General features: G+C 71.6%; 60 protein-coding genes and 1 pseudogene (1 of these 61 cut by a window edge). 29 read left to right on the top strand and 32 right to left on the bottom strand.

Annotated features, from left to right (window positions below; genetic code table 11):
* Both B0E54_RS14005 and B0E54_RS14000 read right to left on the bottom strand, forming a co-directional pair.
* A protein-coding gene (locus tag B0E54_RS14005) for an FAD-dependent oxidoreductase (protein WP_234583871.1) crosses the window boundary here: on the bottom strand, positions 1-195 show its 5' end (the start). Its footprint begins 1,206 nt before the window's first position; only the first 195 of its 1,401 coding nucleotides appear in the window; the start codon lies at positions 193-195; the stop codon falls past the left edge of the window.
* A gap of 731 nt (positions 196-926) precedes the next feature.
* Positions 927-1,436, bottom strand: a complete 510-nt coding sequence (locus B0E54_RS14000) for a SigE family RNA polymerase sigma factor (RefSeq protein ID WP_234583870.1) — start codon at positions 1,434-1,436, stop codon at positions 927-929.
* Between the two features lie 139 nt (positions 1,437-1,575).
* On the opposite strand from B0E54_RS14000, the gene B0E54_RS13995 reads away from it, so the two are divergent.
* Positions 1,576-2,082, top strand: coding sequence for a hypothetical protein (locus B0E54_RS13995; RefSeq protein WP_234583869.1), 507 nt, complete (start codon positions 1,576-1,578; stop codon positions 2,080-2,082).
* 59 nt (positions 2,083-2,141) lie between these two features.
* The gene (locus B0E54_RS13990; RefSeq protein WP_234583868.1) at positions 2,142-2,876 is read left to right on the top strand and encodes a peptidase E; all 735 of its coding nucleotides are present in this window, start codon (positions 2,142-2,144) and stop codon (positions 2,874-2,876) included.
* Between the two features lie 7 nt (positions 2,877-2,883).
* On the opposite strand, the gene B0E54_RS13985 is transcribed toward B0E54_RS13990, so the two are convergent.
* From B0E54_RS13985 to B0E54_RS13960, 6 genes are read right to left on the bottom strand one after another with little or no spacing between them, the layout of a single operon-like run.
* The gene (locus B0E54_RS13985) at positions 2,884-3,231 is read right to left on the bottom strand and encodes a hypothetical protein (RefSeq protein ID WP_234583867.1); all 348 of its coding nucleotides are present in this window, start codon (positions 3,229-3,231) and stop codon (positions 2,884-2,886) included.
* A gap of 29 nt (positions 3,232-3,260) precedes the next feature.
* A complete protein-coding gene (locus tag B0E54_RS13980; RefSeq protein WP_234583866.1) occupies positions 3,261-3,815 on the bottom strand; it encodes a nucleotidyltransferase domain-containing protein in 555 nt (184 codons plus the stop codon).
* On the bottom strand, positions 3,812-4,381 hold the full coding sequence (locus B0E54_RS13975) for an exonuclease (RefSeq protein WP_234583864.1): 570 nt from the start codon (positions 4,379-4,381) through the stop codon (positions 3,812-3,814). Before B0E54_RS13975 ends, B0E54_RS13980 begins: the two co-directional genes overlap by 4 nt.
* Positions 4,378-4,869 carry a hypothetical protein gene (locus B0E54_RS13970; protein WP_234583863.1) on the bottom strand — a complete coding sequence of 164 codons (492 nt, stop codon included), beginning with the start codon at positions 4,867-4,869 and terminating at the stop codon, positions 4,378-4,380. The genes B0E54_RS13975 and B0E54_RS13970 overlap by 4 nt, the downstream gene beginning before the upstream one ends.
* An 8-nt stretch (positions 4,870-4,877) precedes the next feature.
* Positions 4,878-5,195, bottom strand: coding sequence for a hypothetical protein (locus B0E54_RS13965; protein WP_234583862.1), 318 nt, complete (start codon positions 5,193-5,195; stop codon positions 4,878-4,880).
* A gap of 4 nt (positions 5,196-5,199) precedes the next feature.
* Positions 5,200-5,622, bottom strand: coding sequence for a YbaB/EbfC family nucleoid-associated protein (locus tag B0E54_RS13960; protein ID WP_234583860.1), 423 nt, complete (start codon positions 5,620-5,622; stop codon positions 5,200-5,202).
* Positions 5,623-5,774: 152 nt separating this feature from the next.
* Between B0E54_RS13960 and ychF the strand changes: the two genes are divergently transcribed.
* The 3 genes from ychF (at position 5,775) to B0E54_RS13945 (ending at position 8,495) form a co-directional block, all read left to right on the top strand.
* Positions 5,775-6,860 (top strand): redox-regulated ATPase YchF, encoded by a 1,086-nt coding sequence (gene ychF, locus B0E54_RS13955; RefSeq protein ID WP_234583858.1) that lies wholly within the window; start codon positions 5,775-5,777, stop codon positions 6,858-6,860.
* 35 nt (positions 6,861-6,895) lie between these two features.
* Positions 6,896-7,507, top strand: coding sequence for a hypothetical protein (locus B0E54_RS13950; RefSeq protein ID WP_234583857.1), 612 nt, complete (start codon positions 6,896-6,898; stop codon positions 7,505-7,507).
* Positions 7,508-7,721: 214 nt separating this feature from the next.
* Positions 7,722-8,495, top strand: coding sequence for a class I SAM-dependent methyltransferase (locus B0E54_RS13945; RefSeq protein WP_234583855.1), 774 nt, complete (start codon positions 7,722-7,724; stop codon positions 8,493-8,495).
* 56 nt (positions 8,496-8,551) lie between these two features.
* On the opposite strand, the gene B0E54_RS13940 is transcribed toward B0E54_RS13945, so the two are convergent.
* Entirely contained in the window at positions 8,552-8,926 is a 375-nt protein-coding gene (locus B0E54_RS13940) for a VOC family protein (protein WP_234583854.1), read from the bottom strand.
* Between the two features lie 129 nt (positions 8,927-9,055).
* On the opposite strand from B0E54_RS13940, the gene B0E54_RS13935 reads away from it, so the two are divergent.
* Complete coding sequence (locus B0E54_RS13935; RefSeq protein WP_234583853.1) at positions 9,056-9,496, top strand: SRPBCC domain-containing protein; 441 nt, start codon at positions 9,056-9,058, stop codon at positions 9,494-9,496.
* On the opposite strand, the gene B0E54_RS13930 is transcribed toward B0E54_RS13935, so the two are convergent.
* The 6 genes from B0E54_RS13930 to B0E54_RS13905 form a co-directional block, all read right to left on the bottom strand.
* Complete coding sequence (locus tag B0E54_RS13930) at positions 9,426-10,751, bottom strand: MFS transporter (RefSeq protein ID WP_234583852.1); 1,326 nt, start codon at positions 10,749-10,751, stop codon at positions 9,426-9,428. The genes B0E54_RS13935 and B0E54_RS13930 overlap by 71 nt on opposite strands.
* Positions 10,752-10,837: 86 nt before the next feature.
* Positions 10,838-11,047 (bottom strand): hypothetical protein, encoded by a 210-nt coding sequence (locus B0E54_RS13925; RefSeq protein ID WP_234583850.1) that lies wholly within the window; start codon positions 11,045-11,047, stop codon positions 10,838-10,840.
* A 108-nt stretch (positions 11,048-11,155) separates the two neighbouring features.
* Positions 11,156-11,887 carry a class I SAM-dependent methyltransferase gene (locus B0E54_RS13920; RefSeq protein WP_234583849.1) on the bottom strand — a complete coding sequence of 244 codons (732 nt, stop codon included), beginning with the start codon at positions 11,885-11,887 and terminating at the stop codon, positions 11,156-11,158.
* 230 nt (positions 11,888-12,117) lie between these two features.
* Positions 12,118-12,480 (bottom strand): PH domain-containing protein, encoded by a 363-nt coding sequence (locus B0E54_RS13915; RefSeq protein WP_203147864.1) that lies wholly within the window; start codon positions 12,478-12,480, stop codon positions 12,118-12,120.
* A gap of 161 nt (positions 12,481-12,641) precedes the next feature.
* A complete protein-coding gene (locus B0E54_RS13910; protein ID WP_234583847.1) occupies positions 12,642-12,953 on the bottom strand; it encodes a hypothetical protein in 312 nt (103 codons plus the stop codon).
* A gap of 128 nt (positions 12,954-13,081) precedes the next feature.
* The gene (locus B0E54_RS13905; RefSeq protein ID WP_007464924.1) at positions 13,082-13,390 is read right to left on the bottom strand and encodes a 4a-hydroxytetrahydrobiopterin dehydratase; all 309 of its coding nucleotides are present in this window, start codon (positions 13,388-13,390) and stop codon (positions 13,082-13,084) included.
* A gap of 183 nt (positions 13,391-13,573) precedes the next feature.
* On the opposite strand from B0E54_RS13905, the gene B0E54_RS13900 reads away from it, so the two are divergent.
* Entirely contained in the window at positions 13,574-14,020 is a 447-nt protein-coding gene (locus B0E54_RS13900; protein WP_234583845.1) for a (deoxy)nucleoside triphosphate pyrophosphohydrolase, read from the top strand.
* Between the two features lie 124 nt (positions 14,021-14,144).
* Here B0E54_RS13900 and B0E54_RS13895 read toward each other — a convergent pair whose 3' ends face one another.
* The 5 genes from B0E54_RS13895 to B0E54_RS13875 form a co-directional block, all read right to left on the bottom strand.
* Positions 14,145-15,212, bottom strand: a complete 1,068-nt coding sequence (locus B0E54_RS13895) for a succinate dehydrogenase/fumarate reductase iron-sulfur subunit (RefSeq protein WP_234583844.1) — start codon at positions 15,210-15,212, stop codon at positions 14,145-14,147.
* Complete coding sequence (locus tag B0E54_RS13890) at positions 15,209-17,137, bottom strand: fumarate reductase/succinate dehydrogenase flavoprotein subunit (protein ID WP_234583843.1); 1,929 nt, start codon at positions 17,135-17,137, stop codon at positions 15,209-15,211. Before B0E54_RS13890 ends, B0E54_RS13895 begins: the two co-directional genes overlap by 4 nt.
* A gap of 12 nt (positions 17,138-17,149) precedes the next feature.
* The gene (locus tag B0E54_RS13885) at positions 17,150-17,956 is read right to left on the bottom strand and encodes a hypothetical protein (RefSeq protein WP_234583842.1); all 807 of its coding nucleotides are present in this window, start codon (positions 17,954-17,956) and stop codon (positions 17,150-17,152) included.
* 246 nt (positions 17,957-18,202) lie between these two features.
* The gene (locus B0E54_RS13880; protein ID WP_374109269.1) at positions 18,203-19,609 is read right to left on the bottom strand and encodes a TldD/PmbA family protein; all 1,407 of its coding nucleotides are present in this window, start codon (positions 19,607-19,609) and stop codon (positions 18,203-18,205) included.
* A gap of 182 nt (positions 19,610-19,791) precedes the next feature.
* Positions 19,792-21,228, bottom strand: a complete 1,437-nt coding sequence (locus tag B0E54_RS13875; RefSeq protein WP_234583841.1) for a TldD/PmbA family protein — start codon at positions 21,226-21,228, stop codon at positions 19,792-19,794.
* 578 nt (positions 21,229-21,806) lie between these two features.
* On the opposite strand from B0E54_RS13875, the gene B0E54_RS13870 reads away from it, so the two are divergent.
* The 5 genes from B0E54_RS13870 to B0E54_RS13850 all read left to right on the top strand — a co-directional run bounded on the left by B0E54_RS13870 (position 21,807) and on the right by B0E54_RS13850 (position 27,795).
* The gene (locus B0E54_RS13870; protein ID WP_234583907.1) at positions 21,807-22,862 is read left to right on the top strand and encodes an ABC transporter ATP-binding protein; all 1,056 of its coding nucleotides are present in this window, start codon (positions 21,807-21,809) and stop codon (positions 22,860-22,862) included.
* Entirely contained in the window at positions 22,859-23,905 is a 1,047-nt protein-coding gene (locus tag B0E54_RS13865) for an ABC transporter ATP-binding protein (protein WP_234583840.1), read from the top strand. Before B0E54_RS13870 ends, B0E54_RS13865 begins: the two co-directional genes overlap by 4 nt.
* On the top strand, positions 23,902-24,909 hold the full coding sequence (locus B0E54_RS13860) for an ABC transporter permease (protein ID WP_234583839.1): 1,008 nt from the start codon (positions 23,902-23,904) through the stop codon (positions 24,907-24,909). Before B0E54_RS13865 ends, B0E54_RS13860 begins: the two co-directional genes overlap by 4 nt.
* Before the next feature lie 10 nt (positions 24,910-24,919).
* The gene (locus tag B0E54_RS13855) at positions 24,920-25,906 is read left to right on the top strand and encodes an ABC transporter permease (protein ID WP_234583837.1); all 987 of its coding nucleotides are present in this window, start codon (positions 24,920-24,922) and stop codon (positions 25,904-25,906) included.
* A 146-nt stretch (positions 25,907-26,052) separates the two neighbouring features.
* Positions 26,053-27,795 (top strand): ABC transporter substrate-binding protein, encoded by a 1,743-nt coding sequence (locus B0E54_RS13850; RefSeq protein WP_234583836.1) that lies wholly within the window; start codon positions 26,053-26,055, stop codon positions 27,793-27,795.
* A 75-nt stretch (positions 27,796-27,870) separates the two neighbouring features.
* Here B0E54_RS13850 and B0E54_RS13845 read toward each other — a convergent pair whose 3' ends face one another.
* The gene (locus tag B0E54_RS13845; protein WP_234583835.1) at positions 27,871-28,320 is read right to left on the bottom strand and encodes a VOC family protein; all 450 of its coding nucleotides are present in this window, start codon (positions 28,318-28,320) and stop codon (positions 27,871-27,873) included.
* 96 nt (positions 28,321-28,416) lie between these two features.
* Here B0E54_RS13845 and B0E54_RS13840 point away from each other — a divergent pair, with 96 nt between their 5' ends.
* From B0E54_RS13840 to B0E54_RS13830, 3 genes and pseudogenes are all read left to right on the top strand, one after another.
* Positions 28,417-28,728: a hypothetical protein gene (locus B0E54_RS13840; protein WP_234583834.1), complete on the top strand. Its 312-nt coding sequence runs from the start codon at positions 28,417-28,419 to the stop codon at positions 28,726-28,728.
* Between the two features lie 87 nt (positions 28,729-28,815).
* On the top strand, positions 28,816-29,361 hold the full coding sequence (locus B0E54_RS13835) for an ATP-binding protein (RefSeq protein ID WP_234583833.1): 546 nt from the start codon (positions 28,816-28,818) through the stop codon (positions 29,359-29,361).
* A 76-nt stretch (positions 29,362-29,437) separates the two neighbouring features.
* Positions 29,438-29,578 (top strand): annotated as a pseudogene (locus B0E54_RS13830) (DUF1330 domain-containing protein); the annotation flags it as partial.
* 53 nt (positions 29,579-29,631) lie between these two features.
* Here B0E54_RS13830 and B0E54_RS13825 read toward each other — a convergent pair.
* The 5 genes from B0E54_RS13825 to B0E54_RS13805 all read right to left on the bottom strand — a co-directional run bounded on the left by B0E54_RS13825 (position 29,632) and on the right by B0E54_RS13805 (position 33,855).
* Positions 29,632-30,282: a response regulator transcription factor gene (locus B0E54_RS13825; protein ID WP_234583832.1), complete on the bottom strand. Its 651-nt coding sequence runs from the start codon at positions 30,280-30,282 to the stop codon at positions 29,632-29,634.
* The gene (locus B0E54_RS32785; protein ID WP_234583830.1) at positions 30,273-31,490 is read right to left on the bottom strand and encodes a sensor histidine kinase; all 1,218 of its coding nucleotides are present in this window, start codon (positions 31,488-31,490) and stop codon (positions 30,273-30,275) included. The genes B0E54_RS13825 and B0E54_RS32785 overlap by 10 nt, the downstream gene beginning before the upstream one ends.
* On the bottom strand, positions 31,487-32,827 hold the full coding sequence (locus B0E54_RS32780) for an ABC transporter permease (RefSeq protein WP_234583829.1): 1,341 nt from the start codon (positions 32,825-32,827) through the stop codon (positions 31,487-31,489). The genes B0E54_RS32785 and B0E54_RS32780 overlap by 4 nt, the downstream gene beginning before the upstream one ends.
* Positions 32,824-33,561, bottom strand: coding sequence for an ABC transporter ATP-binding protein (locus B0E54_RS13810; protein ID WP_234583828.1), 738 nt, complete (start codon positions 33,559-33,561; stop codon positions 32,824-32,826). The genes B0E54_RS32780 and B0E54_RS13810 overlap by 4 nt, the downstream gene beginning before the upstream one ends.
* Positions 33,562-33,642: 81 nt before the next feature.
* Positions 33,643-33,855 carry a DUF1737 domain-containing protein gene (locus B0E54_RS13805; protein ID WP_234583827.1) on the bottom strand — a complete coding sequence of 71 codons (213 nt, stop codon included), beginning with the start codon at positions 33,853-33,855 and terminating at the stop codon, positions 33,643-33,645.
* 161 nt (positions 33,856-34,016) lie between these two features.
* On the opposite strand from B0E54_RS13805, the gene B0E54_RS13800 reads away from it, so the two are divergent.
* Positions 34,017-34,391, top strand: coding sequence for a DUF805 domain-containing protein (locus B0E54_RS13800; protein ID WP_234583826.1), 375 nt, complete (start codon positions 34,017-34,019; stop codon positions 34,389-34,391).
* A gap of 254 nt (positions 34,392-34,645) precedes the next feature.
* On the opposite strand, the gene B0E54_RS13795 is transcribed toward B0E54_RS13800, so the two are convergent.
* Positions 34,646-36,790 (bottom strand): prolyl oligopeptidase family serine peptidase, encoded by a 2,145-nt coding sequence (locus B0E54_RS13795; RefSeq protein WP_234583824.1) that lies wholly within the window; start codon positions 36,788-36,790, stop codon positions 34,646-34,648.
* Between the two features lie 86 nt (positions 36,791-36,876).
* On the opposite strand from B0E54_RS13795, the gene mshB reads away from it, so the two are divergent.
* The 3 genes from mshB to B0E54_RS13780 all read left to right on the top strand — a co-directional run bounded on the left by mshB (position 36,877) and on the right by B0E54_RS13780 (position 38,802).
* The gene (mshB, locus tag B0E54_RS13790; RefSeq protein WP_234583823.1) at positions 36,877-37,803 is read left to right on the top strand and encodes an N-acetyl-1-D-myo-inositol-2-amino-2-deoxy-alpha-D-glucopyranoside deacetylase; all 927 of its coding nucleotides are present in this window, start codon (positions 36,877-36,879) and stop codon (positions 37,801-37,803) included.
* Positions 37,804-37,820: 17 nt separating this feature from the next.
* On the top strand, positions 37,821-38,258 hold the full coding sequence (locus tag B0E54_RS13785) for a hypothetical protein (protein WP_234583822.1): 438 nt from the start codon (positions 37,821-37,823) through the stop codon (positions 38,256-38,258).
* Positions 38,259-38,337: 79 nt separating this feature from the next.
* The gene (locus B0E54_RS13780; protein WP_234583821.1) at positions 38,338-38,802 is read left to right on the top strand and encodes a hypothetical protein; all 465 of its coding nucleotides are present in this window, start codon (positions 38,338-38,340) and stop codon (positions 38,800-38,802) included.
* 103 nt (positions 38,803-38,905) lie between these two features.
* On the opposite strand, the gene B0E54_RS13775 is transcribed toward B0E54_RS13780, so the two are convergent.
* Positions 38,906-39,967, bottom strand: coding sequence for a GNAT family N-acetyltransferase (locus tag B0E54_RS13775; protein ID WP_234583820.1), 1,062 nt, complete (start codon positions 39,965-39,967; stop codon positions 38,906-38,908).
* A 79-nt stretch (positions 39,968-40,046) separates the two neighbouring features.
* Here B0E54_RS13775 and fdxA point away from each other — a divergent pair, with 79 nt between their 5' ends.
* From fdxA to B0E54_RS13750, 5 genes are read left to right on the top strand one after another with little or no spacing between them, the layout of a single operon-like run.
* Complete coding sequence (gene fdxA / locus B0E54_RS13770) at positions 40,047-40,373, top strand: ferredoxin (RefSeq protein WP_091422126.1); 327 nt, start codon at positions 40,047-40,049, stop codon at positions 40,371-40,373.
* A complete protein-coding gene (gene dapC / locus B0E54_RS13765; RefSeq protein WP_305076130.1) occupies positions 40,370-41,476 on the top strand; it encodes a succinyldiaminopimelate transaminase in 1,107 nt (368 codons plus the stop codon). Before fdxA ends, dapC begins: the two co-directional genes overlap by 4 nt.
* A gap of 16 nt (positions 41,477-41,492) precedes the next feature.
* Positions 41,493-42,521, top strand: a complete 1,029-nt coding sequence (locus B0E54_RS13760; protein ID WP_234583819.1) for a prephenate dehydrogenase/arogenate dehydrogenase family protein — start codon at positions 41,493-41,495, stop codon at positions 42,519-42,521.
* Positions 42,522-42,531: 10 nt separating this feature from the next.
* On the top strand, positions 42,532-43,179 hold the full coding sequence (locus B0E54_RS13755; protein WP_234583818.1) for an SIMPL domain-containing protein: 648 nt from the start codon (positions 42,532-42,534) through the stop codon (positions 43,177-43,179).
* Positions 43,179-43,826 (top strand): nucleoside/nucleotide kinase family protein, encoded by a 648-nt coding sequence (locus tag B0E54_RS13750; protein WP_234583817.1) that lies wholly within the window; start codon positions 43,179-43,181, stop codon positions 43,824-43,826. The genes B0E54_RS13755 and B0E54_RS13750 overlap by 1 nt, the downstream gene beginning before the upstream one ends.
* A gap of 10 nt (positions 43,827-43,836) precedes the next feature.
* On the opposite strand, the gene B0E54_RS13745 is transcribed toward B0E54_RS13750, so the two are convergent.
* Complete coding sequence (locus B0E54_RS13745; RefSeq protein WP_234583816.1) at positions 43,837-44,472, bottom strand: dihydrofolate reductase family protein; 636 nt, start codon at positions 44,470-44,472, stop codon at positions 43,837-43,839.
* Positions 44,473-44,481: 9 nt separating this feature from the next.
* Positions 44,482-45,039, bottom strand: coding sequence for a sugar O-acetyltransferase (locus B0E54_RS13740; RefSeq protein WP_234583815.1), 558 nt, complete (start codon positions 45,037-45,039; stop codon positions 44,482-44,484).
* A gap of 158 nt (positions 45,040-45,197) precedes the next feature.
* Here B0E54_RS13740 and B0E54_RS13735 point away from each other — a divergent pair, with 158 nt between their 5' ends.
* Positions 45,198-48,503 (top strand): S8 family serine peptidase, encoded by a 3,306-nt coding sequence (locus B0E54_RS13735; RefSeq protein ID WP_234583814.1) that lies wholly within the window; start codon positions 45,198-45,200, stop codon positions 48,501-48,503.
* Positions 48,504-48,554: 51 nt separating this feature from the next.
* Here the strand turns inward: B0E54_RS13735 and dapD are convergent, their stop codons facing one another.
* On the bottom strand, positions 48,555-49,514 hold the full coding sequence (gene dapD / locus B0E54_RS13730; RefSeq protein WP_234583812.1) for a 2,3,4,5-tetrahydropyridine-2,6-dicarboxylate N-succinyltransferase: 960 nt from the start codon (positions 49,512-49,514) through the stop codon (positions 48,555-48,557).
* 78 nt (positions 49,515-49,592) lie between these two features.
* Between dapD and dapE the strand changes: the two genes are divergently transcribed.
* Positions 49,593-50,666 carry a succinyl-diaminopimelate desuccinylase gene (dapE, locus tag B0E54_RS13725; RefSeq protein ID WP_234583811.1) on the top strand — a complete coding sequence of 358 codons (1,074 nt, stop codon included), beginning with the start codon at positions 49,593-49,595 and terminating at the stop codon, positions 50,664-50,666.
* Between the two features lie 62 nt (positions 50,667-50,728).
* Here the strand turns inward: dapE and B0E54_RS13720 are convergent, their stop codons facing one another.
* Entirely contained in the window at positions 50,729-50,899 is a 171-nt protein-coding gene (locus tag B0E54_RS13720) for a hypothetical protein (RefSeq protein WP_234583810.1), read from the bottom strand.
* Positions 50,900-51,053: 154 nt separating this feature from the next.
* On the opposite strand from B0E54_RS13720, the gene B0E54_RS13715 reads away from it, so the two are divergent.
* From B0E54_RS13715 to B0E54_RS13705, 3 genes are all read left to right on the top strand, one after another.
* A complete protein-coding gene (locus B0E54_RS13715; protein ID WP_234583808.1) occupies positions 51,054-51,917 on the top strand; it encodes a TIGR00730 family Rossman fold protein in 864 nt (287 codons plus the stop codon).
* Positions 51,917-52,462 (top strand): TIGR00730 family Rossman fold protein, encoded by a 546-nt coding sequence (locus B0E54_RS13710; protein ID WP_234583807.1) that lies wholly within the window; start codon positions 51,917-51,919, stop codon positions 52,460-52,462. Before B0E54_RS13715 ends, B0E54_RS13710 begins: the two co-directional genes overlap by 1 nt.
* 125 nt (positions 52,463-52,587) lie before the next feature.
* Positions 52,588-55,018: ATP-dependent helicase (locus B0E54_RS13705; protein WP_234583806.1), on the top strand; the 2,431-nt coding region annotated here is incomplete at its 3' end.

Genomic DNA, 55,018 nt, shown 5'->3' with positions numbered 1-55,018 from the left:
CACCGCGATCGGCAGTCGCTGCTCCCGCGCGTACCGGATCGCGTCGATCACCTGCGCGGTGGTCTTGGGCAGCAGGACGGCGGCCGGCGAGGCTGTCGTCGTGTACGTCGAGCGCAGCTGCGCGTACCGGCGGTCGCCCGGCGTGACGATCTGCCCCCGCAGGGAGTCGGGCACCCGGGCCATGGCGGTGGTCATCGCTGGCCCTGGACCGCGCGGCAGTCGTGGTCGGTCATGGCCCAAGAGTGGGGCGGTGGCGTCGGCGTTGGCAAACCTCGGGCCGGCCACCAACCATTGGTAAGTGGGCAATCAGCGCCCGGCGGTGACAAGTGTCCGGTCGTAGTGACCGGAATCTCCGCCGGCGAGGGCGCTCGGGCCGGTCCGACCGAGGCGTGGAGATCACCTCGGTCGGACCGGACCCGATCACCTCGCGGGGCTGGGCACCGCGATCGGCCCGGACGGGGACGGCTTGATCGTCGGGGAGGTCGGCGGAGCCGGAACCCCCGGAGCGCCACCCGTGTTCGGCCCCGGCTGGCCCGGCTGACCCGGGACACCCGGTGGGGCGGGCTGGTCCGGCCTGCCCGGCACGCCGGGGGGTCCCGGCTCGTTCGAGATCGCCGGCAACGGTCCCGTAGCCGGTGGGTTGGGCCGGCTCGGCACGCCGGGTGGCGCGTTGGACGGGTCGGGTACGGCCGCCGGGCCCGCTGGGCTCGGCACGGCCGGCGGAGGCCCGTCCGAGCCGCTGGCCGCCAAAGCGATCGGAGCCGCGATCAGGATCGCCGCGAGCGTGCCCACCGCCCCCATCGTCACCGTGGCGCGGCGTCTGTTGCGAACCCGCCGTTCCGCTCGGTTCAACTGGTCATGCACGATCGGTGCCTCCTCGGCCAGGTCGGTGAGGGTGGATCGGATGAGGCTCTCGAGGGGATCGATCATCGCCGTACCTCCAGCAACTCGATCTCCGGCAGCAGCTCGCGCAGCCGCTGGACCGCCCGGTGCGTACGACTGCGGACGGTGCCCACCGAACAGCCCAGCAGCTCGGCGACCCGGGCTTCGGGCAGGTCCTCGTAGTAGCGCAGGACCACCACCGTCCGCTGTGCCGGTGGCAGCTGGCGCAGCGCGGCACGCATCGCCAGCCGTACGTCGGAGCCACCGCTCGGATCGGCGCCGACCGGCTCGTCGGCCGGGTGAAGCGGTGTCTCCCGCCGTCGGCGAAGTCGCCGCCACCAGCTGAGCTGCTCGCGGTACATCACCACGCGGAGATATCCCTCGGGATCGGCGTGCCGGATGGTCTCCCACTTCGGGATGGTCCGCGCCAACGCCGACTGGAACAGGTCCTCGGCGGCGTTGCGGTCCCCGGTCAGCAGGTACGCGACCCGCATCAGCGCCGGTGTCCGGCTGCCGACGAACTCGGCCAGCCGAGCGCGTTCGTCCTCGTCCACCCACCACCCCCGTTTCGTTGTCACAGATACAGACGCCCCAGGCCATCGTCGCTATCCACGATCCTGAGTGTTTTCCGACCGGAAGTGTCGGTCGTGACGTGTACCGTCCGGCCACCAACTGAAGAAGGGGATGGGGGACATGACGAGCGTGGCGGGTTGGGCGGCGGCGTCGACACCTGGCGCGTTCCCGCCGCTGCCCCGTGCGGTGGCGCAGTCCTTCTACCGCCGGATGCGGGCCGTCGCGCCGGCCGCCGTCGGCGCCATCGAACGGGACCGGGCGGCCGACCCCGAGCAGGCCTTCGCCGACACCGCCTGCGGCCGGTTGGTCGGCTCGCTCGACGACGCGGGCGTGCGCGCACTCGGGATGTGGACCCACCACTGGTGCATGCGCTTCTACGACGACGACACCCGCGTCGGTCGGCGGTTGGTGCGCGAGATCGCCGCGCGGGCCGGGTTGGGCTGGACTGCCGACGAGGTGCGCTGGATGCTGCGCGAGTCGTTCTCGGCCGGCCCGGCCGCCGCCGACCGGTTCACCCTGCCTCGTGCCGCCGCGGCGCAACTGCCCCCGGCCGACCGGCCGCCCGCGGACGACTGGCCCGAGGTCGAGGTGCCCCGCCAGCGCAGCGGCCGACACCTGGGGGCGTGACCGGCCGCCCCGTGGCTGCGGCAGGATGAGGCGGTACCGCCCCGACGGAAGGATGTCCGATGCCCGCCAGCGAGCCGACCATCATCGCCACCAGCATGGGCTTCTTCCGGGGCGGCCGCGGGCCGTACGACATGCGTCCCAGCCCCGTCTTCGAGCTGGCGGCGGAGCTGGCCGAGGCCGGTCCGCAGCCGCGCATCTGCTACCTCGGGCAGGCCGTCGGCGATCAGCCCACCACGCTGGCCGCCGTCTACGGCGCGTTCGCCGACACCCGGTTCCGACTGTCGCACCTTGCCCTCTTTCCGATGCCCAACGTCGACGACGTCCGCGCTCACCTGCTCGCCCAGGACGTGATCTGGGTCGACGGCGGCAGCGTGGCCAACCTCGTCGCGGTCTGGCGGGTGCACGGGCTCGACGAGATCCTGCACGAGTGCTGGCAGGCCGGCGTGGTGCTGGCCGGCGTCTCGGCCGGCTCGATCTGCTGGCACGTGGGCGGCGCCACCGACAGCTTCGGCCCCCGCCTGCGCGGGTTCACCGAGGCGTTGGGCTGGCTGCCGTACGGCAACGGCGTGCACTACGACAGCGAGGGCCAGCGTCGACCGCTGATGCACGAGCTGGTCGGCGACGGCACGTTGCCGACCAGCCACTGCACCGACGACGGCGTCGGCCTGGTCTACCGGGGGACCCGGCTGGTCGAGGCGGTCGCCGACCGCGAGAGCGTCTCGGCGTACGAGGTGAGCCGCGGCGCGGACGGCACCGTGCGGGAGACGGTCATCGCGCCCCGCCTGCTCGGTTGAGCGCCGGTCAGACCCGATCCTCGAACGCGGCGCACACGGTCGCCCGCACCTGCGGCCCTTCGATCGATCGCAGCAGCTCCCGGGCGAGGGCGATCTGGTGCGACTCGTCGACTGACCGGTCCATCGGGGTCAGCTCCACCCGCCACCGGAAGTAGAGGTAGTCGTCCTCGTCGGTGGCGGCGAGCCGCGGATCGGCGTCCTCGTTGGGGTTGATCTCCAGCAGGTTGCCCCGGACGTCCACCGAGTCCCGGCGGTAGGGCACCGCGTCGGGCAGCCGGGTGCGGATCAGGTCGAGCAGCTCCGCCGCCGTCAGCGGGCCGTCGACCATGATGAGGAACTGCAACGTCGTCTGCACGTCTGCCACCTTGCCAGATGCGGAGCCGCTCAATCGAGCGGGAGGAACGGGCCGTTGTCGAACTTGCCGCCCCGGCGCAGCACAGAGAACTGCACCTTGTGCGGCACGTGCGTGTCCATGAGTTCACGGCGCAGGTGGGTGAAATCGGTGCCCAGGTCGAAGCTGGCGAGCTGACCGTTCTCGTTGATCCGGCGCAGCATCGTCTTGCGCAGCCGGGTGCCGTCCGGCGCCCGGGACAGGGAGCGTTCGGCCAGGTCGAAGAAGGTCTTGTCGTCGACGATGAGCGCCACGTCGATGTCGGAGTCCGGGCGGGCGGTGCCCTTCACCCGGCTGCCGTGAGCCACCAGGTCCCCGTCGGGCAGCCCGGCCTGCCGTTGGGTCTGCCGGGCGCCCCGGGCGAACCGGGTCCACTGCCGTTCGGTGAACCCCTGCGGGATCTGCCGGGCGGCCCGGGTGGTCGCCGCCTGGGCCGTCTCGCCCGCCACGTCGTCGGCCCGTCGCATCATGCTCCGGGCGGCCTGCGCCACGATGCCCCGGGCGGCCGTCGTGGCGCCGTCCGGCAGGTCCCGTCGACGGCCGGTCATTCCAGCCCGCCGGACTGGCGGCGGCGCAGCACGGCGTCGAAGACCTGCGCCAGTTCGGCGGCGTCCTCGCCGGCGTGGTGGGTGTGCGGTACGTCGTGCAGACCCAGCTCGTGCTTGATCTTGCCCTTGCGGGTCTGGACCCACTCGCTGCCGGTCAGCCCCATCCAGTAGCTGCGCAGGTCGACGCCGGAACCGGTGGCGCCGAACGGGCTGTGGCCGACGAAACGTACGAAGTACCAGTGCACGAACATGCCGTCCCAGACGGCGGGAGCGGCGAGGAAGACCGGGCGGCCGATCCGGCGCAGCCCGTTGACCCAGGCCGCCGCCGCTGCCATCGCCTCCGCCGCGGTGGGCGCCTCGCGGAGCAGACGGTCCCGGTCCAGACCCGACACGGCCAGCGCGGCCGGCACGAACTCGTCGGAGATCGGCCGCAGCTCGGTGTAGAACGTCAGATCCGGGCGACCGGCCACGGCCATCCCCAACGAGATCATGCTGTACGGCCCGGGGATCGGGCCGTCCGCCTCCACGTCGACGCCGATATACAGCTCGGGCAGGGGAGCGCTCATCCCAGCACCACCCCGACGGCCTGGTCGATCAGCATGTTCAGGACGATGTCGGTGAGCTTCTTGAAGACGGGGATCTCCAGCAGCGAGGCCCCGAACGTCGGAGCGGCAGTCGCGATCGCCTGGATGATCTGCACCAGCAGGATGACCAGCTGGACGATCACGTTGATCTTCAGGGCGAGGACGATCAGCGCGCACACGAAGAGCGTCGCCGCCACCATCTGTGCGCCGGTGCCGCCGTCCCGCAGCACCGACATCGCCGAACCGTCGGACTCCCAGCGCTCCTGGAACGCGGTCAACGCATCGCCCTGGTTGCCGGTCAGCACCCGCTGCGCGGCCGCCGTACCCTCCGCCGCCGCGTTGTGCAGCGAGTCGGCCATCTCCATCCACATCTGACCCAGCTCGAACATCTTCGTCTCGTCCGACTTGGGCCAGGTGTAACCCAGCTCGTTCAACAGGCCGGCGAGCTCACCGGGCAGCATGATCCCCATCGACCCGCCTACCAGCTCATCGTCGTGAACTGGGCGTCGTTGTCCTGCTCGACCGAGTCGTACTGGTCGGCCATCAGGCCCAACCCGGCACCGAAGCCGCGCAGGCCGTCCACGACCGACCCGAGGCACTCCGCCGCGATCTCCTCGGCCACCTGGTACGACATGCCAATCAGGCCGCCCACGTCGTCGTCCCCGAAGATGTCGCCCATCGAGGCCGTCCGCGCGCGCAGCGCCTCCCACTGCGCGGCCAGTTGCTCGGCCACAGTCGTCAGGTGGCCGCCGCCCTGTCGCAGCGCGGGCGGGTGCACCTGAAGGTCCTCGCGCATGACATCACCTCGCTGCCTGCTGGATGCGCCGCACCGCGTCGGTGAGCGCATTGGTCATCGCCGCCATGCTGCGCACCGATTCGTTCTGCAACTCGTCGAGCTGCTGGCCCAGCGCCACCGGGTCGACAGCTGGCGCGTCCCCGGCATCGCCGGCCGCGAGGCGCAGGTCGTCCAGCGCGGCGTTGACCGCCATGGTGATCTGCTCGCCGAGCATCTCGGCGCCCATCCGAAGGGCGCGCGGATCCACGGTCACCGACTGGACATGCTGGCCGACCGCCACGACCTCGACCTGACCGCCCGCCGCGGAGCCGGTGCCCCGTGCCGGCTCGACCTCCATGTCATCGGGCGCCTGCCCGGTCGAACGCATCGACGCCAGTGCCTGTCGGGTCTGCTGGAACAGCCTGTCGAATTCGGTCACCTGGTCCACAACGCCCCCTCACGCCGCACCCGACATCGAGAGGGTAGCAACGGGACACCAGCGCCCGGACCCGCCGATGCGCGAGGGGACGCAGCGTCCGACCCCGTGGAATCGGAGCCGCCTGGACCGGCGCGTCCGGCACCGGCGTAAGCTGGCCCGTCGTGAGTCTCACCATCGGCATCGTCGGCCTGCCCAACGTCGGCAAGAGCACGCTTTTCAACGCGTTGACCAAGAACGACGTGCTGGCGGCGAACTACCCGTTCGCCACCATCGAGCCCAACGTCGGCGTGGTCGGGCTGCCCGACGAGCGGCTGGGCAAGCTGGCCGAGATCTTCTCCTCGCAGAAGGTGCTCCCCGCCCCGGTGTCGTTCGTCGACATCGCCGGGCTGGTCCGCGGCGCGTCGAAGGGGCAGGGCCGGGGCAACGCCTTCCTGGCCAACATCCGGGACGCCTCGGCGATCTGCCAGGTCGTCCGGGCCTTCTCCGACCCGAACGTGGTGCACGTCGACGGCAAGGTCTCCCCGGCCGACGACATCGAGACGATCAACACCGAGCTGATCCTCGCCGACCTGCAGACCCTGGACAAGGCGCTGCCCCGGTTGGAGAAGGAGGCCAAGCTCCGCAAGGACCGCCTCGCCGCGGTCGCCGCCGCGAAGGCCGCGATCGAGGTGCTCGACGGCGGCACCACGCTCTACTCCGGGGCCGCCGCGGCCAAGATCGAGCTGGAGCACCTGCGCGAGCTGCACCTGCTCACCACCAAGCCCTTCCTGTACGTCTTCAACGTCGACGAGGCCGAGCTGGCCAACGAGACGTTCCTCGACGAACTGCGCGCCCTGGTCGCCCCCGCCGAGGCCGTCTTCATGGACGCCAAGATCGAATCTGAGCTGGTGGACCTGCCCGAGGAGGAGGCCCGCGAGCTGCTGGAGTCGATCGGGCAGAACGAGCCCGGCCTCAACCAGCTCGTCCGCGTCGGCTTCCGCACGCTCGGGCTCCAGACGTACCTCACGGCCGGCCCCAAGGAAGCGCGCGCCTGGACCGTCCCGGTCGGCGCCACCGCGCCGGAGGCCGCGGGTGTCATCCACTCGGACTTCCAGCGCGGCTTCATCAAGGCCGAGGTGGTCTCCTACAACGACCTGGTCGAGCACGGATCGATGGCGGCGGCCAAGGCGGCGGGCAAGGTCCGCATCGAGGGCAAGGAGTACGTCATGCAGGACGGCGACGTGGTGGAGTTCCGCTTCAACGTCTGATTCCGGGTCAACGTCGGTCGCCTAGGCTTCGCCCCATGGTGAAGCTCAGGGCGTCGGCCGCGCGCTGGCACTCGGACGACTTTCCTGGCTGGGTTGAGATCTCCGTGCGCGACGCCCTGGGGCAGGATCACCGCGTCATCGAGAAGGTCCCCGTCGTCACGACGCTGGACGTCAGAGCTGACTCGTCTTTCCCGATCGGTTTCTGGATCGAGGCGGAGATCGAGAGCGTCGATGGCGGTTCGATGGTCGTGGCGCTGCCGTGCGGGATGGCGACAACGGAGGGTAGGCGGAGCCTTTCCGTTGTCCCGGCTGACATTGACCAAGCGCGCTACCGGCATGATCGCCAATGGCTCGATTACGCGGTTCACGAGCTTCCGGCCGGCGTGCTTTACGGCCCGGACGGCGCGACGTCTGGGCAGTGCGCCGAGATGCTTGTCGCCCTGAACGAGTTCGCAGGTGTCTGTGCTCGCCTCTGGCTTGACGACCACGCGGAGTTCATCGAGGCCTGCCGGTGGCACTTCGACCACTACCCGCACTACCTGGGGCGCCGTCGGCACTTCCGGGACTATGCGACGTACATCAGGGATCGGCACGGACCGTTGCGGATCCCCTCTCCGGCGTGCCCGGACTGGCTGCGGATTCGCTGACCGAGGATCGCGTGATGTTGTTCGACGGCGGAATCCGGTGAGGTTCCGCTTCAACGTCTGAACCCGGCCGTCCCTTCCGCGGCCGTTGTCCACAGCGGGCCTGATCGACTCGGATTCCTGGAAACCGGGGTATCCGGACGGCTCGGTCACCCCGACATCCTGAAATTGGGGGAGGATGTGGGTCCGGCGTGGACAGGCAGAGGGACGGTGTTCGGTGGGAGAGCGGACGTTGCTCAGTTCGTCGTTCGGGTCGGCGGCGTCCGCGTACGCCGAGCACCGCCCGGATTACGCGCAGGCCGCGGTGCGGTGGGCGCTTGAGTTCGCGCCCGGCCCGCGAGTGCTCGACCTCGGCGCCGGCACCGGCAAGCTGGCCCACACGCTGGTGGCCGTTGGCGCGGACGTCGTCGCTGTCGAACCCGACCCGGCGATGCTCGCCGAGCTGCGCCGTGTGATGCCTGCCGTTCGTGCCCTGCCGGGTAGCGCCGAGGCGATCCCGTTGCCGGACGCGTCGGTCGACGCCGTGCTGGCCGGCAACGCCCTGCACTGGTTCGACATGGCCGTCGCGGGGCCGGAGATCGCCCGGGTCCTCGCACCCGGAGGCGTGCTGGCGGGCCTGTGGAACATCATGGACGACCGGATCGACTGGGTCGCCGAGCTCGAACGGGTCAGCGGGAGTGCGGCGATCGGCCCGCGCGACACGCTCACCAGTTGGCGCGCAGCGACCGCTGCCATGCTCGTTCCGAGCACCGGCCTGGCCTCCCGGTTCGGTTCGTCGGAGCAGACCGAGTTTCCGCACGGGCAGCGCCGTACCGCCGATTCCCTCGTCGCGACACTCGGGACCCGGGCCGGGATGCTGGTCATGCCGGAACCGGACCGGGCGGCCACGCTCGGCCGGATCCGCGACTTCCTCGGGAGCTGGCCGGAGACCGCCGAGGGCGAGTTCGACCTGCCGATGCTGACCGGCGTGCTGCGCGCCCGCCGGCGCTGACGGGCTCAGTCGGCCACCGAGACTCCGCCGTCGCCGGCCCCGAGCCGCCCGGCGCGCTACTGCTCGGCCCAGACGCCCAACTCGTTGCCGCTGGGGTCGGTGAAGTGGAACCGGCGGCCTCCGGGGAACTCGTACGGTCCGTTGACCACCTGACCCCCGGCCTCCTTCACCGCCTGCACGGACCCGTCCAGGTCACCTGAGTAGAGCAGCACCAGCGGGCCGCCCGCCCGCACCTCCTCGTCCAGGCGGAGGCCACCCACCTCCGGTGCGGAGTCACCGTGCGGGCTGCGGATGCCCGCGTACCCCGGCCCGTAGTCGGTGAACTGCCAGCCGAACGCGTCGGCGTAGAACCGCTTGGCCTCGGCGAGGTCGGTCACGGTGAACTCGATGTAGTCGATGGTGTGGTGCCGCTGCGGCGCTGACTCAGACATGCACCGCATTGTGTGCCTCGGGTACGACGGGATCGTGAGGCGCAACAAAAGGTTGCACGACGGTGGGCAGTCGTCGTACGGTGACGCAACCAAAGGTTGCAGGTAATCGAGGCGAAGGAGTCTGAAGTGGTGGACATTCTGCATCAGGTCGGCGTCATCGCCCCGCTCGGCGATGTCTACCAAGCGGTGGCGACTTCCGAGGGCGTCGCCGGCTGGTGGTCGATCGACACGACCGGAAAGGACGAGGTCGGCGGGCAGTTGGCCGTCCGGTTCGGTGCCGACGGCGGGTTCGATCTGGAGATCATCGAGCTGGACCCGGCCGGACGGGTACGGTGGCGGGTCACCGGTGGCCCCGACGAGTGGATCGGCACCGAGGTGAACTGGCGCTTCAACCAGCGTGGGAGGTACACGATCGTCGATTTCACGCACACGGGTTGGCGCGAGCCGACCGAACTCATGCACGAGTGCAGCACCAAGTGGGCGATCTTCCTGATGAGTCTCAAGGAGCTGGTGGAGACGGGGCGCGGCCGGCCGGCGCCGGACGACGTCCAGATCGGCGACGGGCACTGACCTCAGTGGCGCCCGAACCCGTCCCGTCCCGCCGTGCCAGGCTGAACCCGGCGGCCACCAGGCCGAGGACGACGATCGCCACGGCGCAGAGCAGCAGCGTCGGACGTGCGCCGACGGCGCCGACCAGCGGGCCGCCGAGCATCGTGCCGAGCGGCACCGCGAGCACGAGGACGGCGCCGTTCGCGGCGAGCACCGCGGGCAACTGCTCGGTGGACGCGCTGCGCTGGAACAACGCCATCGACGTGGACATGTACGGCGCCCAGATCAGGCCCGCCAGGGCGAACGCCGGCAGGGACAGGCCGATGGGCATGCCCAGGCCGAGGGGCAGCATGGCGACGCCGAACCCGATGACGATGCCGATGGTGGTGGCCCGTAGCGGCCAGTGGCGAAGGTGCCCGGCCACCACACCGCCGACGAGGCCACCGGCGCCGAAGGCGGTGTAGTACGCGCCGAGCAGCGTCGCGGACGCGTGCAGGTCGTCGGTGACGTGCAGCGGCATGGCGACGTACACCGGGCCGAAGAGGAAGAAGAACGCGACGCTCAGCACCAGCAGGCCCAGCAGCGCCGGCTGACGGCGGATGACCGCGAAGCCGGCGGTACGTGAGGCGCCGCGCTCGTACGAATGGATCGTCCCGGTGGCGGGAAGGGCGAGGCGGTAGGTGAGCGCCAGCACGGCGAACGTCGCGGCGTCGACGGCGATGACCCACACCGGGCCCGCCCAGCCGATCAGGATGCCCGCCAGCGGAGGACCGACGATGGTGGCGAACCCGGAGATGGTGGTGAGCACCGCGTTGGCGGGCAGGTGGTGGCGCTGGGGCAGCAGCTCGGCGATCAGCGTGAACCGTCCGGCAGAGCCCCACGAGTGCAGCAGTGCGGACGCCGCGAGCAGGACGAGGTACAGCCCGATGGTGAGCATGCCGGCGAGGTGAGCGATCGGGATCGCCGCGAGCGCGGCGGCCCGCAGGATCGCGTCCCAGCCGGCGAGCTGGGCACCGCTGCGCCCGCGCAGCAACCGACCGAAGATGACCGTCCCGGCCGCGCTGGGCAGGGTGTACGCGGCCACCGCGACCGCGATCCACAGGCCGCGCTGGCCCTGCGGCGCGAGCTGGATGGCCAGCCAGGTCACCGCGACCACCGCCATGCCGTCGCCGAGAGCGGACACGGCCAGGCCGGGCAGGATCCGTCTGAGCAGTGGGTGACTCACCACCGGCCGGTAGGGCGAGGCGCGCAGGAGGCGGGCGAGGTGTAGTGGCATGGTGCCAGCTGACCCCGTGGTGGCCCGCGCAGACCAGTGGGGACTGCTGCCAGCAGAATCCGCTTGAAGCGGAACGTGGCCGGATCTCAGCCAGACTTCCGGTCTGGGCTGTCGCCGTCGCGGGAGGCCCGGAAGGACGAGCCGACAGCCGCCACGATCGAACCCACCGAGGCGAGCGACACCGCCCAGGCGCCGGCGGTGTCGGCGCCGCCGTCCCCGGCCACCTTGAGGATGATGCCGGTGGCCATCAGGACGACCGACAGGGCCAGGACTGCCTGGATGGCCCGTCTGCTCATGGCGGCGTCTCCCTTTCCGCGGGCGGAGATCGACTCCGGCTCCTTGACGTCGGGGGATCAAGGACCTCGATACCCCGGATTCCCGGAACCGGAGTCGACCAACCGCCGTTACTCCGTCCGGTAGACGGAGATGTGTGACGGGCTGTCGGCCTGGAACGGCCGCCGGTGCCAGTCGGCGTACCGCTCGGTGAGCCGGAGCCCGGCCTGCCGCGCCATCTCGTCGATCTGGTGCGGCCAGGCGTAGCGCATGGCGAACGGCTTCAGGTGCACACCGTCACCGTCGAAGGTGATCGTCTGCCGGATGAACCGCTGCGCCGGCCGGTCGTACCTGTGCAGTCGGATCGTCGCGGAGTCCTCGGTCACCTCGCGGACCTGCACCTGCTCGTCGGCGTCGAAGCTGCGCGGGTCGGGTACGAACGTCTCGATGACGAACGCGCCGCCCGGCGACAGCACCCGGGCGACGTTGCGGAAACAGTCCGCCTGCCGCTCGGCGTCCACCAGGTTGAACAGGGTGTTGAAGACCAGGTACGCAAGGCGGAACGGGCCCTGCACTGCCACGTCGGCCATGTCGCCGACGACCGCGGGGATCTGGTCGCCGCCGGGCTTGGCCCGCATCTGCGCCAGCATCTCCGCAGACCCCTCGATGCCGTGCACGGTGAGGCCACGCTCGGCCAGTGGCAGCGCGACGCGGCCGGTGCCGATCGCCAGTTCGAGGACCGGTCCGCCATCGGCCAGCTCGGCCAGGAAGTCCACAGCCGGCATCGGGTCGGGGTTACTGGGGCCGTCGTAGTCGGCGGCCCACAGCCGGCCGAAGAGGCCGGGATCGTCGAAGACCGACATCAGCGGCCTCCGGGGTCGGTGTCAGTGGCGCGCGACGGCGCCGTGGTCGGGGGAACAGATCTGCTCACGAAGTCTCGATTCCTCGGTGCGGTTGACGTCGGGTCGGAGGCACTTCGTCGTAGCGGGCATGGTGCTGCTCCCTTCGCGCGTGACTGTCGACCGAGGACACCAGAGGCGCGGCGGGCCCGGCAAGGTAATTACGCCGGCCGGGCCCGTGGCGGGACTTCGGGTCAGGAGATGTGGTGCAGGATCACGTTGTGTACGTGGTGGCTCTTCTGCGCACCACGGAACTCGACCTCGTAGGTGTGCGTGCCGACGTGGATGGCGATCGCTCCGGTGGAGAAGAACGAGCCGCCCCAGGACTTGTTGCTGACCACACTCACGCTGGTGATCTTCGAGTACGGGATGCTGGTGATCGCGAACCGCTTCCCGACGAAGGAACGGTCCTGGATGATCACCCGGCGGTCGGTCAGCCCGATGAACCCGGTGCCGGTGCCGACGGCGTCGTAGACGGCGATGATCTGCTCGCCGTCGAGGAGGCCGCTCTCGATCTGCTGGACCTGCTCTTTGCGGTCGTACGCGATGTTCGCCATGCGTTCCAGGCTAGAAAACCAGTGCCAACGTGCCGGCGCTGGCGATGACCACGAACTCGCCGTCGCCGTGGCCGACCGGTGAGCCCCAGGTGCCTGGCGACATGCGGAAGCCCCCCACCTCCCCGTGTGGAAGCGGGCAGGTGCGGGGCTCCGGCGGCACGTCAGTGATCGCTGCGGGGGTCGTGGTCCGTGCTGCGGCTGCCGGCCTTGGCCAGGCCCCTGCTCACCAGATAGCCGATGGTGAGCAGGGTGATGTACCACCAGGCCTTGTCGGCGGCGAAGTAGTCGCCACCGTCGTTGGCGGCACCGTCGCCGACGGCGTTCGAGGCGATCAGCACACCGATGACGGCGAGCACGTAGATCGCCAGCTCGCTGGTCTTCCAGGACGGCTTCGTCTCGTCGCCGCGGCGGTTGACGCGGCGGACGTCGTGCTCGACGTGGTCGTTGGCGCGGTTCTGCGTGGGGGTGGTCATATCAGCTCCTGAAAAGCACTATTTGGGGGTCCCGCTCGTTTCGAGGGCTTTGTTGGCTCCCGTGTCGAACTGGTACCCGAGTGCCTTTCAGGAAAACCTCAGGTCTTCCCAAGACTTTCAGAAGAATCTCAGGACTCGGTGACCGCGCGGTACGCGTCCTCGATGCGGGCGGCCAGCAGGACCTCGCCCTCGGTCAGCGGCTCGTCGTTGCCGTGCCCGACCCGGATCTGGGTGCTGTCGGACCGGCGGCTGATCTCGGGACGCAGGTGCAGAGCGTCGGCGACGACCTTGACCCGTTCAGTCAGCGCCGCGTGTTGGGTATCGTCGATCACGAGCGTCCGCCGGATCTGTTCACCCTCCCGCGTCCAACCGGTTAGCAAGGTCAACGCGTCGGACAGGTAGTCGTGCTTGGCTCGGCTGTTGAACAGCACGCGCATCACCGCACCCCCCAAGCGCCGTTGCCGGCTTGTGGCCAAATCGTCGCCATCCCGTGTCTTGTCGGTGCCTTCTAGTCTGTCGTCGCTCGGTAAAGGTGTCCACGCCCACACTTCCGTGTTCTATTGGCCTAGCGGACGGCGTCGGTACCCAAACCGCCGATTGATCTGGCACCCTGGACGCCCGTGCAGACCGAACGGGCTAATGGCGGCGGGCAGGCCGAACGACGGGACCCGAAGGTGATCGTGGGAGCCGCGATCATCCGGGACGGACGGGTGCTCGCCTGTGCGCGTTCCGCCCCACCAGAGGTGGCCGGAATGTGGGAGTTCCCCGGCGGGAAGGTCGAGCCGGGCGAGGCCGAGACCGACGCGTTGATCCGGGAGTGCGCCGAGGAGCTGGCTGTACGCGTGGAGATCGGCGACCGGGTCGGCCGCGACGTCCGGATGGCCCACGGCCGCTCGGTGCTCAAGGTGTACGCGGCCAGCCTCCTGCACGACGACGAGCCGCAGGCGCTGGAGCACCAGGCGCTGCGCTGGCTGGCCGCCGACGAGCTGGACGAGGTCACCTGGCTTCCCGCCGACGCACCCATCGTCGCCGCCCTGCGCCCCCGCCTCCGCACTCGTCGATCATGAAGTTATTGCCGCGACACGCCGGTCGCCAGGGCAATAACTTCATGATCAACGGGGTCGGCCGGGGGTGGGGGGAATGGGACGGGGGCCCCGGCTATTGCCGGGGCCCCCGTTCGGGTGGTCTTGCTCAGTGCTTGTCGTCCTGATCCGGGTGCGCGAAGTTGAGGTGCTCCGGAGGCAGCGGGAAGCTCACGTCGTCGCCGAACGGCGACGGCGCGGCGGCTCGGTCGAAGGTGAGCTCGGTCAGCGGCAGCCGGCCCCGGTCGTCGACCGCCGGAGCGGTCGGGTGGGGCACCTCCCGGTCCCAGTTGACGCCGGCCTGCGCCTGCGCCTCGGCCCGCTGGTCGTGCGAGCCACCCGCGTGCGAGTGCAACCCGCCCCGGGTCGCACCCGACGACGTCGCCGAGCCCTGACGGGCGGTGGTCACGCTGGTCTGGGGCGTCTCGCCCCGACGGAAGATCTTGCTACCAAGCCACACAAGGGGATCGTACCTGCGGTCGACGACGCGTTCCTTCATGGGGATGATCCCGTTGTCGGTGATCTTGATGTGCTCGGGGCAGACCTCGGTGCAGCACTTGGTGATGTTGCAGAAACCGAGGCCCTGTTCGGCCTGCGCGTACTCCTTGCGGTCGGTCCGGGAATCCAGCGGGTGCATGTCCAGCTCGGCCGCCCGGATGAAGTACCGCGGGCCGGAGAACGCCTGCTTGTTCTCCTCGTGGTCGCGGATCACGTGGCAGACGTTCTGGCACAGGAAGCACTCGATGCACTTGCGGAACTCCTGCGAGCGCTCGACGTCGACCTGCTGCATCCGGTAGTCACCCGGGGCGACGTCCGCCGGAGGGGCGAACGCCGGGGTCTCCCGCGCCTTCTCGTAGTTGAACGAGACGTCGGTGACCAGGTCCCGGATGACGGGGAAGGTCCGCAGCGGCGTGACCGTGACGGTCTCGTCGTCGCCGAAGGTCGACATTCGGGTCATGCAGCCCAGTCGCGGCTTGCCGTTGATCTCCATCGAGCAGGAGCCGCACTTGCCGGCCTTGCAGTTCCACCGGCAGGCCAGATCGGGCGCGTCGGTGGCCTGCAGGCGGTGGATGACGTCGAGGACGACCTCGCCCTCATTGACCTCGACCATGTAATCCTGCAGGTCGCCGCCGGTCTCGTCGCCCCGCCAGATCCGGAACTGACGCTTCGCGCTCATCGGTTGTCCGCCTCTCCAGCGTCGGCGACGGAAGCGTCGAAGTCGGCGAGCTCCTCGTCGGTGAGGTACTTGGCCAGCTCGGCCCGGTCGAAGAGGCCGATCAGCTCCGCCCGCATCTTCGGCAGCGGCTTGCGGGTCAGCCGTACGCTGTCGCCGTCCAGCGAGCAGACCAGGTTGACCTGCCGCCACTTCGGTTCCATCGCCGGATAGTCCTCGCGGGTGTGCCCGCCGCGCGACTCCTGCCGCTCCAGCGCCGCCTTCGCGGTGCACTCCGAGACCACCAGCATGTTGCGCAGGTCCAGGGCCAGGTGCCACCCCGGGTTGTAGCGCCGGCCGCCGGCGGCGCTCACCTTGGCGACCCGCTCGCGCAGCTCGGCCAGTCGCACCAGCGCGTCGGCCAGCTCACCCTCGCGCCGGATGATGCCGACCAGATCCCCCATGACCGCCTGGAGGTCCTGCTGGAGGGTGTACGGGCTCTCGCCGGTGTCCCGTTGCAGCGGCGCCAGGGCGGTCTCCACGGCCGCCTCGACCGCGTCCACGGCCACCTTCGGCCGGGCGGACAGCCCGTCGGCGTAGCTGGCCGCGTGCCCGCCCGCCCGCTTGCCGAACACCAGCAGGTCGGACAGGGAGTTGCCGCCGAGGCGGTTGGAGCCGTGCATGCCGCCGGAGACCTCACCGGCGGCGAACAGACCGCGTACGTGGCCGAAGGCGGCACCCGAGTCCGGGTCGACCTCCACGCCACCCATCACGTAGTGGCAGGTCGGCCCGACCTCCATCGGCTCGGCCGTGATGTCGACGTCGGCCAGCTCCTTGAACTGGTGGTACATCGAGGGCAGCCGGCGGCGGATCTCGTCAGCCGAGCGCCGGCTCGCGATGTCCAGGAAGACACCGCCCGCGGGGGAGCCCCGGCCGGCCTTGACCTCACTGTTGATCGCGCGGGCCACCTCGTCGCGGGGCAGCAGCTCCGGCGGGCGGCGGTTGTTGTCCGGGTCGGTGTACCAGCGGTCCGCCTCCTCCTCGGTCTCCGCGTACTGCTTGCGGAAGACGTCGGGGACGTAGTCGAACATGAACCGCTTGCCCTCGGAGTTCTTCAGGACCCCGCCGTCGCCACGGACCGACTCGGTGACCAGGATGCCCTTCACCGAGGGCGGCCAGACCATGCCGGTCGGGTGGAACTGGAGGAACTCCATGTTGATCAGGGTCGCCCCGGCGCGCAGTGCCAACGCGTGCCCGTCCCCGGTGTACTCCCACGAGTTCGAGGTGACCTTGTAGGAGCGTCCGACACCGCCGGTGGCCAGCACCACGGCCGGCGCCTCGAAGAGGATGAACTCGCCGGACTCGCGGTAGTAGCCGAAGGCGCCCGCGACCCGGTCGCCGTCGAGCAGCAGCTCGGTGATTGTCGTCTCGGAGAACACCCGGATCCGGGCGTCGTACGAGCCGAACTCGCGCTTGTCCTCCTGCTGGAGCGAGACGATCTTCTGCTGGAGGGTGCGGATCAGCTCCAGGCCCGTCCGGTCGCCCACGTGCGCCAGTCGGGGGTACTCGTGCCCGCCGAAATTGCGCTGGGAGATCTTGCCGTCCTTGGTGCGGTCGAAGAGCGCGCCGTACGTCTCCAGCTCCCAGATCCGCTGCGGCGACTCCTTCGCGTGCAGCTCGGCCATCCGGAAGTTGTTGAGGAACTTGCCGCCGCGCATGGTGTCGCGGAAGTGTACCTGCCAGCTGTCCCGGCTGTTCACGTTGCCCATCGCGGCGGCGGCGCCGCCCTCGGCCATCACCGTGTGCGCCTTGCCGAACAGCGACTTCGAGATGATCGCGGTCTTCTTGCCGGCGAGCCGGGCCTCGATGGCCGCGCGCAGACCGGCGCCGCCGGCCCCGATAACGACGACGTCGTAGTGGTGTCGTTCGATGCGAGTGGTAGTGGTCATGTCAGGGGCCCTTTAGTTGATGAACCGCAGGTCGTTGAACCAGCCGGCCGCGAGCGCCATCACGTAGAAGTCGGTAAGCGCGAGGGTGCCGAGGGTGATCCAGGCGAGCTGCATGTGCCGGACGTTCAACGCCGAGACGAAGGTCCAGGCCCGGTAGCGCACCGGGTGCTTGGAGAAATGCTTGAGCCGCCCGCCGATGATGTGCCGGCAGGAGTGGCAGGAGATGGTGTACGCCCAGAGCATCACCACGTTGAGCAGCAGGACGAGGTTGCCCAGGCCGAAGCCGAAACCCTTCGGCGAATGAAAGGCGAGGATCGCGTCCCACGTGTTGATCAGCGAGATGATCGCGGCGGCGTAGAAGAAGTAGCGGTGCAGGTTCTGGCCGAGCAGCGGGAAGCGGGTCTCACCGCCGTACTCCTTGTGCCCGTCCGGGACGGCGCAGGCCGGCGGCGACAGCCAGAACGACCGGTAGTACGCCTTGCGGTAGTAGTAGCAGGTGAGCCGGAACAGCAGCAGGAACGGCAGGGTCAGCGCCGCGTCCGGGATGATCCACCAGCCGGGCAGGAACCGGCCGAAGTGCGATGCTTGCTCGACGCACCGGTCCGTCACGCACGGGGAGTAGAACGGGGTCAGGTAGTGGAACTGGTCCACCCAGTACCACTTGTGCATGAAGACCCGGACCGTCGCGTACGCCACCCAGGCGCTGAGACCGATCACGGTGATCAGCGGGGCGAACCACCAGCGGTCGGTACGCAACGTCTTCGCCGCGATGGCGGCGCGCGCCCGCGCTCCCCGCGGCCTCGTTGCCGTTGAAGTCATTCGAGTCGTCTCCTCGACGGGCCCGTACGGGCGGGCTGGTCTCTCTCCGGTCGGCACGCGGACCGGCGAACCCGCACCCGCTGCCACGTCATGCGCACACCAACGACCACGCCGGATCGACCGACGCAGCTAAGTGACACACGTTACGCCGATCTCTGCGGGCCGTCCGCGCAAGGGAGTGTCCCGTGTGTCTGGCCTGCGGAAAAGCCCTCAGTGCGCGGGTTGTGCGGCGCGTCGTCGGGAACGTCAGCCGGAGGCGCCGCCGGTGAAGTGCCAGGACGCGAGCCGCACCGACGGCGCCGCCCACCACGCGCCGTCCACCCGGTCCGGTTGACGCACCGCCCGCGAGCCCAGCCCGAGCACCGCGCCCGGCCCCAGCGCCCGGGGGTACGACTCGGTGAACCGCAGGTCGCGGACCGCCCGGACGACAGTGCCGTCCTCGATCAGCCAGACCCCGTTGCGGGTCAACCCGGTGACGACGAGGCTCTTCGGGTCGAGCACCCGCGTGTACCACAGATCGGTGACCAGCAGCCCGCGTCGCACCCCGGCGACCAGGGCCGCGGTGTCCGTGTCCACCACCGCGCCGGCCGCCGCGCCAGTGGTGCTCCGGCCCACCGCGCTGGCCGGGCCCGCCGCCGCGGGAGAGAGCCGCAGGTTGCGGGCCATCGGACCCCAGGTGGCGCCGCCCGCGATCGCGTGCCCGGTGGACTGCGCGCCCGCCTCGGCGGCGGTCCTGCGGTCGTGCGCGACCGCCAGCGTGGTGCCCGCCTCGACCAGGGTCACCGCCCGCCGGCCGGTGCCCTCGGCGTCGAACGGCAGACCCGACGCGCCGAGCGGGTCGTCCACCAGGGTCACCTGCCGGTCGAACTGGGCCGCGCCCGGCTCGGCGAAGGACTGCCGCTCCGCGTACCGCTTGCCGTTGAAGCCGAACCAGGACAGGTTCTGCAGCAGGTCCGCCACGGCGGCCGGCTCGAACACCACCTCGTAGCGCCCCGGCGGCAGCTCGACCGGATCGGCCGCCGCCTGCGCCTTCGCGGCGGCGTGCGCGCCCAGCTCCGTACCGTCGAGGTCGGACAGCCGGTCGACGCAGCGTCGGGCCACCCCGTCCGCGCCGTCGCGCCGGGCAATGCCGTCCATCGCCGCCTCCGCCGAGCGACCGTACGCGGTGTGCCCGGCCGAGTTGGCGAACGCCGACGAGCGGTGCGCGGTGCGGCAGTAGCCCGCGGTGGTGAGGCCACCTGCGGCGGCCACGAACGCGCCGACCCGGTCGGCCCGCTGGTCCGGCTCGGCGTGGGCGGTGGCCTCGTCGACGGGCGGGGCGTCCGGCGCGGGCGTCGGCGGGGTCAGCCCCGGCCAGCCGGGGTCGGGCGGGCAGAGCCGCGCCGCCGCCAAGGTGCGCTCCACCAGCGCACCCAACCCGTCGGTGGTGACCACGCTGCCGCTGCCGGCGGCGGTGCGCCCGTCGACGTGCACCCGCAGCCGGACCCCGACGGTGGACTCGGCGACGTTCTGATGGATGGCCGAGTTGGCGAACCGGGTCAGTGCCAGATCCGCCCGGGTCACCACGGCCTCGGCCTGCGCGGCCGGCCCGCCGAGGCGTCGAACCAGCTCGATGACCTGCCCGGCCAGCTCCAGCTCACTCCTCGCGCTCACGCTGAACCACCTTCCGTTCGCGACTGCGGGGCTCGCAAAACCGGCTCACTCCTCGCGCTCACGCTGAACCACCTTCCGTTCGCGACTGCGGGGCTCGCAAAACCGGCTCACTCCTCGCGCTCACGCTGAACCACCTTCCGTTCGCGACTGCGGGGCTCGCAAAACCGGCTCACTCCTCGCGCTCACGCTGACACCCCCACGCGGACGTTGCGGAAGCGGGCCGGCGCGGCCGGATGGCCGGTGTGCCCGATCTGGCCCGGCTGGCCCTTTCCGCAGTTGGGCGTCCCCCACGGCACCGTCTCGCCGGAGAGCATGTCCATCGAGCGCCAGAACAGCGGGCCGATCCCCGTGTACGTGGGATTGCGCAGCATCCGCCCCCGGCGACCCTTCTTGATCTCCCAGCCGACCTCGCAGCCGAACTGGAAGTTGAGTCGCTTGTCGTCGATCGACCAGGACCGGTTGAGGTCCATCAGCACGCCGTCGTCGGTGGCCGCGATGATCTCCTCCAGGGTGTGCGGGCCCGGTTCCAGGCCGACGTTGGTCATCCGCACCATCGGCAGTCGGGCCCACCCGTCGGCGCGGACGCTGCCGCCGTAGTCGAGGCCGGCCACTGCGGCCGAGTCCCGGCCGGCGAGCACTCCCACCCAGCGACCGTCGCGCACCGCGTCCCGCTTGACCGCGGGGGAACCCTCGTCGTCGAAGCCGAAACTGCCCAGCGCGCCGGGGATCGTCGGGTCGATGGTGATGTTCATCAGCTCGGAGCCGTAGCGCAGCGAGCCGAGCTGGGCCAGGTCCAGCCAGGACGTGCCGGCGAACGCGGCCTCCCAGCCGAGGATCCGGTCCAGTTCGATGGCGTGCCCGACCGACTCGTGGATCTGCAGGGCCAACTGCTCGCCGCCGAGGATCAGATCCGTCTCGCCGGCCGGGCACTGCGGCGCGGTGAGCAGCGCCCGGGACTCCTCGGCGATCTGCGCGGCGTGCGCGGCCAGGTCGAGCGACTCGACCAGCTCCCAGCCGGTGGTGCCGTACTGCCCTCGGTAGCTGGGCCAGGAGCGCCGCTGCGTCTCGCCGTCACCGATCGAGGTGGCCGAGATGCCGCCGCCGCACTCGCGGATCCGTTGGTCGATCCGGTGGCCCTCGCTGGAGACGAACCACTTCGCGGTGTCCCAGATCTGGTAGAGCCCCTCGGCCAGGTCGGCGCCGTGCTCGGCCATCGTGCGGGTCGCGGCGACCAGCAGGTCGCCCTTGTCCGACAGGGGCACCCCGAGCGGGTCGATCCGGCAGTCCGAGGCCCAGCTCGCCGCGACCGCCTCGACCGCGACCAGGTCGACCGGCGGGCCGGGCACCCGCGCGCTCGCCATCGCGGTCCGGGCCGCGCGCCGGCCGGCGTCGCGGGCGGCGGCGTCCGACAGATCGGGTACGGCGTGAAAGCCCCAGCTCGCGCCGACCAGCGCCCGGACGCCCAGCCCGATGCTCTCGTCCTGGGTCAGTTCCTCCACGTCGCCGTTGCGTGCGGTCATCGACTCGTAGCGGCGGTGCATCACCCGCGCGTCGGCGTACCGCGCTCCCGCGTCGAGGGCGGCCTGGACGGCGGCGCTGGCCGCGTCGAACTCGGTCATGGACCGACCCTAGGCCAACCGACCGACACCCGTCAGGGGACGAGATCCTCCGGCCGGATCGTGGCCCGCACCGGCTCCGTCAGCTCCAACACCTCACCGGCCCTGGTCGTCGAGCGCTCAACGTAGTGGGCACCCCTGTCCGCTCCGGCGTTGGGATCGCCAAGGTGAGTCAGCAAGATCGCGCTCGATCGTAGATTTGTGCCGCTCGGCGCGTCGCAAGATCGCGCAACATCCTTGTTGCAGTGGTATCGACGTGTCGGTGATGCCCCTACATCCTGGTTCAAGCATGACCTTGAAGGCGGCAGGCGCCCCAACCCCGCTTCCGATCGGCGGAGCGGGGTGTTCGTCCTCAAGACCCGCGCGGGGCGCGGGGCGCGGGCATGAACGGGCGTGGATGGCGAGGTGAGGGGTGTTCAGGCCGATGCGGACTCGTTACGCTCGGGCCCGCTGACACGTGCCGACTTTGTAGCTTATTTTCACCCTCGGGACTTTGTTGTAAGTTCTCTTCGTCACTGAGGGAGGTGGCCGTGGACAGCTCGGAACCGTCGCCGTCCGGGGACCCGGACGACCGTCCCGCCGTGCCGGCGCAGCGCTCCGACCAGGACGCCTACCTGCGGGTGAGTGACCTGCGGGTCCGGTTCGACACCTCCGACGGCGTGGTGCGCGCGGTCGACGGGGTGTCGTTCGCCGTCGAGCGGGGCCGCACTCTCGGCATCGTCGGCGAGTCCGGCTCCGGCAAGAGCGTCACGTCGCTGGCCATCCTCGGCCTGCATGACCCCAAGCGGGCCACGATCACCGGCGAGATCTCCGTCGGCGGCCGGCAGCTGGTCGGCCTGTCCGACGAGGAGGTACGCCGGCTGCGCGGCCGGGACATGGCGATGATCTTCCAGGATCCGCTGTCCGCGCTGCACCCGTACTACAGCGTCGGTCGGCAGATCGCCGAGGCGTACCGGGTGCACCACCCGAAGGCCAACCGCCGCGAGGCCCGCCAGCGCGCGGTGGACATGCTGGACCGGGTCGGCATCCCGCAGGCGGCCCGCCGCTTCGAGGCGTACCCGCACGAGTTCTCCGGCGGGATGCGCCAACGGGCGATGATCGCGATGTCCCTGGTCAACGACCCCGCGCTGCTGATCGCCGACGAGCCGACCACCGCGCTGGACGTCACCGTGCAGGCGCAGATCCTGGACCTGCTCGCCGACCTCCAGGCCGAGTTCCACTCCGCGATCATCCTGATCACCCACGACCTCGGCGTCGTCGGCCAGGTCGCCGACGAGGTGCTGGTGATGTACGGCGGACGCGCCGTCGAGCACGGCAGCGTCGAGCAGGTGCTCCGCTCGCCGCAGCATCCGTACACCTGGGGGTTGCTCTCCAGCGTGCCGTCGCTGCACGGCGACGCGGACGCGGACCTTGTGCCCATTCCCGGCAACCCGCCCAGCCTGATCAACCTGCCGACCGGCTGCGCCTTCCACCCGCGCTGCCGGTACGACGACCGCGCCGGCGACCGGTCCCGCACCCAGGTGCCCGAGCTGCGCGCGGCCGGGGCGGACGGCCACCTGGTGGCCTGCCACCTGAGCGCCGAGGAACGCGCCGCGATCTACGCCGAGAACGTGGCATCAGTGGGGGTGGCCCGATGACCGACGAACCACTGCTGCGCGTGCGCGGGCTGACCAAGCACTTCCCGGTCCGTCAGGGGCTGCGCGGCACCGGCCTGGTGCGTGCGGTCGACGGTCTCGACTTCGACGTGCGCCCCGGCGAGACGCTCGGCCTGGTGGGGGAGTCCGGCTGCGGCAAGACGACCACCGGTCGGATGCTGGTGCGGCTGCTGGAGCCGACCGCCGGCAGCATCGAGTTCGAGGGGCGGGACATCACCCACGCCGGGCGACGGGAGCTGCGACCGCTGCGCCAGGAACTCCAGATCATCTTCCAGGACCCGTACGCGTCGCTGAACCCCCGCCACACGGTGGGCCGGATCGTGGCGATGCCGTTGCAGGTCAACGGGATCAAGCCGCCGGGCGGGATCAAGGCGCGGGTGCAGGAGCTGCTGGAACTGGTCGGGCTGAACCCGGAGCACTACAACAGGTATCCGCACGAGTTCTCCGGCGGCCAGCGCCAGCGCATCGGCATCGCCCGCGCGTTGGCCCTGCGGCCCAAGCTGATCGTCGCCGACGAGCCGGTGTCCGCCCTGGACGTCTCGATCCAGGCGCAGGTCGTCAACCTGCTGCGCGACCTGCAACGGGAGCTGGGCCTGGCGTTCGTGTTCATCGCGCACGACCTCGCCGTGGTCCGGCACTTCTGCCAACGGGTGGCGGTCATGTACCTGGGGCGGATCGTCGAGCTCGGCGACCGGGCGGACATCTACGAGCGCCCGCAGCATCCGTACACCCGGGCTCTGCTCTCGGCCATCCCGGACGTCACGCAGCTCGGCCCGGCGGGCCGGATCCGGCTGACCGGCGACGTGCCCACCCCGCTGGACCCGCCGTCGGGCTGCCGGTTCCGCACCCGGTGCTGGAAGGCGCAGGACATCTGCGCCACCGAGGCGCCGGCGCTGGTGCCGCGCGACGGCGGCCGGCAGGCCACCGCGTGTCACTTCCCCGAAGGGGAATCAGCCGGCACGAGCCGCGAAGGGGAAGCGGCCGGAGGGGCGACTGACGCGATCATCGAGGAGGTGTCGTCGTGAGCCTTTCCCCGGTGGAGGGTGTGGCGCTGGCCGAGATCGAGTCCAGCGCGGACGCGGGCGGGCCCGGAATCAAGGGTGTCGTCGGGCGTTCACCCGGTCAGCTCGCCTGGCTGCGGCTACGCCGCGACCGGACGGCGGTGGTCAGCGGCGTACTCCTGGTGTTCTTCATGGTGTTGGGGTTGGCCGCCCCGCTGGTCGAGATGGTGTACGGGATCGGGCCGCGCGAGCAGTTCCAGAACCTGCTGGACGGCTTCGGCATGCCGCTGGGTTACGTCGGCGGTGTCACCGGGGACCACTGGTTCGGGCTGGAGCCCGGGTTGGGCCGGGACATCTTCATCCGGTTGATCTACGGGCTGCGGACGTCGCTGTTCATCGCGTTCGCCGCGGCGCTGATCACCGCCACGATCGGCATCGTGCTCGGCGCGCTCGCCGGTTACCTGGGCGGCTGGCTCGACGCGGTGATCAACTGGATCACCGACCTGACCCTCGCCATGCCGTTCCTGATCATCGCGCTGGCGCTCACCCCAGCCATCACGCTGCGCTTCTACGGCGAGCGGGGGCAGGTGTCGTCCGCCTTCGGGGTGGGTGTGCTGATCGCCGTGTTCGCCATCTTCGGCTGGACCAGCACGGCCCGGCTGGTACGCGGGCAGGTCATCGCGCTGCGCGAGCGGGAGTTCGTGGAGGCCGCCAAGGCCAGCGGCGCCGGGTTGGGGCACATCATCTTCCGGCAGCTCCTGCCGAACATCTGGGCGCCGATCCTGGTCTCGTTCTCCCTCGCCGTGCCGCAGTTCATCACCAGCGAGGCCGCGCTGTCGTTCATCGGCGTCGGGCTCAGCGACGAGACGCCCAGCTTCGGCCGGATGATCTACGACAGTCTGGACTTCCTCCAGACCGACCCGGCGTACGTGTTCTTCCCGGGCATCACGATCTTCGCGCTGGTGTTCGCCTTCAACCTCTTCGGCGACGCGTTGCGGGACGCGCTCGACCCGAAGTCGTCCCGGTAGGGGTGGACTCATGTCACGGTTTCTGATCAAGCGGCTGCTCTCCGCCACGCTGACCCTGTTCGCGGTGAGCGTGCTGACCTTCCTGATGTTCTTCGCCCTGCCGCGTGACCCCGTGACCGGCATGTGCCCGAAGAACTGCAACCCGGAGCGGCTCGAGCGCGTCCGCGACGACCTAGGCCTCAACGACCCGCTGATCAGCCAGTACGCCGGTTACATGAAGGGCATCGTCACCGGTCGTGACCTGGGCAGCGCCCAGGGCGGCCGGTGCGACGCCCCCTGCCTGGGCTGGTCGTACGTCTCCAACGAGGCGGTCTCGGACACCATCGCCCGGGTGCTGCCGGTGACGCTGAGCATCGTGATCCCCGCGGCGATCCTCTGGCTGCTGCTCGGGGTGGGGCTGGGCATGATCTCGGCGCTGCGCCGGGGCACCTGGCTGGACCGCCTGGCCATCGGCTTCTCACTGACCGGCGCGTCGTTGCAGCTCTACTTCGTGGGCGCGGTGCTGCTGCTGGTGTTCGTCTACAACCTGCGGCTGCTGCCGGTGCCCAGCTACACCTCCCTGTTCGACAATCCGGCGAAGTGGGCCAGTGGGCTGGTGCTCGCCTGGGTGGCGCTGGCCTTCCTCTTCTCGGCCATCTACGCCCGGTTGTCGCGGGCGCAGATGCTGGAGACGCTGTCGGAGGACTTCGTCCGGACCGCACGGGCCAAGGGCCTGGCCAAACCCACCGTGTACGGGCGGCACGCGCTGCGCGCGGCGATCACCCCGGTGGTGACCATCGCCGGCCTGGACGTGGGCGGGGCGCTGGGCGGCACGGTGATCACCGAGACGACGTTCGGCATCCAGGGGCTGGGGCGTACGGCAGTGGACGCGGTGCGCTCCGGCGACCTGCCCACCATCATGGCCACCGTGCTGATCGCGGCCGTCTTCGTGGTGCTGGCGAATGTCCTGGTGGACCTGCTCTACGCGGCCATCGACCCCCGGGTCCGGCTGCGCTGACGTGTTGGACGGTCACTGCACGGCTGGTGGCGAAATTTATCGACAACTGTTACACAACTCGTAGGTTTTCTTCCTTACGATCCTCGGGACGTCGGCGGTTCTCGCCCCGGCGAAACCGCACGGCACATGGGTGAAGGGGGTACTTCATGAGACCACGCGTGGTGGCTGCCGCAGGCGGCGCGATCGCTCTGGTGGTGGCATTGGGTGCGTGCTCGAAGAACACGGGCGAGGGCACCACCGTGGACACCGAACGGCAGCAGACCGGGGTCATCGCGACCGACCCGAAGGACTCGCAGGGCCCGGCTGCGGAGGTGAGCGGCGCCGCGAAGGGCGGCACCTTCACCATCATCCGGGAGTCGCCGATCTCCCACCTGGACCCGCAGCGGACGTACTCGTTCGCCGGTCTGATGACCAACCCGCTCTTCGCCCGCTACCTGACCACCTGGAAGGACGACGGCAAGGGCGGCCTCGTCCTCGTCGGTGACCTGGCCGAGACGCCGGGCAAGAACGTCAACAACGACTGCAAGGTCTGGGAATTCACCGTCAAGGACGGGGTGAAGTTCGAGGACGGACGGCCGATCACCTCCAAGGAGATCGCGTACGGCATCGCCCGCTCCTTCGACCCGGACCTGTCCGGCGGCCCCACCTACATCCAGGAGTGGCTGGCCGACACCCCGCAGTTCGACACCAAGTGGGACTTCAAGAAGAACAAGACGTCGCTGCCGCCGGGCCTCACCACGCCGGACGCCAAGACGCTGCGCTTCGAGTTCTCCAAGCCCCGCTGTGACCTGCCGTTCGCGGTCTCGCTGCCGACCACCGCGCCGCTGCCGGCGGACAAGGACACCGGCGTCGACCTGGACAAGCAGCCGTTCTCGTCCGGCCCGTACAAGGTCGCCAAGAACCAGGTCGGCGTTCAGATCACCCTGGACCGCAACCCCAACTGGGACCCGAAGACCGACCCGGTCCGGCACCAGTACCCGGACCAGTTCGTGTGGACCTTCGGCCCGACCGCGGACGCCGCCAACAACCGGGTGATCGCCGACAACGGCGCGGACCAGAGCGCGCTCGCCTTCAACACCGTGCCCGCCTCGCTGGTCGCCAAGGTGGCCGGGGACGCCGCGCTCAAGTCGCGCACCATCCTCTCCCCGACGCCGAGCGCCAACCAGCTCGTCATCAACAACCAGCGGGTCACCGACCTGAAGGTGCGTCAGGCGCTCAACTACGCCATCGACCGCGAGGGCCTCATCAAGGCGATGGGCGGGCAGACCGTCGCCGCGCCGATGACCACGCTGATGCCGTCGGCCACGATCGGCTACAAGGCGTACGACGCGTACCCGGCGGGCGCCAACGGCAACGTCGACAAGGCCAAGGAACTGCTCGGCGGCAAGACGCCCGAGCTGGTCCTCGGTGTCGCCGACAACTCGACCGAGCAGCAGCAGGGCGCGCAGCTCAAGGCCAACCTGGAGCGGGCTGGCTTCAAGATCACGCTGCGGAACATCTCGGACGACGCGAAGCTCGACGAGATCAAGAAGAAGGACAACCCCTGGGACCTGTACATCGGTAACTGGGCGGCGGACTGGCCCAGCGGGGCGTCGATCCTGCCGGTGCTCTACGACGGCCGCACCATCAAGGCCGAGGGCAACAGCGACCAGTCCTACTTCAACGACCCGGCGATCAACGCCGAGATGGACCGCATCTCGGCCATGCCAGCCGGCGAGCAGGGCCCGGAGTGGGCCAAGCTCGACGAGCGGATCATGAAGGAGCACGCGCCGGTGGTGCCGCTCTTCGTCGACGTGGCCTACAACGTGCACGGGTCCAAGGCCGGCGGGGTCTTCATCTCCAGCGTCTTCGGCTACCCGTCGTTCGTCAACGCGTACGTCAAGCCGTAGGCATCTCGCAGGCAGGCAGGGCCCCCTTCCGGCAGCGTCGCCGGGAGGGGGCCCTCGCCCTTTGCGCCGGTCGACTCACTGGTCCAATCCGGCGGCGCTCGACTCCGATCGGACGCGGCCAGGTGCGGCACAGTCGGTCGGCCCCAGAAGATCCCACCGGTTGCCGGCGATGTCGAGGAAGACCGCCACCCGGCCATAGGGCTCGCTCCGAGGCTCCCGGACGAAGGTGACGCCCGCCTCGATCATCCGCCGGTGGATGGAGTCGAAGTCGTCGACGCGGTAGAAGAACCCGACGCGGCCAGCTACCTGGTTACCGATCGCGGCGCGTTGGTCTTCTCCGTCCGCTCGGGCGAGCAGGATCCCGGTCTGGGCACCCGGCGGCCGGACGACGACCCATCGCTTGGGTCGACCGTCGGTCGTCAACGAGGGGGAGTCCTCGACGAGGTGGAAGCCCAGTATGTCGGTGAAGAACGCGATCGCGGGGTCGTACTCGTCGACGATCAGGGCAACAAGATCGATCCGCATCACGGCAGCGTACGCGGTGCCTGCCCCGGCTGGCCGCCTCCGCGCCGACAGTGGCGGATCGGTGCGGCGGGCCGGCAGTTCCACGAAGATGGGCACATGGCGGAGAGCTACCCAGATGACGGCATCGGCGACCGGGAGGCCCCCGCGCAGGCCGTTCCCGGCCTGCGTCCCGAGACCGAAGGCGCCGCCGACGCCGCATCGCGCACGCTCGACGTCGATGGCGAGACGTTCGCTCTTCGCCCGAACGACTGCGATGGCACCGACTACATGTGGCTCAGCGGGCCGAACCCCGGCTACGGCTTCGGCATGAGTCCCACCGCCGGCCTGTCGGTCGATGAGCACCGGGAGAACATTCGCGACTTCCTGGCCATGGTCGACCCCACGACCGGCCGCATCGAAGACGACTGACACGACCGCGACGCCGCCGGCTGCCGGCTCGCGCTGCGTCCGAATGTCACGGGGAGCGCCGAGGCGCTCTCCCGACGGAGGCGGGTGATGATGGCTCCAACGCTGTTTCTGACGGTGGGCCTGCCGTGCACCGGGAAGACCACAGCCGCCCGGCGTATGGAGGCCGAGTGCAGGGCCCTTCGCCTGACGAAGGACGAGTGGGTGAAGGCACTCTACGGTCCCGAGAATCCGCCAGCGGCTCAGGACGTGATCGAGGGACGGCTCATCGAGATCGGGCTGCGCGCTCTCGAACTCGGCAACAATGTGGTGATCGACTACGGCCTGTGGAGTCGGGACGAGCGCTCCGCCCTACGGCAGGCCGCTGCGGACCTGGGCGCGACGGTGCAGATGCGCTACTTCGAACTCACCCCTGCCGAGCAGCGCCGACGAATCGATGAGCGCCAGGCCGAAGCGCCACACACGACATGGCCCATGTCCGACGAGGAACTCGCCGAGTGGACTGCCAGCATCGACATCCCCACGCCAGGTGAGCTGGACGGCAGCGAACCCATCGACGACCCGCCGGCTGGATTCGCTAGCTGGAACGAGTGGCGCACACATCGCTGGCCACCGTCGGTCTCCCTGCGGGCCTGATACCGCAGCGACCACACCGCCGCCTACGAAGCCACCGCGACCCACTCGGTACCGGCCCGGCGGGTAGCCTGACACCGCCGAGCGCACCGTCCTGGTCGAGTTCGACAGCTTCGAACAGGCCGTCGCGGCACACGAGAGCGAGGCCTACCAGGAGGCGTTGGCCGCCCTCTCCGACGGAGTCGAGCGCGACTTCCGCATCATCGAAGGCATCGACTGACCGGGGTCGACCGCGCCGACGCCGGCGCGCAGCAGCAGCATGGAACGGGCCGCTCAGCGCGCCGTGTTCAAATAACGCAGCACGGCGAGTACCCGCCGGTGGTCGGTCCGCGCCTGGGGTAGGTCCAGCTTGGTGAAGATGGCTGTCACATGCTTCTCCACGCTGCGCGGGGCGAGGTGGAGCGACTCGCAGATGGCAGCGTTGGACCGGCCCTCGGCAACCATGCCCAGGACCTCTCGTTCCCGCTCGCTGAGGCGGGCGACGCCCGCGTCCACGGCCGGCGCCGCCAGCAACTGCCGCACCACCTCCGGGTCCAGCGCCGTTCCGCCCGCGGCCACCCTGCGCAGCGCGTCGACGAAGTCGTCGGTGCTGACGATGCGGTCCTTCAACAGGTACCCGACCCGCTCGGGGTGCTCGGCGATCAGTTGCCGCGCGTACCGGGTCTCCACCCACTGGGAGAAGACCAACACGGCGATGTCCGGGTGCGCCGCCCGGATCGCCAGTGCCGCCCGCAACCCTTCGTCGGTGAAGGTCGGTGGCATCCGCACGTCGACCACCGCCGCGTCCGGCCGGTGCTCGCCGACCGCCGCCCGCAGGTCGTCACCGTTGTCCACAGTCGACACGACGGTGATCCCGTGGTCGGTCAGCAGCAATCTGATCCCGTCGCGCAGTAACGGGTTGTCCTCGGCGATCACTACTCGCATGGCAACTCCACGGTGATGGTTGTCGGCCCACCCGACGGGCTGTCCACCCGCAGCGCGCCGTCGAGCGACTCGGCCCGCCGGATCAGCCCGGCCAGACCCGTGCCCCTGCCGCCGGGCCTCGCCCCGCCGCCACCGTCGTCGGTGACAGTCAGGCGCAGCAGTCCACCCAGCGCGCGAAGGTCCAGCCGGATCCGGCTGGCCGCGGCGTGCTTCGCCACGTTGGTGAGCAGTTCGGCGGCGCTGAAGTAGAGCGCCGACTCCGTCTCGGGCGGTGGCCGCCGGGGCAGGTCCACGTGCACGACGACGGGCACCGCGCTGCGGGCGGCCAGGGTCTCGATCGCGGTGCTCAGGCCAGCGTCCAGCGCGGGTGGGTGGATGCCCCGCACGATGTCCCGTAGTTCGGAAAGCGCCTCCACCACCGTGCCCCGCGCGTCCGCCACCATCGTCCGCAGCTCCGGCTCGCCGGCTCGCCGCTCGATGCGCGACAGTGCCACGCCCAGCGCGACCAGCCGGGCCTGCGGACCGTCGTGCAGGTCCCGCTCCACCCGCCGCAACAGCGCTGCGGCGTCCGCCCGCAGCGCGGCCCGGCTGGCCTCCAGCGCCGCTATCCGGGCTCGTTCCGGGCCCGGCTCCAGCAGCGCACCCACCAATCGCCGGTCCAGCCACACGACGAGCCGGAAGTACCACGGAAACACCAGCAGCGCGGCCAGCCCCTGCGCGGCCAGACCCCACGGGCCACCCCAGGGCGGATCCTGCGGAAACCAGTGGATCCACAGGGGATTGGTCAGCCCCAGCAGCCCACCGGCGATGAGGACTCCGCCGAGGTAGGCCGCCGCGGCCATCAGGGGCAGCCGAGCGAAGCAGTACGCGAGGGCCTTCCATGCGCTGGCGTCCGTGAGCACCGCGCCGGCCCAGCGCACCGGACCCGGCCCGCTGCGGCGCAGGGGCGGCGGGTTCGGCCAACTCCAGCCGAGGAACAGCCGGGCCGGCCCCCGGAAGTACCGGACTGTCAACCGGGCCAGCACCAGCACACCGGTCAGCAGCGGTAGCCCGATCGTCAGCAGCGACAGCGCGGAGAAGACCAGCCCCAGCAGTGCCAGCACGAACGTCGGCACGGCGAGTACGGTGCCGGTGACCGCGTATCCGACCTCGCGCCAGGTCCGCGCGGCCACCGGCGCGCGTACGACTCTGCCGGCGATCGATCTCACGGGTCCACTGCCAGCGACTCCACCGCCGGGCGGCGCATCGCGACCAGCGCCGGCACCACGGTGCCCAGCAGAACCAGCCCGATCACCGCGGCCACGCCGATGGTCAGCTGCCCGGTCGGCAGGTACGGCATCCACGTGCCCAGCATGCCGTGCAGCATCGGCACCACGGTGACCATCGCGACCACCGTACCCACCACCAGAGCGGTCACGGTCACCATCAGGGCCTCGCAGACGACAACGGTCAGCGCCCGCATCCTGCTCGCGCCGACCAGTCGGGTCACGGCAAGCTCCCGACGTCGGGCCAGTAGCACGGTCACCAGCGTGTTCACCGCGGCGACCGCAGCGAAGCCGACGTAGACGGCGGTCCCGGAGTACTCCGTCCACACCTGTGCCGGTGGGTCGGGCGCGGCGCGCACGTGTACGGACGTGGTGTGGGTAACCACCTTCACCATGGCGAAGGCAATCGCGAGGACCAGCGGTACCAGGGCGCCGGACAGCGCCTTGGCTCGCACCGCGAGATTGTCCGCGGCCAGCGCCCCGGTACCCCCGAACAGTCGCGCCACCGGGGCGGTCAGCCGCAACAGGACCGGGCCGAGGAAGCCGGCCCCCACGCACATCGCCAGCATCGTGAAGAAGCTCGACTCGCCGGCCTTGGCCGGGTCGCCGTTGGCGATGAGGATCGACAACACCACGCCGCCGGCCACGAGCACCACCCCGATCGCGGTACGCACGAAGCTGACCCGGCGTCGCGGGACGGCCGTCTCGGTCAGCGCGGCGGCGGGGCGTACTCGGGCCGGGCGTACCGCCGCGACAAGCGCGCCGACCAGCGACGCCCCGACGGTGATGCCCAACGCGGCGGGCAGCGCCGCAGCCGACGGATGGAACGTCACGCCGGGTGGGATCGCGCCGTGGCCGGTGAGCCCCGCCAACCAGGCGCGGGCCAGCAGGGCACCGAGCGGCACCCCGAGCGCGGTCGCCGGCACCGCCACCGCGGCGGCCTGGGCCGCCACCGCGCGGCGTACCCGCCCGGGGGTGGCACCGACCGCCCGCACCAGCGCGATGTCCCGGCCCTGTCGGGCGATCGACGACGTCATGGTCAGCCCGACGATCAACGCGGTCAGGTACACCGACACCACAACGAACAGCACGGCCATCTCGGGGAGCCCGCTCTCGGTCAGCGCCTGCCGAGCGGTCGGGTCCAACCGCGCGCCGGACATCGAGGAACTGGCGCCGAGCGCCCCGGACACCAGCGCGGCGGCCAGGCACTGCGTGACGAACGGTCCAGCGAAGGCCCAAGGCTGCCTGCGCAGCGCCTGCCTGGTCAGCCCGGCGCTCACCGGAGGACCGCCGGGTCCGTCACGGTGGCGCGCAGCCGCTCCGCGATGCTCGTCGTGTCGGGCGTCGGGCCGTCCGCCACCACCTCGCCGTCGCGCAGCAGGATGAGCCGGTCGCTCCAGGCCGCTGCCATCGGGTCGTGGGTGACCATCACCACCGCCACCCGGGCCTGGTCCACCCCGCTGCGGAACAACTGGAGTATCTGCTCGCCGGTGGCCGGATCCAACGCCCCGGTCGGCTCGTCCGCGAACACCACTGCCGGACGGCCAGCCAGCGCGCGGGCGATGGCGACCCGCTGGCGCTGGCCACCGGACAACTCGCCGACCGACCGGCCAGCCAGCCCGGAGAGCCCGACCTCGGCCAGCACCTCGTCGAGCGGTCGCGGGCGGGGGCCACCCAGCCGGCGGGGCAGCAGCACGTTCTGCCGCACCGTCAGTTCCGACAGCAGGTTGTACGACTGGAAGACGAAACCCACCCGGTCGCGGCGCAGCCGGGTCAGCGCACCTTCGCGCATCCGCGTGACGTCCCGGTCAACCAGCCGGACCCGGCCCGACGTCGGCCGGTCCAGCCCGGCCGCGCACTGCAACAGGGTGCTCTTGCCCGACCCGGTCGCGCCCATCACCGCGACGAACGTGCCGGCCGACACCACGAGTGAGACGCCGCGAAGAGCGGCGACCGGCCGGCGGCGCGAGCCGTAGGTGCGGGTCACCCCGTCGAGTTCCACCACGTTGTCCATGCGTTCCAGCCTCGGCGCCGGCGGCGTCACGGACATCCGGGCCGCCCGAACGGTACGGGTGCGGTTATCCGTACCGTCGCACTATCCGGCGTTGCCAGTGGCCGCCTCCGGGCCGACGGAGCGCGGCAGCACCACCGCCTGGGCGGCGATGACGCGTTCGCCGTCGAAGGTCAGCGCCGGCGAGCCGTGCAGCCGATAGCCCTGATCGAGGAGCGCGCTGACGCGGGCGCAGAATTCGGCGTCATCTCGTCCGGTGATGAGGCGGTAGCCGAGTGGCTTCGTGAGGTCCGACATCGTCGCATTGTCCCTGCCCGGCGACCCAAGCCGCGCCCCGGCTGGTTTTGTGGGCGCTGCGGCTACTGCGCCTCGGCCGCTCGGCCGTTGACCCCGTCACATCGATCTGTTTGGCTGCCTTCGCGATGACCTTGAAAGCCCCTCACAAACGGGAGATAGTCATGTCATTCGGTGCCGCCATCAAATCGGTCTTCAGTCAGTACGTCGGTTTCACGGGTCGGGCCCGCCGGTCTGAGTACTGGTGGTTCGCCCTGTTCTCCGTCCTCGTCGGTATTATCGCGGCCATTCTGGACAGCGCTCTCGGATTGACCTTCGTGGACGGTTCGACGAGCGGTGTCATCGGTCTTATCGCCTCCCTGGTGCTGCTGCTGCCGACGCTCGCTGTCGCGGTGCGGCGCCTGCACGACACCGACCGGACGGGGTGGTGGGTGCTGATCGGCCTGGTGCCGCTCGTGGGCGCCATCGTCCTGATCGTGTTCTTCGTGCAGGACGGCACGCCCGGAGCCAACCGTTTCGGCCCCAGCCCCAAGGGCTGACCGCTTTCCGCGCCACACCGCGCGCGGATCCGAGACCGGGCAGGAAGGTCCCCTTTCGACAGGGCTGTCGGAAGGGGACCTTCGTCGTCGTGGGCCTGCGGCGCACACCGTCGATGACGACGTCGCCGCTTTCGGTCGAGAAAGTCGTGGATTATCGGCGCGGCGACGTCGAGCTTGTCTTCCAGCAGGAAGTGGCCGGTGTCGATCAGGTGCAATTCGGCCGACGGCAGGTCGCGCCGATAGGGGTGCACCGCCTACCGCAGGTGGGTGCGGAGGAAGTCCAACTCCAGCGGCAGCAGCCGCTCGGCGGTGCCGTTCGCGGCCATGTGGGTGGCGCCGGTCAGCGGCAGCACGGCGTGCGGGCGGCCGGTGCTCAGCAGGGCCGCGGAGAGCCGGAGCGTGTGCGCGGCCACCACGTTGTCGTCGGCCAGGCCGTGCACCAGCAGCAACGGGCGGGCCTGGTCCGGCCCGGTGACCGGCTCCGCGGCCAACTCGATCAGCGAGTGGTGCGCGTACACGTCCATGCCGTCCTCCGGCAGGCCGAGATAACGCTCGGTGTACGCGCTGTCGTACAGCGCCCAGTCGGTCACCGGTGCGCCCGCGATCCCGCACTTGAACAGCTCCGGGTGGCGCAACACCGCCAACCCGGCCAGCCACCCGCCGAACGACCAGCCGCGCACCCCCACCCGGCCCAGGTCCAGGTCCGGATGCTTGCCGGCGAGCGCGGTCAGCGCGTCGATCTGGTCAGTCAGGATCACGTCGGCGACCCGCCGGTGGATCGCCTTCTCGAACGACGGCGCCACGCCCGGCGTACCCCGGTTGTCGATCGTGACCACCGCGAACCCGGCGTCGGCCCACCACTGCCGCTCCAGCCACGCGGCCCGGGCCGCCACCACCTCCTGGTGTCCCGGACCGCCGTAGATGTCCAGCAGCACCGGCAGCCGCCGACCCGTCACATGGTTGTCGGGGTAGAGCACCGCCGCCGGCAGCCGCCGGTCGGTCACCCGCTCCAGCAGGGGCAGCGGAGAGTACGGCGGGTTGGCGGCCAGTGACCGCAGCTCGGCCAGCTCCTGCCCGCCGCGCGACACCGTCCACCGCGCCCCGGCGTGATCCAGCGAGGCGGTCCCCACCACCAGGACGTCCCCGCCGACGGCAGCGGTGTGCCAGCCCGAGTCGGTGGTGAGCCGCCGGGCGTCCACCCCGCCCCCGATTGTCGTACGGACCCGGAACAGGTGCCGCTCGCTCGGCTCGCCGTCACTCGCCTCGACCAGCAGGTCGGCGGGACCGCTGACGGCCGGCAGCCGGCCCACCACCCGCCGCACGTACAGCGACGGGGGAGTGAGCAGGGTGCCGTCGGCGAACAGGCAGCGGGCGTCGTACCCGTCGTGGGCCAGTTCGCCGCCGACCAGCACCCGGCCGTCGGGCAGGTGGGCAGGTGTGCCGGCGATCGGCTCCACCCAGCGCGGATCGGCCAGCTCGGCGTGCACCTGCGTCTCACCGGTGCGCGGGTCCACCGCGAGCACCAGTCCGTGCTGCTGCGAGCGGCGCAGCACGGTGATCAGTGGGTTGCCCTCGCCCCAGCTCACCCCGGTCAGGTACGGGTAGGTCTCGCGGTCCCAGTGCACGTCGACCCAGCCGTCGTCCAGGTCCAGCAGGTGCAGGCTGACCTCGGCGTTCGGGCCGCCGGCCCGGGGGTACGCGACGGCCGTCGGCGGGCTCGCCGGCTCGGCCGGGTCGTGCAGGTGCCAGCGGTCCAGCCGGGACTCGTCCACCCGGGCGGCGAGCACCATCCGCCCGTCCGGGGCCCACCAGTAGCCCCGGTACCTGCCGAACTCCTCAGCCGCGATGTGCTCGGCCAGACCCCAGCTCACTCCGGCGTCCTCGCCGGCCAGCAGGGTGTCCGTGCCATCGGCCTCGATGACGCGCAGCTCACCCCGGCGCACGCCACCGGCCGCGTCGGTGACGTACGCCAGGCGTTCCCCGGTCGGATCCGGTCGAGGATCCAGCACCGGACCGACGGCGGCCACCTCCACCACGTCACCGTGCACCAGATCGGCCCGGAACAGCCGCCCGGCCAGCGCGAACACCGCGATCCGGCCGGCGGCGTCCAACGCGTACGAGCCGATGCCGGCGGCGGTGAGCCGCAGCCGTTCCCGTAGCGCCCGCTCACCGGGGGAGAGCGCCCGCACGTCACCCTCGTCGCCCAGCAGGGTCGCCGGGTCGGCCACCAGGCGTTCCTCGCCGGTCGCCACGTCCAGCAGCCAGAGCGCGTCCGCCGGATCCTCCGGGCCGGCGGAGCGCAGGAAGATCACCCGGGAGCCGTCTTCGGCCACGGAGACGGCGCGCGGCGCACCGTGGCTGAACCGGCGGGTGCGGGCGGCCAGCTCCGGAAAGTCCACAGGCCAAATCGTAGAGCCGCGCCGGGCGTGATGTGGCCGACCTGGGCGGACGCGTCGACGACCCCGGGAGAGAACCGCCAGTTAGAGTGACCGTCGTGACGACGTTGCCCGACCGCCGCCTGCTGCTGGTCCACGCGCACCCCGACGACGAGTCGATCGGCACCGGCTCGACCATGGCCCACTACGCCGCCGCCGGCGCACACGTCACGCTGGTGACCTGCACCCTCGGCGAGGAGGGCGAGATCCACGTACCGGCCCTCGCGCAGCTCGCCGCCGCCGAGGCCGACCAGCTCGGCGGGTACCGGATCGCCGAGCTGGCCGCCGCCTGCGCTGCGCTCGGCGTCAGCGACCACCGTTTCCTCGGTGGCGCCGGCCGCTACCGCGACTCGGGGATGATGGGCCTCGCGACGAACGACCACCCCCGCGCCTTCTGGCAGGCCGACCTCGACGAGGCCGCCGGGCACCTGGTGGAGGTCATGCGGGAGGTACGCCCCCAGGTGCTGATCACGTACGACCCGAACGGCTTCTACGGTCACCCCGACCACATCCAGGCGCACCGGGTGGCGATGCGCGCCGTCGAGCTGGCCGCCGTCGAGGGCTGCGCCCCGGCGAAGGTCTACTGGACGGCGATGCCGCTCAGCGTGCTGGAGGCCGGCATGGCGCACTTCGCCGAATCCTCGGACAACCCGTTCGCCGGCATCCAGGACCTGGCCGAGCTGCCCTTCGGCACCCCGGACGACCAGATCGCCGCCCGGATCGACGGCACCGACCAGCACGCGGCCAAGGAGGCGGCGATGCGGGCGCACGCCACCCAGATCCCGGCCACCTCCTGGCTCTACTCGATCGCCGGCAACTTCGGGGGCGAGTTCATGGGCGTGGAGTTCTTCACCCTCGCGGTCGGTGCGAAGGGCCCGGGCGTCGGCCCGTACGGCTGGGAGGACGACCTCTTCGCCGGGCTGCCCTCGGAGGTTCCCGTGGACCGGTCCCCGCTCGCGGCGGCCGGTCTCCGGTGACGCTCCCCGCCGCGCCGATGTCGGTAGTGAACGACCAGGACACCCCGCCCGAGGCGGGGCCACCGCCGCGACTGCTGGACCTGGGTCTGCGGCTGGCCGGCGCGGTCGTCGTGATGGTGGCGGGGGTCGTGACCGGTGTGCTGGAGCTGCTGCTCGCCACCCTCCGGGTCGGTGGGCAGCTCATCGGGGTCTCGGCACTGCTCGCCGTCGGCGCCAACATCGTGCTGAGCTGGTTCGCGCACGAGGCGGTCGGCCGTCGCTGGGCGGTGGCGCTGCCGGCGGTGCCGTGGTTCGCCCTGATGGCGGTGGCCGCCATCCGCACCACCGAGGGCGATCTGCTGCTGGCCGGCGACAACTGGGTCGGCCTGGCGATGATCGTGGCCGGCGCCATGACGTTCGCCGTGATGGGTTTCCGGCAGATCCTCGCCCCGCCGCCCACGCTCGGTCGTTGGTGACGCCACACAGGTACGGGTGGTAGATATTCCTGCCAGGGATGTGGCCCCGCAGACGGGGCGTACGGCAGGAGGTCGTGCGATGGACAGACGGTGGCGGACCATCGGGGTGCTCGCGGGAGGGCTGTTCGCGGTCAACCTGGTCGCCCGGCTGGTCACCCGGTTCGCTTTCGACGGTGACGACGCCGCGGCCGACCGGGTGTCGCTGGCGATGTTCGTGGTGATCGGATTGACAATGGCCGCGATCGCCTTCCGCTGGGGACGCGTGCGGCCGCTGGCCGTGTGGGCGGGCGACGTGGCGGTCGTGGTGCTGGTGGCCATGGCCCTGACCGTGCTGGTCGGCCCGCTGGTGGTCGGTCACAACCCGTTCGCCGACGGCGCGGGCACGTTCTTCGCCCAGATCTGGCTCTACCTGCTCGCCACCGGCCTCGGGACCATGATCGGATACCTGGTGGCGACCGCCCTCGGTCTCGACCACCGCTCTCAGCAGCTCAAGCGGTACGCCGAGGTCAAGGCGGCCAAGCCCCGCCGCGTGGTCCGCCGCTGACGCCCCCGCCGATCTTGCACTTTCGGTCGTCGATACGGGCGGAATGCCCCAGTGCGCCGCGGCAGGAAGTGCAAGATCGGCGAACGGGGAGGGTGCGGGTCGGTCAGGCTGGGGCTACCCGGGTCAGGTAGGTGTGGTGGGTGGTGAAGCCGAGCGTCCGGTAGAGCGCCACCGCAGCGGCGTTGTGCTGCTCCACCTGGAGGAACGCGTGTGTCGCGCCGGCAGTGGCGCCCCAGGCGGCCAGCTCGCCGATCACGCGGCGGGCCAGCCCCTGCCGACGTAGCGCCGGCAGCACCTCGATCAGGCTGAGGCCCAACCAGCGGCCCTCGCCGGTCACCGTGCCCCGGCCGATCGCCACCAGCGTGCCGTCGACGTACCCGTGGGCGAACCGGACCTGGTCCACCGCGGTGAGCACGTGTCGGGCGGCGTCCGGCAGACCACCCTTGCGGCCGGCGGCGACCGCGAGCCAGTCCGCGCTCGGCGCGGTCACCACCTCGACGACCACACCGCCCGGCTCGTCGACCGCGATGCCCGGCCGGCCGAGCTCGGAACGCTGCGCACCGACGCCAACGCGCGGCCCGCCGACGGTCCCGCCCGGCTCGGCCGTCGACACGCCCGGGATACGGGCGGCGGGCGTCGCCAGGGGGAGCGGCGCGGTCTGTACGAGTGTCGGCGGGCGGCTGTCCCAGCCGCGTTCGTCCAGCTCGGCGCCGACCGGCGCGGCGAGCGGCAACGGCGTGTTGATCATCGCCGGCCGGCCCCGGTCGGCGTACCAGAGCTCGACCGCGTCCACCGCCGCCGGCAGCGGTCGGTCCGGATCGCCGATCGGCAGTGCCGAGTTGGCCCGGCCGGTCCAACCCTCGGCCGAGCGCAGCAGCCAGTCGCCGAGCCGGCCGCGCGTCGGCGCCGGCCAGGCCTCGTCGGCGGCCCGTTCGAGCGCCACCACCGCGGCGGCGGTCGGCCGGCGGGTCGGCGGCACCCGCTTGGCCCGGTGCACCTGCGCCACCGGAACCCGCAGCGGGCCCTGCGCCGTGGCGAGGGTGAGATGAGTCTCGCTCAACTCCACCAGCTCGCCGAGGGCGTCAGAAAACAGCGGGCGGCCTTCGCGAATCCCCACAATCCGGCGGACCACGATCCGGTGTCCCACATCCTGCTGTCGGAGCACGATCGACCCCCTCCCCGGCGAGATACTAGGCTCTTACCGTCGCGGGAGATCGCGGCGCGTCTTGCGGAGGAGAAGACCGGTGACCTACATCATCGCCGAGCCGTGCGTGGATGTGCTCGACAAGGCATGCATCGAGGAGTGCCCGGTCGACTGCATTTACGAGGGCAATCGGATGCTCTACATCCACCCCGACGAGTGCGTCGACTGTGGTGCCTGTGAGCCGGTCTGCCCGGTGGAGGCGATCTTCTACGAGGACGACGTCCCCGAGCAGTGGAAGGACTACACCGGCGCGAACTACGAGTTCTTCGAGGAGCTCGGCTCGCCCGGCGGCGCCTCGAAGATCGGCAAGGTGGAGAAGGACGCCACCTTCGTCGCCGCGCAGCCGCCGCGCGGCGAGGGCCACTGAACCGGCCCGCGCCGGTTTCGGCACGGCTGCCCGAGTTCACCTGGGACACCCTGGACGCCGCGGCCACGCTGGCCGCGGCGCATCCGGAGGGCCTGATCAACCTCTCCATGGGCACGCCTGTCGACCCGGTTCCGGCGGTGATCCGGCAGGCGTTGGCGGACGCGTCCAACGCCCCGGGTTATCCGCTGACCGCCGGCACCCCGGCGCTGCGCGACGCGATAGCGGCGTGGGTCGCCCGGGCCTGTGGCGCTGGCGTCGACGGTCTCGGCGTCCTGCCGACCATCGGCTCCAAGGAGCTGGTCGCCTGGCTGCCGACCCTGCTCGGCATCGGTCCCGGCGACGTGGTGGTCGTGCCGTCGATCGCCTACCCGACGTACGAGGACGGGGCCCGGCTGGCCGGCGCGACAGTGGTCCGCGCCGACTCGCTCACCGCTGTCGGGCCGACCTCGCGCGTCCGGCTGGTCTGGGTCAACTCGCCAGGTAACCCGACCGGGCGGGTGCTGCCCGCGGCGCATCTGCGCAAGGTCGTGGGCTGGGCCCGGGAGCGCGGCGCGGTGGTCGCCAGCGACGAGTGCTACCTGCCGCTGGGCTGGTCGGCCGAGCCGGTGTCGGTGCTGTCGCCGGAGGTCTGCGGCGGCGACCACACCGGGGTGCTCGCCGTGCACTCGCTGTCCAAGCGGTCCAACCTCGCCGGCTACCGGGCGGGGTTCGTGGCCGGCGATCCGGCTCTCGTCGCCGAGCTGTTGAAGGTCCGCAAGCACGCTGGCATGATCGTGCCCGCGCCGGTGCAGGCCGCGATGGTGGCCGCCCTGCAGGACGAGGAGCACGCCGTCGAGCAGCGGGAGCGCTACCGCGCCCGGCGCGAGGTGCTGTCCGCCGCCTTCACCGGCGCCGGCTTCACGATCGAGCACTCGGAGGCGGGCCTCTACCTCTGGCTCACCCGCGACGAGGACTGCTGGGAGACTGTCGACTGGCTGGCCCGGCGCGGCATCCTGGTCGCTGCCGGTGTCTTCTACGGCCCCTCCGCCCAGCGGTACGTCCGGGTGGCGCTGACCGAGTCCGACGAGCACGTCGCAGCGGTCGCCGGCCGGCTGCGGGCCTGACCCCGGGCGGCCGGCCATGACCGACGGCGGCACCGGACGGTACGCCAACGTCCGCGCGGCGGTGCTCGGCACCGGCCTGATCGGTGGCTCGCTGCTGCTGCGTCTCGCCGACGCCGGCCTCGACGTCGCCGGGTGGGATCCGGACCCGGCGACGCGGGAACGGGCCCGGGAGCGCGGGGTCTCGGCCCCGGCCACGGTCGAGCAGGCCGTCGCCGGCCGGGACATGGTCTTCCTCTGCGGTCCGCTGCCCACCCTGCCCCGGACGCTGGCCCAGGTGGCCGACCTGACCGCGCCGGGATGTGTGCTCACCGACGTCGGCAGCACCAAGGTCGAGGTGGCCGCGGCCGCCGACCGGCTGGGGCTCACCGACCGTTTCGTACCCGGGCACCCGATGGCGGGCGCGGAGTCCGCAGGCCTGACGGCGGCCTCCCCGACGCTGCTCACCGGTGCGGCCTGGGTGCTCTGCCCGGCGACGGGTGCCGCGACACTCGCCTTCCGCTGGCTGACCGGGCTGCTGGTGGAGCTGTTCGAGGCCCGGGTGGTGCCGATGTCCGCGCCGGCGCACGACTCGGTGGCCGCGCTCGCGTCGCACGTGCCGCACCTGTTGGCCGGCGCGTTGGCCGGGGCGGTGCAGCGGTCGCCACTGCGTGACGCCGTGCTGGCGCTGGCCGCGGGCAGCTTCTCCGACGGCACCCGGGTCGCCGGCACGCCGGCCGAGCGGACGGCGAACATGCTGCTCGGCAACCGCGAACGGGTCCTGCACGAGCTGGCCGAGGTCCGGGTGCTGCTGGACGAGCTGGCCGGCGCGCTGCGGGCCGGCGACGCGCCCGCGCTCACCGCCGGGTACGCGCAGGCCGGCGCGGCGCGGTCGGCGTTGCGGGGCCGCCGGTTCGCCCCGGCGGACCGCGAGTTCCCGGCCGGCGGCGACCATGCCGTCGAGGTGGCCTGGCTGCGCGGGTTGGGCGACGCCGGCGGCCACCTGACGGGCTGCCGGATCGGCTCGGACGTCGTCTCCTACCCGGCGTGGCTGCCGGTGCCTGACTAGGCTGGCAGGCATGGCGACGGACGGCCCGGTTGTGCAGGTGCGTGGCGAGGCGACCCGGGAGGTGCCGCCCGAGTTGGCGCGGTTCGCGGTCACCGTGACGGCGCGCGCCCGGGACCGGGAGGCGACGCTGACGCAGCTCGCCGAGCGGGCGGCCGCCGTCCGGGTGCTGCTGGACGCCTCGGAGCCGGCGGTGGCCCGGCGGGAGGCTGGCGACCTGTGGGTCCGGCCGCAGACCAAGCGCTCAGGTGAGCGTGTCGTGGGCTGGCTCGGCAGCGTCACCACGACGGTCACCGTCACCGACTTCACCGCTCTGGGCGAGCTGATGCTCCGGCTGGCCGACCAGGACCAGGTCGAGGTGGCCGGCCCCTGGTGGGAGCTGCGCCCGGACAGCCCGGCGTACCGCGAGGCGCGGCACGCCGCGATCAACGACGCGCTGCTGCGCGCCCGGGAGTACGCCGAGGCGCTCGGCGCCCGCGTCACCGCGTTGATCGAGCTGGCCGACTCGGGTCCGGGGGACCGGCCGATGTTCGCCCGCGCGGCCTTCGACGTCGGGGGCGCCGGCGGCGGGGCACCCGAGCTGGAGCTGGATCCGCGGCCGCAGACCGTGCAGGCGGCGGTGCAGGCCCGGTTCACGATCAGCGATCCGGTGCTGGGCTGATGCCGCCGGCCCGGGTGCTGGCCGTCGAGGAGTTGGTGGCGCGGGCGCGGTCACTTGCCGACGCCGGCCCGCGGCAACTGCTCGGCATCACCGGGGCGCCCGGTGCCGGCAAGTCCACCCTGGCCGAGCGGATCGTCGCCGAGGTCGGGCCGAGCGCCCGGCTGGTGCCGATGGACGGCTTCCACCTGGCCCAGTCGGAGCTGGTCCGGTTGGGCCGCGCCGACCGCAAGGGCGCGGTCGACACCTTCGACGCCAACGGGTACGTGTCACTGCTGCGCCGGTTGCGCCGGCTGGAGCCGACCTCGGTGTACGCGCCGGAGTTCCGCCGCGAGATCGAGGAGCCGGTCGCCGGGGCGATCGAGGTGCCGCCGTCGGTGCGCCTGGTGGTGACCGAGGGCAACTATCTGCTGGTGCCGGACTTTCCGTGGCAGGAGGTCCGGACGCTGCTGCACGAGGCGTGGTTCCTCGACCTGGACGTCGAGCTGCGCCAGCGCCGGTTGACCGCTCGGCACGAGGCGTACGGGCGGTCACCGGAGCAGGCGCGGGCCTGGGCGTTGGGCAGCGACGAGGCCAACGCGACCCGCGTCGTCCCCACTGCCGACCGGGCCGACCTGGTGGTCCGCCTGCCCGACCCGCCGGTGACCTGAACGACAGTCGTCACTGCTCGCCGCGGTCGTCGCGGGTCATGTCCCCGGTGGTGGGCGTTCCCTCATCGAGCCGGTACCGCAGGAGCACCGCGCCCTTGGCGGAGGTGGCGGGCGGCTCGACGAGGGTCAGGTTGGCCGGTACGGCCCCGCCGTCGAACACCTTCTTGCCGACGCCCAGCACGATCGGGAAGATCCACAGGTTGAGCCGGTCGAAGAGGCGTTCGCGCAGGAGCGTCTGGACCAGGTTCAGGCTCCCGATCACGTGGATCTTCTCGTGCCTGTCCCGCAGCTCGCGCACGGCGCTGCCCAGGTCGGGGCCCAGCTGGGTCGAGCCGGCCCAGCTCAGATCCGGGTTGCCCCGCGAGGCGACGTACTTCGGGATGCGGTTGAACAGGGTGGCGATGTCGCCGTCGACCCCCTCGCCCTGCTTCGGCCAGTAGCCGGCGAAGATGTCGTACGTCCGGCGGCCCAGCAGCAGCGCGTCCATGCCCCGCATGCCCTCCATGACCTGCTGGCCGCCCGTCTCGTCGAACAGCGGCGCCTGCCAGCCTCCGTACGGGAAGCCCTCCGGGTCCTCGTCGGGACCACCCGGAGCCTGACCGACCAGGTCGAGTGTCGCGAACAGGTCGATGTGGATCGTTCCCATGCTGGTCTCCTAGTCGAGGTCGCGGACCGGTCGGGCCGGGTTGCCGACCGCGACCACGTTCGCGGGCAGGTCGCGGGTCACCACCGCTCCGGCGCCGACGACGGTGTTCGCGCCGATCGTCACTCCCGCGAGCACTATCGCGCCGCCGCCGAGCCACACATTGTCGCCGATGGTGATCGGTTTGGCGGCCTCCCACTTGTCGCGGCGCGGGTCGGGTTCCACCGGGTGGGTCGGGGTGAGGAGCTGCACGTTCGGTCCGACCTGGACGTCCGCGCCGAGGGTGATCGCCGCGACGTCGAGGAAGACCGCGTTGTAGTTGACGAAGCTGCGGGGGCCGATCCGGATCTGCCGGCCGTAGTCGCAGTAGAACGGTGGACGGATCCAGGTGCCCTCACCGAGCTCGCCGAGCAGGTCGCGCAGGGCCGCGAGTCGCTGCGCCGGATCCGCCGCAGGGCTGGTGTTGAAGCGTTCCATCAACCGGGCGGCCCGGTCCAGGTCGGCGATGAGCTCGGGATCGTCGGCGAGGTAGGGCTCACCCGCGAGCATCTTGTCCTTCATGGAGGTCACCCGGTCGATGATGCCCGCTGACCTGCCATCCGTTGGCAGGTCCGTCATATTTCGGCCCTCTTTTATGCATACTCGGTATGCAATACTGTCGGTGGTCAATGCGTCTCTTCTGGTTACAACGCTCCACCAAGGAGGATCCGTTGCATCGACGCAGCAGAATGACCGCAGCCATCGCCGCCGCAGCCCTCGTGCTCGGCACTCCGGTGATCGCCGCGGCTCAACCACCCGCCAGCGCCACCAAGCCCACCAACGCCGCCACGGGCGCCGCGCCGCGCGCCGCGTCCACGACCACAGTCACCCTGCTCACCGGAGACCGGGTCACCGTCACCGACTCCGGGTCCGCCTCCGTACGCCCCGGTCCGGGGCGTACGCACCAGCGGTTCATCACCACCCGTGACCGTGGCCACCTCACGGTGCTGCCGCAGGACGCCCTGCCCCTGGTTCGCGCCGGCCGGGTCGACAGGCGGTTGTTCGACGTGACCGGGCTGATCGACGCCGGCTACGACGACGCCCGCCGCAACGCTCTGCCGGTGCTGGTCACCGGCGACGCGGGCGCCCGGAAACGCTCCGCGGCGCCGGCCGGGCTGACCGTCACGGCGGAGTTGCCGGCCATCGGCGGGTTCGCCGCGACCGCCGACAAGCAGCAGGTCACCACGGTCTGGGCGGCGCTGACCGGCGCCGGTGCCCGGGTCGGCACGGCGGGGGGCGCCGACCGGATCTGGCTCGACGGCCGTCGTCAGGTCACCCTCGACCACAGCGTGCCGCAGATCGGCGCCCCGGCCGCGTACGAGGCCGGCTTCACCGGTCGGGGCGTCCGCGTGGCGGTGCTGGACACCGGGATCGACGCCAGCCACCCCGACCTGAGCGGTCGGATCGCCGAGGCGCGGAACTTCACCGAGGCCACCGACACCGACGACACCGTCGGCCACGGCACGCACGTCGCCTCGATCATCGCGGGTAGTGGCGCCGCCTCCGGTGGCAAGTACCACGGTGTCGCTCCGGACGCCACGCTGCTCAACGGCAAGGTCTGCGAGGAGGGCGGCTGCATGGAGTCGGCGATCCTGGCCGGCATGCAGTGGGCGGCCGCCGACCAGCACGCCGATGTGATCAACATGAGCCTGGGCGGCACCGACACACCCGACGTCGACCCGTTGGAGGCGGCCGTCGAGTCGCTGACCGCGCAGACCGGCGCGCTCTTCGTCCTCTCCGCCGGCAACGACGGCACGGACGGCTCGGTCGGCTCGCCGGGCAGCGCCGAAGCGGGGCTCACCGTCGGCGCGGTGGACCGCGACGACGCCCTTGCCGACTTCTCCAGCCGTGGCCCGAGGGTGGGCGACGGCGGGCTGAAGCCGGACCTGACCGCCCCGGGGGTCGACATCGTCGCCGCCCGTGCCAAGGGCGCGCAGATCGGTGAGCCGGTGGGGGAGGGATACCTCGCGCTCTCCGGCACCTCGATGGCCGCGCCGCACGTCACCGGCGCGGTGGCGCTGCTCGCCCAGCAGCACACGGGTTGGGCGGCGGCCCAGCTCAAGGCGACCCTGATGGCCTCGGCCAAGCCGCACCCGGAGCAGACCGCCTTCCAGCAGGGCGCCGGCCGGGTCGACGTGGCCCATGCGATCACCGAGCGGGTGACCAGCACCCCGGTCAGCGTTTCGTTCGGCCAGCCGGCCTGGCCGCACGACGACGACACCCCGGTCGCCCGGCAGGTCGACTGGCACAACGACGGTCCGGCCCCCCTCACCCTCGACCTGACCCTGGAGGTGACCGGCCCGGACGGCCAACCGGCTCCGGCCGGCATGTTCTCCCTCGGGGCGGGCCAGGTCACCGTGCCCGCCGGCGGCACGGCGGGCACCACTGTCACAGTGGACACCCGCATCGGGACGGACGGCTACTGGACCGGCCGCATCGTGGCCCGCTCCGGCGCCGCCGTGGCGGTCACCCCGATAGCGGTGAACCGGGAGGTGGAGAGCTACCAGCTCACCGTCCGGCACCTCGACGAAGGCGGCGCGGTCGCCGAGGGGTTCATCACCACGCTGATCAGGCTGGACACCCTCGAGAGCCGCGACCTGTACGACTCGGACGGCACCGTCGAGGTACGCGTGCCGAAGGGCCGCTACGCGCTGGCCAGCATCGTCTTCACCGGGGACACCGGGGCGGCCCAACTGGCCCAGCCGGAGCTGGTGTTCGACGGGGACACCACAGTCACCGTCGACGCCCGCAAGGCACGGCCGGTGCGGACGACCATCCCGGAGCGGACGGCAGTACCGGACCTGGTGGAGATCGGCGCGAATTTCATCGGCGCGGACGACAGGTCCTACGGCTTCGGTCTGCTCGGGTTGGACTTCACCGGGCTGTCCACCGGGCACCTCGGCCGGGTGGTCTCCGGCGCACGGTTCTTCGGCACGGTGAGCAGCCAGTGGCGCAAGCCGGAGGTGGCCAGCAGCCCCTACCTGTACGCGCTCAGCGAGAAGATCCCCGGGAGGATGCCGACTGGTTTCGACAAGACCTACCGCGCTCGGGACCTGGCCACGGTCACCCACGAGTTCCGGGGTGGCTACCCCGGCCTGCTCTCCGAGCGGGTGGTCTTCCCGCACCTCGAACCGGACCTGGGTGGCTGGGCTACGGTCCTGCCCACCGCCGTGCCCGGGCAACGCGTCGAGCACTACAACACCAACGGTCTGCGCTGGTCCTCCGAGCTGACGTTCGGCGTACCCACCGACGAGGGGTGGCTCGACACGAAGGCGGTGCTGGAGGCCGAACCGAAGGCGTACCGGGCCGGCCGGCACGTCCGGGAGACCTGGAACAGCGCGCCGTACGGGCCGTCCTTCCCCGCGCCGCGCTGGCCGGGCCAGGGCGTCACCCGCCTCGGTGACGAGATCCTGGTGAGCCTTCCGCTGCACAGCGACGCCGACGGCCACGCCGGCGGGTCGATCACGGACGCCGGCCGGACCGCCCTCTACCGCGACGGCGTCCTGGTCGACGAGCTGACCGAGCCGGGTTACGGCCAGTTCACGGTGCCGCCCGGTGTCGCGAACTACCGGCTGGAGGTGTCGGCGAAGCGCAGCTTCACCGACCTGAGCACCGAGGTCGGGGCGACGTGGACGTTCCGGTCCGGGCACGTGCCCGGCGACGACTACCGGCCACTGCAGGTGTCGGCGATCCGGTTCGCGCCTCCGCTGGACGGGAACAACGCCGCGGCGGCCGGTCGGAGTCTGGTCATTCCGGTGCAGGTGCAGTCGCAGCCCGGTGTCCCCGGATCGCGCGTGACCGGGCTGCGGGTGGACGTCTCCTACGACGGCGGGCGTACCTGGCAACCCGCCCGGGTCCGGCACGGCGGCCACGGCTGGACGGCCACCGTCCGGCATCGGGCGGCACCCGGCCACGTGTCCCTGCGGGCGACCGCTCGGGACGCCGCCGGCAACACGGTGACCGAACGGATCATCCAGGCGTACCGGTTGCGCTGAGGCGTACCCCCGCCGGGTCCGCGGCCGGGTGCCGCGGACCCGGCGGGGACGTCAGTCGTTGGCGTGCAGCGCGGCGTTCAGTTCGATGCCCCGGCCGGTGCGCGGGCGGGCCTCCAGCGCGCCGGTCACCGAGTTGCGCCAGAACAGCAGGCCGTCGACGCCGGACAGCTCGCGGGCCTTGACCACCCGGCCGTCCGGCAGGGTGACCTTCGAACCGGCCGTGACGTAGCAGCCGGCCTCGACCACGCAGTCGTCGCCCAGCGAGATGCCGATGCCGGCGTTCGCGCCGACCAGGCTCCGCTCACCGATGCGGACCTTGTCGGTGCCGCCGCCGGAGAGGGTGCCCATGATCGACGCGCCCGCGCCCACGTCGGAGCCGTCGCCGACCACCACGCCCTGCACGATCCGCCCCTCGACCATCGAGGTGCCGAGGGTGCCGGCGTTGAAGTTGCAGAAGCCCTCGTGCATCACCGTCGTGCCGGCGGCCAGGTGCGCGCCGAGGCGGACCCGGTCCGCGTCGGCGATCCGCACGCCGGAGGGCACCACGTAGTCGGTCATCCGGGGGAACTTGTCCACCCCGTACACCGCCAGGTGCCGGCCGGCGGCCCGCTCGATCACCCGCAGCTCGTCCACCCGCTCCGGCGGGCACGGCCCGGCGGACGTCCAGGCCACATTGGCGAGCTTGCCGAAGATGCCGTCGAGGTTGAGCTGGTTGGGCCGCACCAGGCGGTGCGACAGCAGGTGCAACCGGAGGTACGCGTCGGAGGCGTCCTTGATCGGGTCGTCCAGCGAGCCGATCACGGTGACCACCTGCTCGGTACGCAGACCGGGCAGCGCCCGGTCGCCCAGCGCGCCCGGCGGCAGGTCCAGCACGTCCGACTCGCCCTCGCCGGCGACCAGCGGCAGCTCACCCAGGCCCAGCTTGCCGGTCGGATACCAGGTGTCGAGCACCTGCCCGTCGGCGGTGACGGTGGCCAGGCCGATGCCCCAGGCGGAATCTGCGGACGTCACTGTTGCACCTCTCGGTCGCGGCCAGGCCGGCCTCGGCTCGCTCCTCACGCTGACAGACCTGAAGGTACCGTGCGAACCATGGAGAACCCGCTGACCCCCGAGGTCCTCGCCGATCCGGTGCAGCTGACCCGCGTACTGGTCGACATAGAGTCCGTGTCCCTCAACGAGAAGGCCATCGCCGACTTCGTCGAGGAGGTGCTGCGGGGCGTACCGCACCTGTCCACGCACCGGCACGGCAACACCGTGATGGCCCGCACCGACCTCGGCCGGTCGCAGCGCGTCGTGCTCGCCGGTCACCTGGACACGGTGCCGCTGAACAACAACTTCCCGTCGACCATGCGCGGCGACCTGATGTACGGCTGCGGAACCTCCGACATGAAATCCGGCGTCGCGTACGCCCTGCACCTCGCCGTGACGCTGCCCAATCCGCGCTACGACGTGACGTACTTCTTCTACGAGGCCGAGGAGATCGAGTCGCGCTACAACGGGCTCAACCTCGTCGCGCAGGCGTTCCCGGAGTGGCTGGAGGCGGACTTCGCGGTGCTGCTGGAGCCGACGTACGGCATCGTCGAGGCGGGCTGCCAGGGCACCATGCGGTCGGTGGTCACCACGACCGGCGTACGCGCCCACTCGGCGCGCTCCTGGCACGGCGTGAACGCGATCCACGCGGCCGGGGAGGTGCTGCGCCGTCTCCAGACGTACGAGGCACGCCGGGTCACCATCGACGGCTGCGACTACCGCGAGGGCATGAACGCGGTACGGATCAACGGTGGTGTGGCCGGCAACGTGGTCCCGGACCACTGCGAGATCGAGGTCAACTACCGGTTCGCCCCGGACCGCACCCCCGCTGAGGCGGAGGCGCACCTGCGTGAGGTGTTCGACGGCTTCGAGGTGCGGGTGACCGACACCGCGGCGGGTGCCGCCCCGGGGCTGGAGGCGGCCCCGGCGAAGGAGTTCCTGGCGGCGGTCGGCGCCGCGCCGATCGGCAAGCTGGGCTGGACGGATGTGGCCCGGTTCGCGGCGATGGGGATCCCTGCGCTGAACTTCGGCCCGGGCGACCCGAACCTCGCCCACCACCCCGACGAGCACGTCGAGATCAGCAAGATCCGGGACGGCGCGGCGACGCTGCACCGCTGGCTCGCCCCGGCCTGACCTGGTCGGGCCCGTTGCGGGCTCGCCAGTCGGCAGTGTTTCCGGCGATCAAGAGGTTCGCGTCAGCCGGGCCCGTTGTCGGCGGCGCGAACCTCTTGATCGGCTCCGGATCCGGTGGCGGCGGGCGACAGGGCGGGGTCGAGGTCACGGGCGCGGCGGCGCTCGGCCACCACGTCGTGGATCCGTCGCTGCATCTGTCGACGGATCCGGATCATCTCGCTGTTGCTGATCACGCTGTCTCCTCCCCCGAAGGCGCGCGCCCGGGCATACCCGGTATGTGAATAGTAAGACGTACGGGGAAGCCAAATAGTTGCCCTTGATCGCGAACTATTTCTCGGCGTCCCCGCCCCGCACACCCGGCGTGTGCGGCTCCACTACGGTTGCCTCATGAGCCAGAACAACGGGCGGGAGGCCGGCCGCGGCCCGGGGCAGGAGCGGCACCGGGGCGCCGTCACGCTGCGCCGGGGGGCGATCCCGAGCAGCACCGCCGACCAGCGGCTGCTCGACTCGCGTGGGCGCGGGGACTGGAAGACCAGGGACGCCTGGCGGGCGCTGCGCATCCTCTCCGAGTTCGTCGAGGGCTTCGACACCCTCGCCGACCTGCCGCCGGCGGTCAGCGTCTTCGGCTCGGCCCGCAGCGGCCCGGACACGGCCGAGTGCCGGCTCGCCGAGGAGTTGGGTGGCGCGCTCGCGCGGGCCGGTTACGCGGTCATCACCGGGGGTGGCCCGGGAGTGATGGAGGCCGCCAACCGGGGCGCCACCGAGGCCGGCGGGCTCTCCGTCGGGCTCGGCATCGAGCTGCCGTTCGAGCAGGGCATCAACGACTGGGTCGACCTGGCCATCGACTTCCGCTACTTCTTCGCCCGCAAGACCATGTTCGTCAAGTACGCGCAGGCGTTCGTGGTGCTGCCCGGTGGCTTCGGCACCATGGACGAGCTGTTCGAGGCGCTCACCCTCGTGCAGACCGGCAAGGTCACCCGGTTCCCGGTCGTGCTGATGGGTGTTGCCTACTGGCAGGGACTGCTGGACTGGCTGCGCGACACCATGGCCGCCAGCGGCAAGATCGGCCCGGTCGACCTGGACCTGATCTGCCTCACCGACGACGTCAACGCGGCCGTCCGCCACATCGTCGAGGCCGAGGCGGCGCTCTCCGTCGAGCAGGAGGCGGTCCGCGACGAGGCAGTGGCGCGTACCGGCGCCGACCAGCAGGCCGCCGCCGAGCAGGCCCCCGACCGGCCCCGGGAGAGCTGATGGCGGCCGTCTGCGTCTTCTGCGCCTCGTCCCGCACCCTCGACCAACGCTGGCTCGACCTCGCCACGGAGACCGGCGCGGAGCTGGCCCGGCGCGGTCACACGCTGGTCAGCGGCGGCGGTTGCGTCGGCATGATGGGCGCGGTGGTCGACGGCGCGCGGGCCGCCGGCGGGCGCACCGTGGGCGTCATCCCGCAGGCGCTCGTCGATCTGGAGGTCGCCGACCTGGCCTCGGACGAGCTGCTGGTCACCGACTCGATGGCCAGCCGCAAGACCCTGATGATCGACAGGTCGGACGCGTTCCTCGCCCTGCCGGGCGGGCTGGGCACGCTGGACGAGCTGTTCGAGGTCTGGACCACCGCCACCCTCGCCCTGCACACCAAGCCGATGGTGCTGATCGACGCGGACGGCTTCTACCGGCCGCTGCTGGACTGGCTGGCCACCATCACCGACCAGAATTTCCTCAAACCCGCCGGGCGCAATCTGCTGACCGTGGTCGCCACGGTCCCCGAAGCGGTCAAAGCGCTGGAGTCCCACCTACCCTGACTCCGGGTCCCACCCGGTCGGTCATGAGAGGTGGCGGCAGGGCCGTCGGCGTGTCGTGCCGCCACCTCCCATGACCAGCGCGGCTGGGGTGGGTTGGTGTCGTAGGGGGGTGATGGGATTTGGTGATGCAGGCGTACCGGTTGGTGCGGCGGTCCGAGGGGCCGGCGCGAGGGGACGGGGCCGCGCCGGACGGCGGCGTCGCCGTGCCGAGTGGCGACGGTGCCGTCGCCGCTGCGGTCGAGGCCGCCGGCACACCCGGGCCGGCGAGCCTCCGCTGGCGTGTCGATCCCGTCCAGCAGGAGGTCGTCGCGCACACCGACGGGCCGATGCTGGTGCTCGGCGGTCCCGGCACCGGCAAGACCAGCACCCTCGTCGAGGCGGTCGCCGCCCGGGTCTCCGAGGGGGTCGATCCCGAACGGATCCTCGTGCTGACCTTCGGTCGCCGCGGCGCCACCGCGCTGCGCCAACGCATCGAGGCCCGGGTCGCGCAGGACGGCTACCGGGTGCTGCGCGAGCCGCTGGTGCGCACCTTCCCGGCGTACGCCTTCGGGCTGCTGCGCCGGGCCGCCGCCGAACGCGGCGAGCCGTCGCCCCGGCTGCTCACCGGCCCCGAGCAGGATCTGATCATCCGCGAGCTGCTGGACGTGGTGGGCGAGGAGCCCGAGGACGACCCGGTCGGCTGGCCGGACGACCTGCGCCCGGCACTGCGGACCCGGGCCTTCGCCGGCCAGTTGCGCGACCTGCTCATGCGCGCCGCCGAGCGCGGGGTCGGCCCGGCCGACCTGGCCCGGCTGGGCGAGAAGCTCGGCCGCGCCGACTGGCCGGCCGCCGCCCGCTTCCTGCGGGAGTACGTCTCGGTGCTCGCGCTGCGCGACGTCAGCAACCGGGGCTCGATCGCGTACGACCCGGCCGAGCTGGTCCGGGCCGCCACCGGTCTGCTGCGCGACGACGAGGAGCTGCTGGCCGCCGAGCGCCGCCGCCTCGCCCACGTGTACGTCGACGAACTGGCCGACACCGATCCCGCCCAGCTCGAACTGCTCTCGGTCATCGCCGGCGGGGGCAAGTCGCTCGTCGCGTTCGCCGACCCCGACTCCTCCACGTACGCCTTCCGCGGTGCCGACCCGGCCGGGGTGACCACGTTCGGGCACCGTTTCCGGACGGCCTCCGGCGCACCGGCCGCACAGGTGCTGCTGAGCACGTCGTACCGGGCCGGCCCGGTCCTGCTTTCCGCGATGGCCCAGCTGGGCCGCCGGCTGCGGGGTCCGATGGCGCACCGCCGGCTGCGCCCACTGCCGGACGCCCCGGCCGGTGTGGTCGAGGTGCACACGTTCCGGTCGGCGACCAGCGAGGCCGCCTGGCTGGCTCACGCGCTGCGCGCCGCGCACCTGCTCGACGGCGTCCCGTGGTCGCGGATGGCGGTCCTGGTGCGGTCCACGGCGTTGCAGTTGCCCACCCTGCAACGCGCGCTGCACGGCGCCGGCGTCCCGACCGTGGTGCACGGCGAGGACCTGCCCCTGCACCTGCAACCAGCGGTGGCCCCGCTGCTGCTCCTGCTGCGCTGCGCACTGGAACCGGCCCGGCTCGACGAGGAGGCGGCAGTCGCGCTGCTGCACTCGCCGCTGGGCGGCGCGGACCCGCTCGCCGAACGGCGACTGCGTCAAGGCCTGCGCGCCCTGGCGCTGGCCGGGGGTGACCGCCGCCCGTCCGGGGAGCTGATCGTCGAGGCGCTGCGCGACCCGACGGACCTGGCCGGCATCGACCGGCGGTGGGCGGAGCCGGCGCAGGCGGTGGCCGGGCTGCTCGCCACCGCCCGGGACGCCGCGGCCCAACCCGGCGCGACTGCCGAGACCGTGCTCTGGGAGGTCTGGGACGCCAGTGGGCTGGCCGAACGCTGGGCCGGCGCGATCGCCCAGGGACGGCCGGCGGCCGGGGAGGGCGACCTGGCCCGACGCCGGCGAGCCGAGGCCGCCGACCGGGACCTGGACGCCGTGCTGGTGCTCTTCGACGCGGCGGCCCGCTTCACCGACCGGCTGCCCGGCGCGCGTACCGAGGTCTTCCTCGACCACGTGCTCGCCCAGGACCTGCCGGCGGACACCATCGCGCCGACCGCCGACCGGGGCGCTGCAGTACGACTGCTCACCGCGCACGCCGCGAAGGGCCTGGAGTGGGATCTGGTCGCGATCGCCGGGGTGCAGGAGGGCATCTGGCCGGACCTGCGCCTGCGCGGCAGCCTGCTCGGGTCCGAACGGCTGGTCGACGTGCTCGCCGGCCGGTCCGTCGGCGGGGCCCGGGCGGCGAACGTGGTGGGCCAGACCTCGGCTCTGCTGGACGAGGAGCGCCGACTCTTCCACGTCGCCATCAGCCGTGCCCGCCACCGCCTGCTGGTCAGCGCCGTGGCGTCGGCGGCGGTCGGCGGCGACGACCACGAGGAGCAGCCCAGCCGATTCCTGCACGAACTGGGCCCGAGCACGCCGCCGGGCACGCCCGGCCCACCGACCGCGCCGCCGGGCACACCCGGCCCGCGCACCGGCCCGCCGAGCGGTGGCCCGAGCGCCG

The organism is Micromonospora sp. MH99, from assembly GCF_021442385.1.
GTDB lineage: Bacteria > Actinomycetota > Actinomycetes > Mycobacteriales > Micromonosporaceae > Micromonospora.
Note: the sequence above shows the minus strand (reverse complement) of the source record. Positions and strands in the feature narration are given on the sequence as shown.

Bases quoted from the DNA above. Each gene is read 5' to 3' on its own strand.
- B0E54_RS13885 (WP_234583842.1), bottom strand. From the start codon at position 17,956: ATGACTTCAACGGCAACGAGGCCGCGGGGAGCGCGGGCGCGCGCCGCC.
- B0E54_RS13975 (WP_234583864.1), bottom strand. From the start codon at position 4,381: ATGAGCGCTCCCCTGCCCGAGCTGTATATCGGCGTCGACGTGGAGGCG.
- B0E54_RS13930 (WP_234583852.1), bottom strand. From the start codon at position 10,751: ATGCCACTACACCTCGCCCGCCTCCTGCGCGCCTCGCCCTACCGGCCG.
- B0E54_RS13950 (WP_234583857.1), top strand. From the start codon at position 6,896: ATGGTGAAGCTCAGGGCGTCGGCCGCGCGCTGGCACTCGGACGACTTT.
- B0E54_RS13785 (WP_234583822.1), top strand. From the start codon at position 37,821: ATGTCGGTAGTGAACGACCAGGACACCCCGCCCGAGGCGGGGCCACCG.
- B0E54_RS13995 (WP_234583869.1), top strand. From the start codon at position 1,576: ATGACGAGCGTGGCGGGTTGGGCGGCGGCGTCGACACCTGGCGCGTTC.
- B0E54_RS13805 (WP_234583827.1), bottom strand. From the start codon at position 33,855: ATGTCGGACCTCACGAAGCCACTCGGCTACCGCCTCATCACCGGACGA.
- B0E54_RS13895 (WP_234583844.1), bottom strand. From the start codon at position 15,212: ATGAGCGCGAAGCGTCAGTTCCGGATCTGGCGGGGCGACGAGACCGGC.
- B0E54_RS13920 (WP_234583849.1), bottom strand. From the start codon at position 11,887: ATGTCGGTCTTCGACGATCCCGGCCTCTTCGGCCGGCTGTGGGCCGCC.
- B0E54_RS13965 (WP_234583862.1), bottom strand. From the start codon at position 5,195: ATGCGCGAGGACCTTCAGGTGCACCCGCCCGCGCTGCGACAGGGCGGC.
- B0E54_RS13735 (WP_234583814.1), top strand. From the start codon at position 45,198: ATGACCGCAGCCATCGCCGCCGCAGCCCTCGTGCTCGGCACTCCGGTG.
- B0E54_RS13970 (WP_234583863.1), bottom strand. From the start codon at position 4,869: ATGGGGATCATGCTGCCCGGTGAGCTCGCCGGCCTGTTGAACGAGCTG.
- B0E54_RS13980 (WP_234583866.1), bottom strand. From the start codon at position 3,815: ATGACCGGCCGTCGACGGGACCTGCCGGACGGCGCCACGACGGCCGCC.
- B0E54_RS13845 (WP_234583835.1), bottom strand. From the start codon at position 28,320: ATGCGGATCGATCTTGTTGCCCTGATCGTCGACGAGTACGACCCCGCG.
- B0E54_RS13915 (WP_203147864.1), bottom strand. From the start codon at position 12,480: ATGGCGAACATCGCGTACGACCGCAAAGAGCAGGTCCAGCAGATCGAG.
- B0E54_RS13755 (WP_234583818.1), top strand. From the start codon at position 42,532: ATGGCGACGGACGGCCCGGTTGTGCAGGTGCGTGGCGAGGCGACCCGG.
- B0E54_RS13855 (WP_234583837.1), top strand. From the start codon at position 24,920: ATGTCACGGTTTCTGATCAAGCGGCTGCTCTCCGCCACGCTGACCCTG.
- B0E54_RS13780 (WP_234583821.1), top strand. From the start codon at position 38,338: ATGGACAGACGGTGGCGGACCATCGGGGTGCTCGCGGGAGGGCTGTTC.
- dapE (WP_234583811.1), top strand. From the start codon at position 49,593: ATGGAGAACCCGCTGACCCCCGAGGTCCTCGCCGATCCGGTGCAGCTG.
- B0E54_RS13760 (WP_234583819.1), top strand. From the start codon at position 41,493: ATGACCGACGGCGGCACCGGACGGTACGCCAACGTCCGCGCGGCGGTG.
- B0E54_RS13865 (WP_234583840.1), top strand. From the start codon at position 22,859: ATGACCGACGAACCACTGCTGCGCGTGCGCGGGCTGACCAAGCACTTC.
- B0E54_RS13710 (WP_234583807.1), top strand. From the start codon at position 51,917: ATGGCGGCCGTCTGCGTCTTCTGCGCCTCGTCCCGCACCCTCGACCAA.
- B0E54_RS13835 (WP_234583833.1), top strand. From the start codon at position 28,816: ATGATGGCTCCAACGCTGTTTCTGACGGTGGGCCTGCCGTGCACCGGG.
- B0E54_RS13925 (WP_234583850.1), bottom strand. From the start codon at position 11,047: ATGAGCAGACGGGCCATCCAGGCAGTCCTGGCCCTGTCGGTCGTCCTG.
- B0E54_RS13825 (WP_234583832.1), bottom strand. From the start codon at position 30,282: ATGCGAGTAGTGATCGCCGAGGACAACCCGTTACTGCGCGACGGGATC.
- B0E54_RS13840 (WP_234583834.1), top strand. From the start codon at position 28,417: ATGGCGGAGAGCTACCCAGATGACGGCATCGGCGACCGGGAGGCCCCC.
- B0E54_RS13750 (WP_234583817.1), top strand. From the start codon at position 43,179: ATGCCGCCGGCCCGGGTGCTGGCCGTCGAGGAGTTGGTGGCGCGGGCG.
- B0E54_RS13890 (WP_234583843.1), bottom strand. From the start codon at position 17,137: ATGACCACTACCACTCGCATCGAACGACACCACTACGACGTCGTCGTT.
- B0E54_RS13990 (WP_234583868.1), top strand. From the start codon at position 2,142: ATGCCCGCCAGCGAGCCGACCATCATCGCCACCAGCATGGGCTTCTTC.
- B0E54_RS13715 (WP_234583808.1), top strand. From the start codon at position 51,054: ATGAGCCAGAACAACGGGCGGGAGGCCGGCCGCGGCCCGGGGCAGGAG.
- B0E54_RS13910 (WP_234583847.1), bottom strand. From the start codon at position 12,953: ATGACCACCCCCACGCAGAACCGCGCCAACGACCACGTCGAGCACGAC.
- B0E54_RS13905 (WP_007464924.1), bottom strand. From the start codon at position 13,390: ATGCGCGTGCTGTTCAACAGCCGAGCCAAGCACGACTACCTGTCCGAC.
- B0E54_RS13875 (WP_234583841.1), bottom strand. From the start codon at position 21,228: ATGACCGAGTTCGACGCGGCCAGCGCCGCCGTCCAGGCCGCCCTCGAC.
- B0E54_RS13745 (WP_234583816.1), bottom strand. From the start codon at position 44,472: ATGGGAACGATCCACATCGACCTGTTCGCGACACTCGACCTGGTCGGT.
- B0E54_RS13850 (WP_234583836.1), top strand. From the start codon at position 26,053: ATGAGACCACGCGTGGTGGCTGCCGCAGGCGGCGCGATCGCTCTGGTG.
- B0E54_RS13940 (WP_234583854.1), bottom strand. From the start codon at position 8,926: ATGTCTGAGTCAGCGCCGCAGCGGCACCACACCATCGACTACATCGAG.
- B0E54_RS13810 (WP_234583828.1), bottom strand. From the start codon at position 33,561: ATGGACAACGTGGTGGAACTCGACGGGGTGACCCGCACCTACGGCTCG.
- B0E54_RS13800 (WP_234583826.1), top strand. From the start codon at position 34,017: ATGTCATTCGGTGCCGCCATCAAATCGGTCTTCAGTCAGTACGTCGGT.